The organism is Yeosuana sp. (genome assembly GCF_057126245.1).
Window position 1 is genome coordinate 1 of record NZ_DBNGMQ010000048.1, and the last position, 57,671, is coordinate 57,671.

Annotated in this window: 56 protein-coding genes and 1 pseudogene (1 of these 57 running past the window's edge); 26 read left to right on the forward strand and 31 right to left on the reverse strand. The window is 30.7% G+C overall.

Annotated features, from left to right (window positions below):
• From AC15TD_RS04670 to AC15TD_RS04685, 4 genes are all read left to right on the forward strand, one after another.
• Positions 1-2,326 (forward strand): tetratricopeptide repeat protein (locus AC15TD_RS04670; RefSeq protein ID WP_484450969.1); only part of this gene is annotated, 2,326 nt, incomplete at its 5' end.
• A 100-nt stretch (positions 2,327-2,426) separates the two neighbouring features.
• Positions 2,427-5,708 (forward strand): DUF5107 domain-containing protein, encoded by a 3,282-nt coding sequence (locus AC15TD_RS04675; protein ID WP_484450970.1) that lies wholly within the window; start codon positions 2,427-2,429, stop codon positions 5,706-5,708.
• 199 nt (positions 5,709-5,907) lie between these two features.
• Positions 5,908-7,461, forward strand: a complete 1,554-nt coding sequence (locus tag AC15TD_RS04680; RefSeq protein ID WP_484450971.1) for an FG-GAP repeat domain-containing protein — start codon at positions 5,908-5,910, stop codon at positions 7,459-7,461.
• Between the two features lie 133 nt (positions 7,462-7,594).
• Positions 7,595-8,554, forward strand: coding sequence for a hypothetical protein (locus tag AC15TD_RS04685; RefSeq protein WP_484450972.1), 960 nt, complete (start codon positions 7,595-7,597; stop codon positions 8,552-8,554).
• A gap of 7 nt (positions 8,555-8,561) precedes the next feature.
• Here the strand turns inward: AC15TD_RS04685 and AC15TD_RS04690 are convergent, their stop codons facing one another.
• On the reverse strand, positions 8,562-9,263 hold the full coding sequence (locus AC15TD_RS04690) for a phytanoyl-CoA dioxygenase family protein (protein WP_484450973.1): 702 nt from the start codon (positions 9,261-9,263) through the stop codon (positions 8,562-8,564).
• Positions 9,264-9,711: 448 nt separating this feature from the next.
• Between AC15TD_RS04690 and AC15TD_RS04695 the strand changes: the two genes are divergently transcribed.
• The 9 genes and pseudogenes from AC15TD_RS04695 to AC15TD_RS04735 all read left to right on the forward strand — a co-directional run bounded on the left by AC15TD_RS04695 (position 9,712) and on the right by AC15TD_RS04735 (position 16,037).
• On the forward strand, positions 9,712-9,891 hold the full coding sequence (locus AC15TD_RS04695; protein WP_484450974.1) for a hypothetical protein: 180 nt from the start codon (positions 9,712-9,714) through the stop codon (positions 9,889-9,891).
• A 261-nt stretch (positions 9,892-10,152) separates the two neighbouring features.
• Positions 10,153-11,121, forward strand: a pseudogene (locus AC15TD_RS04700) (AI-2E family transporter).
• A 111-nt stretch (positions 11,122-11,232) separates the two neighbouring features.
• Entirely contained in the window at positions 11,233-11,799 is a 567-nt protein-coding gene (locus AC15TD_RS04705) for a helix-turn-helix domain-containing protein (protein WP_484450975.1), read from the forward strand.
• 3 nt (positions 11,800-11,802) lie between these two features.
• Positions 11,803-12,249 carry a response regulator gene (locus tag AC15TD_RS04710; protein WP_484450976.1) on the forward strand — a complete coding sequence of 149 codons (447 nt, stop codon included), beginning with the start codon at positions 11,803-11,805 and terminating at the stop codon, positions 12,247-12,249.
• Positions 12,249-14,036, forward strand: coding sequence for a CHASE3 domain-containing protein (locus tag AC15TD_RS04715; protein ID WP_484450977.1), 1,788 nt, complete (start codon positions 12,249-12,251; stop codon positions 14,034-14,036). Before AC15TD_RS04710 ends, AC15TD_RS04715 begins: the two co-directional genes overlap by 1 nt.
• Positions 14,037-14,199: 163 nt before the next feature.
• Positions 14,200-14,616 carry a hypothetical protein gene (locus AC15TD_RS04720; RefSeq protein WP_484450978.1) on the forward strand — a complete coding sequence of 139 codons (417 nt, stop codon included), beginning with the start codon at positions 14,200-14,202 and terminating at the stop codon, positions 14,614-14,616.
• Positions 14,617-14,641: 25 nt separating this feature from the next.
• Positions 14,642-14,794 carry a lmo0937 family membrane protein gene (locus tag AC15TD_RS04725; RefSeq protein ID WP_484450979.1) on the forward strand — a complete coding sequence of 51 codons (153 nt, stop codon included), beginning with the start codon at positions 14,642-14,644 and terminating at the stop codon, positions 14,792-14,794.
• A gap of 48 nt (positions 14,795-14,842) precedes the next feature.
• A complete protein-coding gene (locus AC15TD_RS04730) occupies positions 14,843-15,505 on the forward strand; it encodes a hypothetical protein (RefSeq protein WP_484450980.1) in 663 nt (220 codons plus the stop codon).
• 31 nt (positions 15,506-15,536) lie between these two features.
• On the forward strand, positions 15,537-16,037 hold the full coding sequence (locus tag AC15TD_RS04735) for a hypothetical protein (protein WP_484450981.1): 501 nt from the start codon (positions 15,537-15,539) through the stop codon (positions 16,035-16,037).
• A 281-nt stretch (positions 16,038-16,318) separates the two neighbouring features.
• Here AC15TD_RS04735 and AC15TD_RS04740 read toward each other — a convergent pair whose 3' ends face one another.
• On the reverse strand, positions 16,319-17,125 hold the full coding sequence (locus AC15TD_RS04740; RefSeq protein WP_484450982.1) for a PfkB family carbohydrate kinase: 807 nt from the start codon (positions 17,123-17,125) through the stop codon (positions 16,319-16,321).
• Between the two features lie 358 nt (positions 17,126-17,483).
• Between AC15TD_RS04740 and AC15TD_RS04745 the strand changes: the two genes are divergently transcribed.
• On the forward strand, positions 17,484-18,767 hold the full coding sequence (locus tag AC15TD_RS04745) for a serine hydrolase domain-containing protein (RefSeq protein ID WP_484450983.1): 1,284 nt from the start codon (positions 17,484-17,486) through the stop codon (positions 18,765-18,767).
• A gap of 153 nt (positions 18,768-18,920) precedes the next feature.
• Here the strand turns inward: AC15TD_RS04745 and AC15TD_RS04750 are convergent, their stop codons facing one another.
• Both AC15TD_RS04750 and AC15TD_RS04755 read right to left on the reverse strand, forming a co-directional pair.
• Entirely contained in the window at positions 18,921-19,523 is a 603-nt protein-coding gene (locus AC15TD_RS04750; RefSeq protein ID WP_484450984.1) for a hypothetical protein, read from the reverse strand.
• A gap of 243 nt (positions 19,524-19,766) precedes the next feature.
• On the reverse strand, positions 19,767-20,027 hold the full coding sequence (locus AC15TD_RS04755; protein ID WP_484450985.1) for a hypothetical protein: 261 nt from the start codon (positions 20,025-20,027) through the stop codon (positions 19,767-19,769).
• Positions 20,028-20,292: 265 nt separating this feature from the next.
• Here AC15TD_RS04755 and AC15TD_RS04760 point away from each other — a divergent pair, with 265 nt between their 5' ends.
• The 5 genes from AC15TD_RS04760 to AC15TD_RS04780 all read left to right on the forward strand — a co-directional run bounded on the left by AC15TD_RS04760 (position 20,293) and on the right by AC15TD_RS04780 (position 27,674).
• A complete protein-coding gene (locus tag AC15TD_RS04760; RefSeq protein WP_484450986.1) occupies positions 20,293-22,530 on the forward strand; it encodes a tetratricopeptide repeat protein in 2,238 nt (745 codons plus the stop codon).
• Positions 22,531-22,862: 332 nt separating this feature from the next.
• A complete protein-coding gene (locus AC15TD_RS04765; RefSeq protein WP_484450987.1) occupies positions 22,863-24,560 on the forward strand; it encodes a hypothetical protein in 1,698 nt (565 codons plus the stop codon).
• A complete protein-coding gene (locus AC15TD_RS04770; RefSeq protein WP_484450988.1) occupies positions 24,557-25,765 on the forward strand; it encodes a radical SAM/SPASM domain-containing protein in 1,209 nt (402 codons plus the stop codon). The genes AC15TD_RS04765 and AC15TD_RS04770 overlap by 4 nt, the downstream gene beginning before the upstream one ends.
• A 236-nt stretch (positions 25,766-26,001) precedes the next feature.
• The gene (locus AC15TD_RS04775; protein WP_484450989.1) at positions 26,002-26,643 is read left to right on the forward strand and encodes a hypothetical protein; all 642 of its coding nucleotides are present in this window, start codon (positions 26,002-26,004) and stop codon (positions 26,641-26,643) included.
• A gap of 2 nt (positions 26,644-26,645) precedes the next feature.
• The gene (locus AC15TD_RS04780; protein WP_484450990.1) at positions 26,646-27,674 is read left to right on the forward strand and encodes a 2-hydroxyacid dehydrogenase; all 1,029 of its coding nucleotides are present in this window, start codon (positions 26,646-26,648) and stop codon (positions 27,672-27,674) included.
• Positions 27,675-27,741: 67 nt separating this feature from the next.
• Here the strand turns inward: AC15TD_RS04780 and AC15TD_RS04785 are convergent, their stop codons facing one another.
• The 6 genes from AC15TD_RS04785 to AC15TD_RS04810 form a co-directional block, all read right to left on the reverse strand.
• Positions 27,742-28,116 (reverse strand): GerW family sporulation protein, encoded by a 375-nt coding sequence (locus AC15TD_RS04785; RefSeq protein ID WP_484450991.1) that lies wholly within the window; start codon positions 28,114-28,116, stop codon positions 27,742-27,744.
• Positions 28,117-28,708: 592 nt separating this feature from the next.
• A complete protein-coding gene (locus AC15TD_RS04790) occupies positions 28,709-29,650 on the reverse strand; it encodes a L,D-transpeptidase (RefSeq protein WP_484450992.1) in 942 nt (313 codons plus the stop codon).
• A gap of 17 nt (positions 29,651-29,667) precedes the next feature.
• Positions 29,668-30,387, reverse strand: a complete 720-nt coding sequence (locus AC15TD_RS04795) for a peroxiredoxin (RefSeq protein WP_484450993.1) — start codon at positions 30,385-30,387, stop codon at positions 29,668-29,670.
• A gap of 24 nt (positions 30,388-30,411) precedes the next feature.
• Positions 30,412-30,657: a heavy-metal-associated domain-containing protein gene (locus AC15TD_RS04800; protein ID WP_484450994.1), complete on the reverse strand. Its 246-nt coding sequence runs from the start codon at positions 30,655-30,657 to the stop codon at positions 30,412-30,414.
• 102 nt (positions 30,658-30,759) lie between these two features.
• Entirely contained in the window at positions 30,760-31,521 is a 762-nt protein-coding gene (locus tag AC15TD_RS04805; RefSeq protein WP_484450995.1) for a patatin-like phospholipase family protein, read from the reverse strand.
• A gap of 122 nt (positions 31,522-31,643) precedes the next feature.
• A complete protein-coding gene (locus AC15TD_RS04810) occupies positions 31,644-32,051 on the reverse strand; it encodes a CBS domain-containing protein (RefSeq protein WP_484450996.1) in 408 nt (135 codons plus the stop codon).
• 130 nt (positions 32,052-32,181) lie between these two features.
• Between AC15TD_RS04810 and AC15TD_RS04815 the strand changes: the two genes are divergently transcribed.
• Both AC15TD_RS04815 and AC15TD_RS04820 read left to right on the forward strand, forming a co-directional pair.
• Positions 32,182-32,550 (forward strand): hypothetical protein, encoded by a 369-nt coding sequence (locus AC15TD_RS04815; RefSeq protein ID WP_484450997.1) that lies wholly within the window; start codon positions 32,182-32,184, stop codon positions 32,548-32,550.
• A gap of 3 nt (positions 32,551-32,553) precedes the next feature.
• Entirely contained in the window at positions 32,554-34,257 is a 1,704-nt protein-coding gene (locus AC15TD_RS04820) for an ABC1 kinase family protein (RefSeq protein WP_484450998.1), read from the forward strand.
• 84 nt (positions 34,258-34,341) lie between these two features.
• Here the strand turns inward: AC15TD_RS04820 and AC15TD_RS04825 are convergent, their stop codons facing one another.
• On the reverse strand, positions 34,342-34,944 hold the full coding sequence (locus AC15TD_RS04825) for a hypothetical protein (protein WP_484450999.1): 603 nt from the start codon (positions 34,942-34,944) through the stop codon (positions 34,342-34,344).
• A 138-nt stretch (positions 34,945-35,082) separates the two neighbouring features.
• Here AC15TD_RS04825 and AC15TD_RS04830 point away from each other — a divergent pair, with 138 nt between their 5' ends.
• The 3 genes from AC15TD_RS04830 to AC15TD_RS04840 are packed head-to-tail and all read left to right on the forward strand — an operon-like array spanning position 35,083 to position 37,639.
• Positions 35,083-35,865, forward strand: coding sequence for an MlaE family ABC transporter permease (locus AC15TD_RS04830; RefSeq protein ID WP_484451000.1), 783 nt, complete (start codon positions 35,083-35,085; stop codon positions 35,863-35,865).
• Positions 35,862-36,644 (forward strand): ABC transporter ATP-binding protein, encoded by a 783-nt coding sequence (locus tag AC15TD_RS04835; RefSeq protein ID WP_484451001.1) that lies wholly within the window; start codon positions 35,862-35,864, stop codon positions 36,642-36,644. The genes AC15TD_RS04830 and AC15TD_RS04835 overlap by 4 nt, the downstream gene beginning before the upstream one ends.
• An 11-nt stretch (positions 36,645-36,655) precedes the next feature.
• Positions 36,656-37,639, forward strand: coding sequence for an MlaD family protein (locus AC15TD_RS04840; RefSeq protein WP_484451002.1), 984 nt, complete (start codon positions 36,656-36,658; stop codon positions 37,637-37,639).
• A gap of 291 nt (positions 37,640-37,930) precedes the next feature.
• On the opposite strand, the gene AC15TD_RS04845 is transcribed toward AC15TD_RS04840, so the two are convergent.
• From AC15TD_RS04845 to AC15TD_RS04885, 9 genes are all read right to left on the reverse strand, one after another.
• A complete protein-coding gene (locus tag AC15TD_RS04845) occupies positions 37,931-38,599 on the reverse strand; it encodes a BON domain-containing protein (RefSeq protein WP_484451003.1) in 669 nt (222 codons plus the stop codon).
• Positions 38,600-38,803: 204 nt separating this feature from the next.
• Positions 38,804-39,262: a pyridoxamine 5'-phosphate oxidase family protein gene (locus AC15TD_RS04850; protein ID WP_484451004.1), complete on the reverse strand. Its 459-nt coding sequence runs from the start codon at positions 39,260-39,262 to the stop codon at positions 38,804-38,806.
• A gap of 13 nt (positions 39,263-39,275) precedes the next feature.
• Positions 39,276-39,785 carry a hypothetical protein gene (locus tag AC15TD_RS04855; RefSeq protein WP_484451005.1) on the reverse strand — a complete coding sequence of 170 codons (510 nt, stop codon included), beginning with the start codon at positions 39,783-39,785 and terminating at the stop codon, positions 39,276-39,278.
• A 200-nt stretch (positions 39,786-39,985) separates the two neighbouring features.
• The gene (locus AC15TD_RS04860; RefSeq protein WP_484451006.1) at positions 39,986-42,820 is read right to left on the reverse strand and encodes a T9SS type A sorting domain-containing protein; all 2,835 of its coding nucleotides are present in this window, start codon (positions 42,818-42,820) and stop codon (positions 39,986-39,988) included.
• A gap of 235 nt (positions 42,821-43,055) precedes the next feature.
• A complete protein-coding gene (locus AC15TD_RS04865) occupies positions 43,056-44,138 on the reverse strand; it encodes a fatty acid desaturase family protein (protein ID WP_484451007.1) in 1,083 nt (360 codons plus the stop codon).
• Between the two features lie 82 nt (positions 44,139-44,220).
• Positions 44,221-45,441 carry a metallophosphoesterase gene (locus AC15TD_RS04870; RefSeq protein WP_484451008.1) on the reverse strand — a complete coding sequence of 407 codons (1,221 nt, stop codon included), beginning with the start codon at positions 45,439-45,441 and terminating at the stop codon, positions 44,221-44,223.
• A gap of 3 nt (positions 45,442-45,444) precedes the next feature.
• The gene (locus AC15TD_RS04875) at positions 45,445-46,050 is read right to left on the reverse strand and encodes a CDP-alcohol phosphatidyltransferase family protein (RefSeq protein WP_484451009.1); all 606 of its coding nucleotides are present in this window, start codon (positions 46,048-46,050) and stop codon (positions 45,445-45,447) included.
• Positions 46,051-46,116: 66 nt separating this feature from the next.
• Positions 46,117-47,034 (reverse strand): hypothetical protein, encoded by a 918-nt coding sequence (locus AC15TD_RS04880; protein ID WP_484451010.1) that lies wholly within the window; start codon positions 47,032-47,034, stop codon positions 46,117-46,119.
• A 66-nt stretch (positions 47,035-47,100) separates the two neighbouring features.
• Positions 47,101-47,769 (reverse strand): DUF6799 domain-containing protein, encoded by a 669-nt coding sequence (locus AC15TD_RS04885; RefSeq protein WP_484451011.1) that lies wholly within the window; start codon positions 47,767-47,769, stop codon positions 47,101-47,103.
• 218 nt (positions 47,770-47,987) lie between these two features.
• On the opposite strand from AC15TD_RS04885, the gene AC15TD_RS04890 reads away from it, so the two are divergent.
• The gene (locus AC15TD_RS04890; RefSeq protein WP_484451012.1) at positions 47,988-48,392 is read left to right on the forward strand and encodes a hypothetical protein; all 405 of its coding nucleotides are present in this window, start codon (positions 47,988-47,990) and stop codon (positions 48,390-48,392) included.
• Positions 48,393-48,426: 34 nt separating this feature from the next.
• Here AC15TD_RS04890 and AC15TD_RS04895 read toward each other — a convergent pair whose 3' ends face one another.
• The 11 genes from AC15TD_RS04895 to AC15TD_RS04945 form a co-directional block, all read right to left on the reverse strand.
• On the reverse strand, positions 48,427-49,338 hold the full coding sequence (locus AC15TD_RS04895) for a mechanosensitive ion channel family protein (RefSeq protein WP_484451013.1): 912 nt from the start codon (positions 49,336-49,338) through the stop codon (positions 48,427-48,429).
• A 9-nt stretch (positions 49,339-49,347) separates the two neighbouring features.
• Positions 49,348-49,647, reverse strand: coding sequence for a chaperone modulator CbpM (locus AC15TD_RS04900; RefSeq protein ID WP_484451014.1), 300 nt, complete (start codon positions 49,645-49,647; stop codon positions 49,348-49,350).
• The gene (locus AC15TD_RS04905) at positions 49,644-50,534 is read right to left on the reverse strand and encodes a DnaJ C-terminal domain-containing protein (protein WP_484451015.1); all 891 of its coding nucleotides are present in this window, start codon (positions 50,532-50,534) and stop codon (positions 49,644-49,646) included. The genes AC15TD_RS04900 and AC15TD_RS04905 overlap by 4 nt, the downstream gene beginning before the upstream one ends.
• 157 nt (positions 50,535-50,691) lie before the next feature.
• Positions 50,692-51,366, reverse strand: coding sequence for an ABC transporter ATP-binding protein (locus tag AC15TD_RS04910; protein WP_484451016.1), 675 nt, complete (start codon positions 51,364-51,366; stop codon positions 50,692-50,694).
• 1 nt (position 51,367) lies between these two features.
• Complete coding sequence (locus AC15TD_RS04915; protein WP_484451017.1) at positions 51,368-52,630, reverse strand: ABC transporter permease; 1,263 nt, start codon at positions 52,628-52,630, stop codon at positions 51,368-51,370.
• Entirely contained in the window at positions 52,630-53,709 is a 1,080-nt protein-coding gene (locus AC15TD_RS04920; RefSeq protein WP_484451018.1) for an efflux RND transporter periplasmic adaptor subunit, read from the reverse strand. Before AC15TD_RS04920 ends, AC15TD_RS04915 begins: the two co-directional genes overlap by 1 nt.
• A gap of 9 nt (positions 53,710-53,718) precedes the next feature.
• Complete coding sequence (locus tag AC15TD_RS04925; protein ID WP_484451019.1) at positions 53,719-54,807, reverse strand: M50 family metallopeptidase; 1,089 nt, start codon at positions 54,805-54,807, stop codon at positions 53,719-53,721.
• Positions 54,808-55,434 carry a WG repeat-containing protein gene (locus AC15TD_RS04930; RefSeq protein WP_484451020.1) on the reverse strand — a complete coding sequence of 209 codons (627 nt, stop codon included), beginning with the start codon at positions 55,432-55,434 and terminating at the stop codon, positions 54,808-54,810. It abuts the gene before it with no gap.
• Positions 55,435-55,516: 82 nt separating this feature from the next.
• Entirely contained in the window at positions 55,517-55,816 is a 300-nt protein-coding gene (trxA, locus tag AC15TD_RS04935; RefSeq protein ID WP_484451021.1) for a thioredoxin, read from the reverse strand.
• Positions 55,806-56,204: a DUF302 domain-containing protein gene (locus tag AC15TD_RS04940; protein WP_484451022.1), complete on the reverse strand. Its 399-nt coding sequence runs from the start codon at positions 56,202-56,204 to the stop codon at positions 55,806-55,808. The genes trxA and AC15TD_RS04940 overlap by 11 nt, the downstream gene beginning before the upstream one ends.
• Positions 56,205-56,206: 2 nt before the next feature.
• Complete coding sequence (locus AC15TD_RS04945; protein ID WP_484451023.1) at positions 56,207-56,617, reverse strand: hypothetical protein; 411 nt, start codon at positions 56,615-56,617, stop codon at positions 56,207-56,209.
• Between the two features lie 492 nt (positions 56,618-57,109).
• On the opposite strand from AC15TD_RS04945, the gene AC15TD_RS04950 reads away from it, so the two are divergent.
• Positions 57,110-57,671, forward strand: partial view of a PAS domain-containing sensor histidine kinase gene (locus AC15TD_RS04950; protein WP_484451024.1) — the start only. It continues 1,316 nt past the right edge of the window; 562 of the gene's 1,878 nt are visible here — the first part of the coding sequence; its start codon is at positions 57,110-57,112; its stop codon lies off the right edge, out of view.

A 57,671-nucleotide genomic window follows, 5' to 3' on the forward strand; every position in this document is an offset into this window, starting at 1 on the left:
CAGCCAATATATTGAGTTGATGGCTGGTTTCTATACCGATAATCAACCAGATTATAGCTGGATTCAACCGTATGAATCAAAATTTGGAAAAATGATATGGTTTCCTATTCGAGAATTGGGAGGATTAAAATATGCTAATAAAAGAGGAGCTTTGAACCTTGAATTAATTGATGGTGTTGCTAAAATTCGAATAAATGCCACATCTCCTGTTCAAGATGCTATGGTGAGATTAGAATCGAAAGGAAAAATAGTGTATGAAAATATAACGTATGTTGGACCAGATAAACCTTTTTCTTTTGATATGAAATTATCAGAAACTACGACTGAGGATGATTTAGCTCTTTCATTGTTAGATGCCAATGGATCCATACTACTGCGTTTTGTTCCCAGAGATCATCACCCGCCTTCTGAGGGTATGCCTGAATCACTCGAACCACCAGCAGCCCCAAAAGATGTTAAAACCATTGAAGAATTGTATCTTATTGGTCTTAGGCTTAATCAATTTTACAATTCCTCTAATCCAATGCCTTATTACGAGGAGGCGCTGCGTAGAGATCCAAACGATTACAGGGTGAATACGCAGTTAGGAATACTTGCTATTAAAGCAAAAGATTGGAAAAAAGCAGAAGCTTACCTCCAAACGGCTGCCGATAGAATTACCATGAATTATACAAGAGCCAAAGATGGAGAAGCACTTTATTACCTTGGTATCACACAGCGCGCCTTAGGTAAAACACAAGACGCTTATGACAACCTGTATAGAGCAACATGGAGTTCGGCATGGCATTCAGCCGCCTATTACCAACTCGCAGAAATAAATTGTAATGCAGGTGATATTGAAAAAGCTTTAGGTCATATTGACAGAGCATTATCAACAAATGCTGAAAACAATAATATGTTAATATTAAAGACAATGTTATTGAGGAAGTCAGGTGACTATAATTCAGCAAAAGAAATTCTTAAGCAGCTTATTTCGAAGGATTTGATTAATCATTGGGCACTTAATGAATTGTATCTTATTCAAAAGGAAACAGGGGATTCAAACGAATTTAGCGCACTTAACGATTTAATATCACTCATGCGCAATGAGGTTGAAGCCTATCTTGAATTAGCAACGAGCTATGGTAATTGTGGACTTTTTAAAGAAGCTAAAGATGTTTTGTTACGATTGGAGTCGGCGGATAATACCTATCCAATGTTATATTATTATCTTGGTTATTACAGTCACCTACTTGGAGATGGCGCGGCGTCTCTAAATTACTATAAAAAGGCAGCAACTATGCCCCACGACTATTGTTTTCCTTATCGTGCTGAATCGATTGTTGTGCTTGAGCACGCCATGAAAGTGAATCCTGATGATGCAAAAGCACCTTATTACCTTGGTAACTTGCTTTATGAATTACAGCCAAATCGTGCCATTAAGATGTGGGAGCTGTCTCGTGAACTGGATGATTCATTTTATATCGTACATCGTAATCTTGGTTTAGCTTACGAGGAAATACAAAAGGCTAATAACTTAGCGATGAAAAGTTATGAAAAAGCAGTAGCTAATAATCCTAATGATGCTCGTCTACTTTTTGAACTAGATAAAATATATGAGAAGAATAAAGTGTCATCACAGAAAAAATATGACTTATTAAAAGATAATAATGAGACTGCGCGTTTACGAACAGAAACACTACTCCGTTTTGCGACAAGAGCATTAGAAGTAGGAAAATATCAGGAATCTATCGATCTTATAGAAAACAACACTTTTCCTCAGCTTGAAGGCGAGCGGGAAATGCAAGACACTTATTTGAGTGCCTCTACACTAAGAGCTATGGAATATCTTAATTCTAATTTATTGGATAAAGCAGAAGCAGATTTTAAGAAGATTGTAGACTATCCTGTAGGTAGGTTTGGTCGGTCGCGTTGGGCACAATTTAATTATCTTTTAGGTATTACCTATAATAAGATGGGAGAAAAGAATAAAGCTAAAGACTATTATAAAAAAGCGATAGCTGTGAATATTCCTTTCAGAGGTGCCGATACAGAATACGCATATTACCAAGGGTTAGCATTGAAGGCGACTGGGCAGAAGAAAGCTTCAACAGCGTTATTTAATAAAATGTTAGAATATGTGCAAAGAATTGACAATAGCACCTTTTTTACCCAGTTTGAAGGAGGTCAATCAGAGGATTATCAGGCTGCCACCGAACATTATATTGCTGGATTGGCATATCAAGGTCTTGAAAATAATACTAAGGCAAAAATAGAATTCGAAAAGGCTTTAACGTATAATCCATCTCATGTTTGGAGTCGGGTTCATTTAAAACAAATAAAATAAATAGAAAATAGTAGTATTATTTTCTTCCAAAGAATAACTTTTAATAGCGATAAATATGAGTTTTAAAGGCGTAATAAAAATAAAATGTTTTGTTTTTTCTATGTGTTTGATCGGCGCAAGCCTTTCGGCACAAGTTAAAATGACAGAAGAAATGTGGACGCTTCCAACGTATAAAGTAGAAGCATCAGAAAAGGCACCTTTCTTCTACACTGGAGAAAATTATCAGGGCGCTAGAAAAGTTATTTATCCGTATGCGTTAAATGATGTTATTTCTAACACAAAAGAATCAAAGGAATGGAAAACCTTAAAGCTTGAAAACGAATATATTGAATTAGGGATTACTCCTGGAATGGGCGGAAAACTGTATTACGCAACGGACAAATCCAATGATTATAATTTTATATATAAAAATAATGAAGTAAAACCTTCAAATATTGGTATGACAGGGGCTTGGACATCGGGTGGAATCGAATGGTGTGTATTTCATCATCATCGTGCATCGACCATGCTGGATATGGATTATAGCATGGCGGAAAACCAAGATGGAAGTAAAACCATATTTATTGGCGAAACCGAACCGCGCCATCGTATGCGCTGGACGGTAGGTGTTACAGTACATCCGGGCAAATCATATTTCGAGGCAGAAATTTCTGTATATAATCCAACCCCATATACCAATACATTTTTATATTGGGCAAATGTTGCCACGCATACCAATGAAGACTATCAAATAATATTTCCGCCTAGTGTCGATTTTGCAACATTTCATTCCAAAAACGATTTTACACACTGGCCTTTTTCAACTGAAGAATATAAAGGTCAAGATTTTACTGAAGGTGTTGATATTAGCTATTGGAAAAATGTAAAGCAATCGGCTTCGTTTTTTGCATGGGATTTGAAGGAGGACTTTATGGGAGGCTACGACCATGGGACTAATACCGGCACTGTACATATAGGAGATCATAATATTGTTAAAGGTGCAAAATGCTGGGAATGGGGATCTGGCCCAGTAGGGCAAGCTACAGAAGGAAGGTTGACAGAAACCAGTGGGCCGTATGTGGAAATTATGGTTGGCGCCTATTCAGATAATCAACCAGATTACACATGGATTAAACCTTACGAAGTTAAAAAATGGAAACAGTATTGGTATCCTGTAAAGGACATAGAAGGGTTTAAAAATGCCAATTTGGATGCTGCAGTTAATCTTGAAAAACGCGAAGGTAATTTCGTTTTTATAGGATATCATTCTACGCAAAAATTGGATAATGCTCGAATTATATTAAAAAATGGGACAGATATTATTTTTCAAGAGGATGTGCAAATTTCTCCAGTAAAGGCATTTACGCAATTGATTGATTTGAAAGGGAATTTTAATCTTTCGGATCTATATACCGAAATGGTTGATACAAAAACCAATAAAAGCATCATATCTTATAAGCCTCTCGAAAAGGAAAAACCAAGAGAATTACCTAAAGAAGTAGAAAGACCTCCATTACCTGAAGATATGGAAACAGTGGAAGAGTTATATATAACAGGAAGCAGACTTGAACAATTTTATAAAAATCCTAACGATTATTACGAGGAAGTTATTAAACGTGATCCAACTAATAGTCGCACGAACACGGCAATTGGAAATCAATATCTTAAAAATGGCGATTACAAAACGGCAAGAAAATATTTTTCCACAGCAATAAAAAGAATAACAACTGATTATACTAGACCAAAAAACACAGAAGCCCTATATCTTCAAGGGCTAACATTAAAAACTTTAGAGCTTTATGATGAAGCTATTGATACGTTATATCGTGCCACTTGGGATTATGCCTTCTATTCGGCAGCATATTTTGAATTGGCACAGATTTCATGTATTAAAGAAGATTTTGAAAAAGGCCTCCATCAAATAAATGAATCGCTTTCTACGAATACTAGAAATACCCGTGCTATTGGTTTAAAAGCATCTATTCAAAGAAGATTAGAGGATTTTGATGGTGCAAATAAAACACTTTCGGTAATTGTTGACGTAGATCCACTTGACTTTAGAATTCTAAACGAAGTTTATTTAATAGCAAAGGCATCAGGAAATAAGGAAGCAGCGGAAAAAGCATTGGCATCATTTACAAAAAAAGCAAGGAATTTTCATGAAAATTATCTTGAGTTGGCTGTAGGCTATTTGAATGAAGGTATGTTAGAAGAAGCAGAAGATGTATTGCAACGCTATAAAGGTGAAGACCCTATTATTCAATATTACTTGGGATATATTAAAAGTAAATTTGGAAAGAAAGATGAGGCTATAAAACTGTTTAAAAGCGCACAAAGTCTTTCTACAGATTATTGTTTTCCATACCGATTAGAAACGGTTAAAATATTACATGTTGCTTTAGAAAACAACCCAAAAGATGGAAAAGCAAATTATTATCTTGGTAATATTCTTTACAATAAACAACCCGAAAAAGCTATGGAATATTGGGAAGAAGCTATAAAAAACACTCCCGATTTAGCCATGGCATATCGTAATTTAGGATGGGGGTATTACAGACATTTTAATAACTATCAAAAAGCCATCCCTTATTATGAAAAAGCCCTTGCCCTTAGCAAAAATGATGCTATTTTATATACTGAACTAGATAAGCTTTACGAGTTAAATAATAGTCCGGTTAAAACGAGGCTAAAAATATTTGAAGGAAATGAAGCAGCAATAAATAACCGTGATGATGCTTTTGTTCGTCAAATAATGGTGCTTACTTTGGCAGGAAAATCAGATAAAGCAGTTCAACTTTTAAAGGATAAGGTCTTTAGTTATCGTGAAGGTAATTCAAGAGTTCGTGAAGTTATTATTGACGCACAACTATCGTTAGGATTAAAATACATGGCCAAAAAAGAGTATCAAAAAGCACTTGATCATTTTTTGATGGCTCAGGTTCCTGATGAGGAAGCTGGAAGTGCCAGATCTGGAAATAGAAATATTCAAGTGAATTATTTTATTGGTAAGGCATACAGTGCCTTAAATAATAAGCCAAAAGCAAATGAGTTTTATAATATGGCCACTGAGGCTGAAACCTCAAACAAGTCTAGCATAATGACTTATTATAAAGGATTAAGTTTTGCAGAGTTAAATAATATTACTGCAGCGCATGCTATTTTTAATGAATTAATCAAAGAAGGAGATAAAATATTAAATAATAATGAGGAGGTATCAGATGATTTCTTTGCCATTTTTGGAGAGAAAGAAAGTGAAAGCATCAGAAAATCACGCGCTTATACACTAAGAGGATTGGGATATAAAGGCCTAGGTAAATCATCAAAGGCAAAAGAAGATTTAGCAAAAGCGGTAGAGTTATCAGTAAGTAATTTGTGGGCTAATACTGAATTACAAGACATTTAATTTTCAAAGGATTAATTATTAATTAGAAAAACGGTTTATGTAATATTATTATTTTTATGATAAATATAAACTCTAATGATGATTTCTAGCCTTCTAATAAAGTTGTGAATTTTATTTGAATCAATTTCATTCAAGATAGATATGGTAGTATTTAGTAGGTAAGTAGAAAACATGTCGATACACTTTTAAAACAGATTTTATGGAGCAAAAAAAACCTTTTAAGTTTGAAACCAAAAAACTGATTATTTTATTGGTCATAATCGCCCTAATTATTTTAGGTGTCATTATAATATTTTCATTTTTGGAAGAAAGAAAACAAGGAGAAAAACTTGCGAATCTAGAAAATGATTATAACATGTATTGTGGTAGTTGTCATATTGTACCTAATCCAATGAATATTCCTAAATCCTTATGGAAAAGCAAGGTGCTTCCTGAAATGGAAAAAAGGATGGGTTTAAAGCATTATACAGATGGATTTGTAAGATATTCGGATGAAGAAAAAAAATATATAGAATTAAATAATGCGTATACAGATTTGCCATTAATAGATAGTTTAAAATGGAGACAACTATATAATTATATTATTAGTATTGCACCAGATAGTGTTCCAAATATACCGAATAGGAAAGGGCGGAATTCTAAACTAACTCAATTTAAATCTTCTTTTGAAACCTTAAATAATATTAAACCAGCTGGAGGAATTGTAAATCTAAAATTTGATAGTAAAACTAATAAATTATTGGTTGGGGATATTTATGGTCAGTTATATAACAGAAAAACACAATCAAACATAGAATTAACATTAAACTCTCCGATTGTTTCAAGCGTTTTAGTAGATAGTACCCTTTATGCCACGGAAATAGGAATTATGAATCCAAGTGAAGTTCCTCGCGGTGTAATTTATAGTGTAAATTCAGATACCGTAATACCGTTGTTTAAAGAACTTCATAGGCCGGTATATACAGAAATAACTGATCTTAATGGGAATGGCGAAAAAGAAATTATTATTTGTGAATTTGGACATCTTACTGGAGAACTTTCATTACTAGTAGAAGAAGATTCAGTTTTCAAAAAAAGAACTTTATTAGCGCTTCCAGGTAGTATAAAAGTTGAAGTGGTAGATATGAATAATGATGGAAAAAAAGATATAGTTGCTTTATTTGCGCAGGGTAGAGAGGGGATTTATATTTTTTATCAGAGGGATAACTTAGAGTTTAGTGTAGAACAGGCAATAATGATGGAACCAGAATATGGTTCAAGTTGGTTTTCATTGTTAGACTATAATAATGATGGACATTTGGACATACTTTTAGCAAACGGAGACAATGCAGACTATTCTAGATTCTTAAAACCGTATCACGGCGTAAGGCTATTTATTAATAATGGCGAAAATGAGTTTAACGAGGAATGGTTTTATCCCATAAATGGAGCAACGCGTGTATTGGTTGATGATTTTGATATGGATGGCGATTTAGATTTTGCAGTATTATCGTTTTTTCCAGATTTTGATGATGGTCTTGAAGAAGGATTTGTCTATTTAGAAAATCAAGACACTACCAATTACGTTTTCAAACCTTATACAACTGGAGCTGCTAAAAGTGGAAATTGGTTAGTAATGGAAAAGGGGGATTTTGATAACGATGGAGATATCGATATAATACTTGGGAACTTTAGCATGCTTGCGGCGAATAAATTTAAAAGTAAGGAAAAGAATGACTTGTTGTTCCTAGAAAATAACGTTATGAAGAGATAGTTTTCATAAAATTTTTTATATCAAGTGAGTGTCCATTGATGGAGCTATTTTATGCATAAAGTATGAGACTTGATTAATTCTTGTTATTTGATACTAATCGTTTTGTACAATAAAACTCTAAAGACTAAGCTTAATGAAAACGATCAATCTGTTTTTAATTATTCTGCTGCCATTTGTTGCTGCTATTCAATATAAAAAAAATACTAAAATGACACATATATTAAGAAATAGCAAGCTTGAAATACATATCGATATGCCCTTAAAAAATTACAATCTTTCAAGATTTGATTGGACGGGTAAAATTACAGCCGTGAAATATAAAAATATATTTGTAACTGGGGTAGAAGATCTTAATGCTGAAAGTGAGAATGATTACGGAAAAGGTTTATATAATGAGTTTGGAATCGAAACGACTATTGGCTATAATGAAACAGAAGTAGGGGATTGGTTTCATAAAATAGGAGTTGGACTTTTAAAAAAAGATGATACGGTATATGATTTTACTAAACGTTATGATATTCAACCCGCCATATTTAATGTTAAGAAGAAATCTAATAAAATAATTATTGATTGCACATCTCAAAGTGTAAATGGGTATGCATATATTTTAAAAAAAGAAATTGAATTATTTGAAAGCAGTTTTGTGATTACATATGTTTTAAAAAATGTAGGTAAAAAACTTATTTCAACAAACGAATATGTTCATAATTTTTTAGCAATTAATAAAGATTTAATAGGTAGTAATTATATCTTAAAATTCCCATTTCAATTAAAACCCGAATTGTTTAGAAAGACCTTTAATTCTGAAGAAAAAGTTGAGATTGAATCAAATAAAATCACGTTTAATAATACCCCAAATAAACAGTTCTTTTTCAGCTATCTTTCTGGTAATGAAAAAGTAGATGCATCTTGGGAGCTCATAAATACTAAAAATAACATAGGAATTAGTGAAAAAGGAAGTTTTAAAACATCTAAAATCAACCTTTGGGGATGGAAACATGTTGTGAGTCCAGAGTTATTTTTCGAGATAAACGTTGAACCTGGAAAATCGATTGAATGGACTAGAACCTATAAGGTTTATGATACCAATTAAATTTTTTCTAAAACCGTTCCTCAATTATTTCTGCAGTAGAAAATTTATACCTCATATTTCTATACACACAAATATCTGTTATGTCTTTGGGAACCCCTAAAGGAACAGCTCTGAAATTAGAAGATACTCTGTCACTTTTTACAGGCATTACTCTATGAAAACAATGACCGTGTAAAAAGATAACGGTTCCTTTTTTAGGTCGAAAAACGATTTGACCTTCAATGTCCTCATGTGGAACTCCAACTGGTAAAACGCCTGCTTTATGTGCTTCTGGCATGATTACAATTTCACCTCCTGTTGCTTCTGTAATGTCCTGGGTATATACTAATCTATTTAAATTATACATTTTAGAATTTTCTGGTGGACAATCTTGATGCCAAGCCTGACCTTTACTTCCTGCTTTAGAAAACATCATCATACAATATAAATTTTCCCAACTATCATCTAATATGGTATTTGTGATTTTATTAAAAGTATGGTTCTTATCGATGTCGTCAAAATAGGGTTTGTTTTCTAGATATGGAAACCATGGAATAACTTCGTTTTCAGATTTAGAAATATAATCAGAAGTATGTTCCCAATCGCTGTTTAATCTAAAATGATCAAGAATAATTCGCTGATAACGATTCATTAAGTCATCAGGAAAAAAATTCTCAAAAATAACATACCCCTTTTCCCAAAACTCTTGTTTTATTTTTTTGTAATCCATATAACACCAATTACTGTTAAAAATTAAAATATAAATATTTTAATTGGTCTAAGATAAATAAAATTTGAATTATAAGTATTAGTGTAATTACGACGTTGTTTTTCTTGTTTATAACAGAAGTTCAAAATATGCTGTGTTCATCTCAAAATCAATAATGCAGTTGATATTTTAATAAGTGCAATGCAACAGCAGAGGTCGTTAAATACCGAAACATATTAGTATTTCCTTTTTAATTATAGGAGTGCTTTGAATCTTTAATTTTTTTTCATTTTAATATCTAAACGATTTAAGCTTCCTATTTCATTAAAATCTTATAATAATTCTTAAGAATTGTGTAACAAAAAGAGTGTGTAACAACCGTAATTTTGTGTTGCAAGGTGTGATATACACTCTTATAATTAAATGGTTTATTATAAAAATTATGAATAAGAATATAAAAGTTATTTTATTGGCAGTTGGTATTGGACTATTAGTTTACGGAATTTATACAATGATTACTCCAGAAGCTTCATTAAGTATAGGTTCTCTTGATATTACAACTCAAGATAATACCAATTCATATATAACGATAGGACTCGGTCTTGCAGCTATCCTAATAAGTTTTCTTGGAAGTAAATCTTTAAAATGATTCGAAAATAAAATTATGCTGCCTAAAGTAAATACAGTTTATATATTTTAAGTTTAGTTGGTTAGTGAACTATGTATGGAACTGATGTTTAGGCAGTTTTTTATTAATAAAAAGTATTCAAAAAACCACATCATGCAAAGTGCTTTTAGCTTACTTTCACTTATCGCTATTGTTTTCGTTTTATACATACCAAAGCCGTTAATCATGCCTATATTGTATACATCAATATTGGCAATCATGATATTTCCTGTCTAAAAATTTCTGGAAAGAAAATGGAGATGCCATCGTTTATTTGCGTCTTTATGCTCAATAACAATCATATTGTGTGTAACGGCATTATTCGGAATAATAATCTATTTTCGACTTAATGCCTTAATTATTAACAGTGAAATCTATATTGCAAAATTAACAACGCTTTACTATAATTTTATAGAATATACTTATGACGCTTTTGGAATAAGTAGAAGGAGTTCATTATTCACAAAAGATTTAAGAATTGAAAGTCTCTTAAAAAGGCGTTTTGATGAGATTGGAGGATTTATCTACCAATCAGGATTTTTCTTCAACTACTTTGTTTTAATCCCTATTTATCTGTTTTTCTTTTTGTATTACAGACACTTTTTTAAGGTCTTTTATTATAAAATATTTCGAAATAAGCCAAAGGTATTTTTAAACAGAATGATTAGGAAAGTATATAAAATTCAACAAAATTATTTGTTAGGACTGTTTAAGGTCATTATAATTGTAGGGTGTTTAAATAGTATTGGATTACTTCTTTTAGGTATTGGGAATCCTTTCTTTTTTGGGTTTTTAGCGGCGTTTTTATTACTAATACCTTATATAGGTATCATTATTGGGTCACTATTGCCCGCCATAATTGCGCTTGCTACAAAAGACAGTGCTTAGTATGCTTTTGGTGTCATTGCCATATTTGGCTTTATACAATTTTTAGAAGGTAAATTTATCACACCAAAAATAACCGGATATAAGGTGAGTATTAATGCTTTTATGGCCATATTATCGCTTATCGTGTTTTCAATGCTTTGGGGAATTGAAGGTATGATTGTGGCATTGCCAATTACGGCGACCTTAAAAATAATTTTCGACAATACGCCGGAATACAACGCTTATGGTTTTTTATTATGTGAGCCTGTAGATAAGCACTTGCACAGTTCTGTTAGAAATAGACTAAAGTTATGGAGAAAAATAAGAAAAATGAAACAGATATAATTGATAAGTGTTTGTTTTAAACAATTTAAATAACAAATAAACAGTCGTTTATAACAAACCCTTCACTACATTTACACGTTAGCCTTTTAATGAAAGTTAGCACATTTTCATATGAAACTATTCTTAAAATTTGATTTTAATACCGTTAGTAAAAAAGTATTAGAGTCTAAGTTTAATAAGCTAAACTTAGACTATGAAATTTTAGGTTTTGGTGAGGTCGAGATCTTAAAAAAATTGACGACAGAGCAATACCTTGAGTTAAATGTTTCTTTAAACGAATATGGTATTGAAATAGTAGAAAGCCAGAAGAGTATTTTGGTTCAAAAAATTAAAGACATCATAATAGATATGGTTTTTAATGAAGACACTAAAGTGAACGTGAAAAGTTCGGTGTATTTGTCTGAAAAATTGGGACACAGTTACGGTTATCTTTCCAATTTGTTTTCAGAAATCACGTATTCGTCCATAGAAAACTTTATGATTATTCAAAAAATTGAATATTCAAAACAACTGCTGTTAAATACAGAATTAAATTTAACAGAAATAGCATTTAAGCTAGATTATTCTAGTGTTGCACATTTAAGTACCCAGTTTAAAAACACAACGGGTATAACACCATCTACTTTTCAACGGATTATTTTTAAAAGAAGGCAAATTGCCCAGCAAAAACCGAACTAGATTATGCAAACCGATTTCATGCATATAATTCTTGCAGATGATGATGAAGACGACATTCTTTTTTTTACGGATGCTTTTGATGAATTAAAAATCAATATAAAAGTGAATACGTTCAAAGATGGTGAAGAGCTTATGAATTATTTAAATAAGGATGAAGCGGTTATGCCAAACGTCCTTTTTCTTGATTTAAATATGCCAAAAAAAACCGGAATAGAATGTTTAGCAGAAATTAAAGCTAGTCAAAAAATGTGTGGAATTGCCATTGCCATTTATTCTACATCAGCTTCGGAAGAGGATATTGAAAAAACGTTTGTGCTGGGGGCAAATATTTATATAAAGAAACCGGGTGACTTTAAAAAACTTAAAAAAGTACTTTCAGAAGTGGTATCTATTAATTGGCAATATCATACCAATGCTTTAAATAAGGACAACTTTCTATTACGATTTTAATGAAAAAGAAATATTTAGTTCAATCGACATCATTTTTAAGAGTCATTCTTTTATTGAGTTTGTTTGTTATTCTTTTAATAGGAGGTTTTACATATAGACATATTTTTAATTTGACAGATTCTACAGAAGAAGTTATTAAAACCTATAAAGTTAATTTTGAATTAGAGCAATTAATTTCTTATTTAAGAGATACAGAAAGTGGATATAGAAATTATATAACAACAAAAGACACTACTTATTTAATTCCTTATTTAAATGCCAATGAAAAAGTCAATGCTTCTTTTTTAAAGTTAAAAAATCTTATAAAAGTAAATTCTGAACAACAGGAAAACTTAAAGGTTTTAAATATATTAACCGATAGCCTTTTTTCTAACTTTTCTAAAACGAATGTTTTTGTTAAAAATAATAAAACAAATACCGAAGCATTTAAAACGCTTTATTTTAAAGAAAAAATAATTATAGACAGTATCAGGCGTCAGTCTAATGTTATGTTTGAATTAGAAAACAAACTACTTAATATTCGGCAAAGAGAATATCAAAGTGATTTACAATTCACACCTTTATTTTTCTATTCAGTTTTGCTAGTGACACTTATATTAATAATTATAGCCTATACTAAGATTAGTAGTGACTTAAAAGACATAAAAGCAAAAAACGACCAATTATTAATCTTTAGGGAATCCACAAATCAATCTGAAATTATTGGTAAACATGGTAATTGGATTTGGCATATAGATTCTAATAAGTTTGCTTATTCAGATAATCTGTATCGACTTTTAGGTGAAGAACCACAATCTTTTGAGGCTACCTTTGATAATTTTTTAAAATTTGTACACCCTGAAGATGAGGAAAAATTAACTGAAGATTTAGATAAAATGATTGCTTTTGAAGAGTTGCCCATTACAAACTATCGGATTATTCAAAAAAATGGTTCGATAAAATATCTAAAAGTGTATGCAAAATCTTTTTATAGCGGGAACGGACAAAAAAGATTAATAGGTAATACCAGTGATGTTTCTGATGAGATAGAAAGTATCTTAGCCCTTGAAGAGCATAATTTAGAACTCGAACGCAATAATAAAGAACTTTCTGCTTTTAACTATGCAGCTAGTCATGATTTGCAGGAACCTTTGCGGAAAATACAAACTTTTATTTCTAGGTTAGAAGAAAAGGAAGGCAATAAATTTTCAGATTCTGGTCGTCAGTATTTAGAGCGTATTAAATCAGCAGCTACAAGGATGCGATTATTAATAGATGATTTGCTTCAGTTTTCAAGAACGAATAAGCCTGATAAGGAATTTATTAGTTCAGATTTAAATGATCTTTTTGAAAATTCAAAACAAGATGTGGCTGAAATTATTTTAGAAAAAAAAGCCCAAATTACATGCGATACCTTGCCGAAAGCAACGGTAATTGTATTTCAGATACAGCAATTATTTTCAAATTTATTGAGTAATTCTTTAAAATACAGCCAGAAAGAAAGGGTGCCAATTATTAAAATAAACTATTCAAAGGTGAAAGCAAATGAGGAGCCTGATTTAATAAAAGCATCTAAAAGTTTTTACCATAAAATTACGTTTAAAGATAATGGTATTGGTTTTGAACAGAAATATGCAGATCAAATATTCCAATTATTTAGTAGACTTCATAATAAAAAAGAATATTCTGGTACTGGTGTAGGGCTTTCAATTTGCAAAAAAATTGTTGATAATCATCAAGGATTTATTTTTGCCAAAGGCGAAATTAATGTTGGTGCTATATTTAATGTGTATTTACCTGTTTCCTAGGCTATAAATAAAGCTGTATTACATTATAATCACTTCATTTTATAAAGATGTAAGACAAGATATTGAAATTTTACAATCTTATTCCAAAATACTGTAACATAAAACCCTTCTTTCTGCATCACCTTTGTTGTATTCTTATATTAATACATAGGACTATGAAATCATGAACAAATTAATGTTTGCATCCGAGGATAAAGCAATAAATAAATTATTCACTAATACAATGACAGTAAACTTAGAAAACAATACAACTCAAGGTTATAAATGGATTATAGAAACTGATTTGGGCGTTTTTACAGGGACTTGTCTGAGTATAGATGAGGTAAATGAAGAAATTGCTATGCTAAAGAACAACGCTAAGATTCTTAAAAAGAACATTATTCCAACATTTTTAACAATACCGTCTTTAACAAATAATAATGAAGAAGATAAAATTTGTTCATGGAATCTAACAACTAATGATAGTCATGCATCAGGTATATCAACAAGTTTAAAAGAAGCGAAACGAGTAGTAAATTCATTTGGGTCTACAGAGGTTTTAAAATACAATATTGTTGAATCTTTTAATACATCAAAATAATTATTAACCTTTAAAACATAACAAAATGAGAAGCATATTATATTTAATCGCAGTAGTCCTTGTAATTGGTTGGGCATTAGGATTTTTTGTCTACAGTGTAGGTGGATTAATACATATCTTATTAGTTCTAGCAGTCATAGCAATACTCTTAAGGCTCATAGGTGGTAAAAAAATTTAACAACAAAAATTAATTCAATAAATCATTAAAAATAAAACATTAAAAATTATGAAAATATTAAAAATTACAATTGCATTTTGCTCATTGGGCTTGCTATTTACATCATGTAAGAATGAAAAACAAGAAGCAGCCAAAGAAAATGTGGAAGTATTTACGAGCTACGTAGATTCGGTATCTAATCTCGAATTTACAGAGGCTAATTCAAATTGGAAAAATATTGAAAATGGGTACACTACTTATAGATATACTGCCAACGAAAACTTAAATAACCTTGAAGGTAGTGAACCACTAAAAAATGACATAGATGCTTCAACATTAAAGTTTGAAACATATAAAACAAATGTTATAGAAGCAGGTCGATATCAAGCCATGGTAGTTTTTAAAAATAATTTAAGAAGATCTCTTCTTGGAAAAAATTATAATAATGACGACATGAAGTTTGATTGGATTAACAAAGATAACATCTTAAGTGTGTATCAAAATTTTGTAGATACTATTAAGGCTAATAAGGATAATTATTCTCGTGAAGATTGGGATGAAATTAAATTGTTATACGAAGCAATCGACACAAGAAAAAACACGGTTGAAAATGAAGGTTTAACCAGTTCTGATAACAGAAAAATTGCAGGTTTAAAACTTGTATTTGCACCTATGTACACATTAAATAGAATGGGAGCAAAATCAGAAGAAAATTCAAATGCAAAAATATAGATTAATCAATTTTAAATAAAACAATAAGAACATGAAAAAAACAATAGTAACAGCCGTAATATTTTTAGTAGCAGGTTTTACAATGAATGCCCAAGATATCTCAAAAAATGCTTTAGGTTTACGATTAGGTGGTAACGATGGTTTTGGAGGAGAAATATCCTATCAGGTACGCTTAAGTACTAGTAATAGATTAGAATTGGATTTAGGTTGGAGAGATGGTAAGAACTATGACGGCTTTAAGATTGCTGGTTTATACCAATGGGTTATGCCAATAGAAAATCAATTTAATTGGTATGTTGGTCTTGGTGGGGGATTAGGATCATATGGGTATAATGACAATAATATTAACAATGGTAACGATTACACTGATACTTTTGTATTTGCTGCTGGTGATATAGGGATAGAATATAATTTTGATATCCCGTTATTAATTTCACTAGACTTTAGACCAGAAATAGCTTTTGGCGATGAACGTTATGATAATAACGATTTAGGTTTAGATATTGCATTGGGTTTAAGATATCAGTTTTAACATAAAAAAAATGTAATAATTTTATTACCCCATAGTTCCAATGAACTGTGGGGTTTTTGTTTTCAGTTGGTTTAGATAAAACCGGATGAGTCTCACTTTTTTATTCACCATAATATCTTACAACTAGTGCAACTTTAATTATTGATTGTTTTGTTTATTATGATTTTAAAATGTGATTTAATAGTAATTCTATATTAGGCAGAGTAGGCCAGAATAAAAATATTTATTCTTTAATTTATAGTTACCGAATTTGGATTCTTTGAGTTGCTAATTTTTAAATATTATTCCACGCCACCCATGTAGGCTAAAACCTTACTTGCGGCAACAGATCCCATTTTTAAAGCTTTATTTATATCTCGCGATTTAAAGAATTCAATGGTAAATGCAGCTTGAAATGCGTCTCCGCAACCTGTAGTGTCAACAATTCCTTCAACTTCAATGGCTTTATGGCTATAAGATGTGTTATTGTTAAAGGCAACACTTCCATTCGCGCCAAGGGTAGCGACAATTAATTTACCTTTTTCCTCTGCCAGTGTTTTTAAATCATATAACATATCTTCTTTTGCACTAAGAAAAGTAATATCGATCTTTTCTATCATATTTTCAATTACATCAAGAGTGAAATAATCCAAAAAATCTATAACTACTATTTGACTATTGTTTCTTCTTTTTAATAAATCCTCTAAGTTAGGATCTCCAGCAGGCATTGCAATAATGTCACTTTTTTCAACTTGTTTCCAATCAGTGTCAGTTAGACGAAAAGCATCAAAAGCACCTCCATTCCAGCTATCCTTTTTAAAATATCGATCTCCTTTTTTATTAATAAATATTTTATTCGAGGCTGTCGGCTTATCTATTCGGTATATACGGGATTGGTCTATTTGGTTTTTATCAAGGTGCTGTACTATGAGCGTGCCAAAATCATCATTCCCTATGGCACCAATAACTGAAACGTCTTTAATTCCAGATATTTTACACTGAGTTGCAAAATTTAAAGAATTGCCACCCACATAAACTTTACCTTGCTCTGGAAAAAAGTCGACACAAAAAGAGGTTAATGCAGTAATTTTTATTTTTAAGTATTTCATATTAATATAAATAGCGATTGTGTTTCATAATGAAACTTTATGGTTACTTAAATAATTTTAGCCTATTGAGGAAATCAAATTTTTTAATTTATGATAAAATTAAAGATACTATAAATCTTTAATTTACTATTTTTAGCCCATTATATTATTTTAGTATAAGTCATTCATTATAAATTATTTAACAACATAATTATTAATAGGGGGAATGCTATGTATTTTAATATAAGTTGAAACCAACTTCTACATTAAAATGCAAATAAACAATAGTGATTTTAAAAAAAAATGGTTTTTATCGATTATTTAAGTATTTCATCCTATATTAGTGCCTTTACACCAAAAATCAAACATTATAATACACATGCATAGATTCAAAATCTTTAGAAAACCAACTTTTTTAATTTTTGCATCTTTTTTACTCACCTTAAGTGTAGTTAGATCTGTAACTGCTCCTGATGAAGTAACAGAAGTTTCAACTAATAAAATTGTTGAAACTCCAGTGAATCAAAATGTGATTAAAAAATATAAAGGGCATCAGCAAAAATTGAATAATGCGCTTGCTGTATATTTTAAGAAGGCCATAGCGTCAGGTGATATTGTAGGCGCAGGAGTGAGCGTTGTTAAAGGTGATTCTATTGTAATCTCTGAGGGGTTTGGTAAACGGAATATTAAATTTAATGATAACATTGACGAAGAAACCGTATTTCGACTTGGATCTCTATCTAAAGGGTTTGCAGGAGTTTTGGCGGCCAGATTAAAAAGTGAAGGTGTATTGGATTGGACTGATAAAGTTAGTGATTATATCCCAGAATTTCAATTGGGAGACAGCATTAATACCAATAAAATTACACTTGCCAATATTTTATCGCAAACTTCGGGAGCGCCTTACCATAGTTATACCAATCTTATCGAAGCTGGATTACCATTAACCGAAATTGCTAAGCGCTTTAAAGCAGTAGCTCCAATTAGTAAACCTGGTGAGCTTTATAGCTATCAAAATGCTATGTTTGCTCTTAGTAGTGAGATGATGCAAAAAGCAACCCATCAAGATATTAGGACCTTGTTGAACGATAGGTTTTTTAAACCTTTGGAAATGAATACGATTTCAATGGATTATCAAACTTTAGAACATACCAAAAATGTTGCTTTACCACATTTTAAAAGTCGTAATAGATGGAAAACATTAAACCTTAACAATCATTATTACAATGCCGTTGCTGCAGGCGGTATCAATGCCAGTGCACTTGATATGGCCAAATGGATGCGATTATTACTGGGTCATCGCTCAGAATTAATAGAAAAATCTGCTCTAGTTCAAGCTTTTAATCCATTTGTAGAAATTAAAGGTCACAGCAAATATTACCAGCGATGGCCAGGACATGCGAGTTCTTATTATGGCTTTGGATGGAGGATCCATAAATTCGCAGAAAATGATGAACAAAAAACCATGTTACATCATGGTGGAAGTGTTAACAATTACAGAAATGAAATTGCGGTCTATCCTGATTCCGATTTGGGTATTTGTGTTCTTCTAAATAATAATTCTAAACTAGCAAGAACAGTGATTCCTGATATCTACAAAATTGTGAATGAGGTTTTTGACGAGGCCAATTCTAAAGCGCTACATAGCATCGTGTCGAAGTAATCTTGACATTTTTTGGAGCCTTATAATTTTACGTTTAACATTGTACGAGACCTAATTGCCGAGCTGTTTAGGCAAGCTTTTAATTAAATGTATTTCTTCGTTCTTTTATACGAGCCGATATGGTCTTATATACTTCTTTATTGTTAGGAGCGTTTATTTTTCCATAATATCATTAATATAAATGGATCGGTATTTTTCCGGATATTCAAATTGTACAGGATGAGTAGCATTTTCAAATAAATACCATTTTTTTGGGGCCTTAATTGAATCAAAACACGCTTTGGCTAAAGTAGTTTCAGTAAAATGGTCGTTGTCTCCCTGCAGAATATATACTGGCACCTTCCATTCAGGTATATCGCGCATTAGATTAACATTAAAGCAAGTTGGCCATAATATTTTATATGCTAGGTAAACTTGTTCTGGGTTATTAATCATTGGTGCTAATTTTTCGCTAAAGGTAAGGCCGTTATCCAATAACATTTGTTTTATAAAATTGAATCCAATGTTTAAGTGAGGTGGTGCATATTTTACAACAATCATACCTTGAATATCACAAGTATGTGCCATTTCTACATTTGATTTGTTAGGATATGGCGGTCTTCCAATACGTTTCAATTGATTTATTGAAATAGTATCATTTTGTTTTTGGGCCTCTGCCATTACAAAATCGTACGTAAGTTGTTCTGATATTGGTTGGTTGGCCATCTTACCAATACCAATATAAGCGTGGAATAATTCGGGTTTTTTCTGAACCATAAATGCACTTACTGTTGTACCTCAAGATGTTCCCCCAATATGTATTTTATCTTTTTTAAATGTCTTCTTTAGGTGGTTTACAACTTCCAAACCATCGTCAATGATTTGATTTAAGGAAATGGTAGAGTCCAGTAAACTATTATTATAAGCAAGTCCAGAACCTCTTTGTTCCCAATAGCACACCGTGAAAAGGTCTTCTAGATCAAATCCAACAATTTTTGAAATTGCCGGAGTAATAGGACTTCAGGGGCCACCATGCACCTGCAATAACAAAGGATTGTTTACATCCTTGCCCCTAATCGTTATTCTTTGAGGAGCCCCGTTTATCACCATATCTTCATGCATGGTAATACTATTAGGAAGAATGTCCCCATGCTCATCAAGAAATGGCTCTTCAACCCTAGAACTGTTGATTTTTATAATTAGAAGAATAATTAAAATCAAACCAATAATGCGACTTAGGAGAATGAGTAGCCATTTTCCAATTTTTCTTAAAATTTTCATATTCTCATCCTAACTTATATGAGATTTATATTACCGCCAACATTTGGATATAGATAATTGACTATATATACATGACATCACTAAGAAAGTAAAACTTATATTTTAATAAATTAATAGATTGGTTAATTGCGTTGATGTCAGTTGTTTTTGGTTGGACTATTTGATAACAAAAACCATACGGTTATTTCAAAAGATATTGGTATTTATTCCTTCAAATAAATTAATTATTATTTGTAGTTTTATCATTCATTTTATTACGAAAAATATGCGCATTCTTTTAGTTGCTTTAATAATTTTATTTATACTTTTTGGGTGTAAGAATGATGTTAAACAAGAATATATAAGTCAGAATGATGATGTATTTACATCCACCAAAGAAATTCCTGACAGCCATTTTTTAGGAGATAACAATTGCAAAGAATGCCATGAACAAGAGTTTGAAGATTGGCAAGGGTCGCATCATGATAAAGCGATGCAATTAGCGGATAGTCTTTCTGTGTTAGCTGATTTTAATGACAAAATATTCACTAGCCAAGGTGTTACCTCTCACTTTTTTAAAAAAGATTCAGATTTTTATGTCAACACTGAAGGACCCGAAGGCAATTATCATGATTACAAGATTGTTTACACATTTGGAATAACGCCTCTTCAGCAATATATTGTAAAATTTCCAAATGGCCATTTTCAATGTTTAAGAACTGCTTGGGATACGGTTAAAAACAAATGGTTTGACTTATACCCAGATTTTAAAGTGGTCCATTCAGAATGGCTACATTGGTCTCGCGGTGGTTTAAACTGGAATAATATGTGTGCAGATTGCCATTCAACCAATGTAAGAAAGAATTACGACCAAGAAACACATAGTTACAACACGAAGTACGCCATAATTAATGTAAACTGCGAAGCATGCCACGGTCCAGGGAAACAACATGTAGAAGATGTAAAGCGATTAGGAGAAGACTATACGTCTACTGGAACTATGCAAATGACTCTCAATACAACACCTAAAGAGATAGTTGACCAATGCGCTAGGTGTCATATGCGACGGGAACAATTTTCTGAAGTCTTTAATTTTGAGGGTACTATGTTGGACCACTATTTTCCTCAATTAATAGAAGAACCTATTTATTATCCAGACGGTCAAATTTTGGATGAAGATTACGTGTATGGGTCCTTTATTCAAAGTAAAATGTACAAGAATAATATTGCTTGTAATAATTGCCATGATTCACATTCTCTAAAATTACGATTTGACGGTAATACCTTATGTGCGCAGTGCCACATTAAAGAAAACTATGATACGCCAGAGCACCACTTTCATAAAATGGATACTGAAGCCGCCATGTGTATAAACTGCCATATGACAGGTAGATATTATATGGGAAATGATTTTAGACGTGACCATAGCTTTAGAGTTCCCAGACCAGATTTAAGTTTAAAATACGGAACGCCAAACGCGTGCTCAGGATGCCATAAAGATAAAGATGATGCATGGGCTTGGAAAGAATTTAAAAATTTATTTGGAGCAGTAGATTCTATACATTTTTCTGATAAACTTGTTCCTGGAATTACAGGACAGCCACATGCCGATATAGGATTAATAGAGCTTATAAATGACACGACGCAGGTGGACATGGCAAGAGCATCGGCAGTTAAAGCCTTATCTAATTACAATGCACAAAATTTTATTAATGAGTATTTATCATGGTTGAATGATGAATCACCCTTAGTTAGGGCGGCAACTTTAGATGTTTTAAGTAATATTAATAATACAGATTATGTTAATTCATTTTTACCGCTTTTAAAAGATCCTAAACGGAGTGTGAGAATTAAAGCATTTTATGCGTTAGGGAATTTAAATGAAGCGCAGGTACCTGAGGACTATAAAGTTGTTTATCAAAAAGTAAAGAAAGAATTTTTTATACATGTAAAAAACAACTCAGATTTTGTTGGAGGTCGGATTAAAAGAGCTAATTACTACTTAAAACAAGGTAATATTGAGAAAGGAATCGAAGGTTATGAAAGTGCTTTGGAAATTGACAACATTAATAATCAGGCCCGGTTTACGCTAGCCAATTTGTACTATAACCATAAAGATTACAGCAAAGCTGAAGAGGCCTTTAAAACGGTTATAAAACAAGAGCCTGAATTTGGACCAACTTATTATTCTCTAGGATTGTTTTATGCAGAATTAAACAGAACTGATGAAGCTATAGAGCAATTAGAAAAGGCTGTTGAAAAAATGCCAGATAATATTAGGGTTTATTATAATTTAAGCTTGCTTTATGATAGTAAGGAAGATCAGAATAATTCTGAGAAGACGTTAATAAAAGGATTAAAAATTGATGGTAAAAATGAAAGTATCTTATACGCCTTAGCGTATCATTATTCTAAATACGACCAAGTAGAGAAAGCTAAAAATATTTTAATAAAATTAGTTCAGTTATATCCAAACAACGTCCAATATGCTAATTTTTTACAACAATTAAATTCAAAGGGTTGATATAATTAATTCTACATTTTTTCTATTAGTTTTATACAACGTAGAATCTAAAAATTTGTTTCAAAGTATATAAAACGTTCAAAAATTTACCCGTTGAGGTCAGTGGAACCTTCAACATAAAACGTTGAAGATTTTATTTTCAAGTTTGATTTTCAAAAAGCAACTTAAGCATTTGGTTTGAAATCAAAGCTATCTTATTCACAACAAAGTCCTTAACGTTATTGTTTATCAGGGATTTAATATTTTTTCTCTCTTTTATCGATACTGATTAAAGTCATTTCCTTTTTTTTTTGAATTTCATATTTTATAAAAATCAATTAATCTTTGAAATCATGAAATCTAAAGTGACCAAAAAAGGGATTAATCCATTCCAGATTTTAAAAAATAATCACCTTTTAAAATCTTCCGTATCCATACTACTTTCTTTAGCAGTTATTAATTTGTCTATTAGCTGTTCGTATTATAAAGTAAAAGATCTCACAACCTCTCAAGAGGATATTGAAATAAAAATAAACGATTTTAATCGAATGGGGTATTATGCCATTGTTCATTCTGGTGGCAACACATTTCATTTGGACAAAATTAAGATTGACCAAGAAAATAATGCATTAACTGGCATAGTTGATTCTCTGAGTTCAAAACACCTATACAAAAAAGCAAGAAGTGAAAATAGTACTAATCGTTTTAAAAAGGAAAAGCAAGACCCAATAAGTGAAATTCACATTAATTTAAAAAAAGCCATATATCCTAACATTGGAAATGAAGTTACTATTCAAATGGAAGATATTTATTCTGTTTCTTTAAATAAGAGAGATGGACTAGCTGAATTTGCAGTAGGAATGTTAGGATTAGCTGGGGTGCTTTTTGGCATATTTCTTATAATTTTAGCAACTAAAAGCTCTTGCCCATTTGTTTATGTTAAAACAGGTGATACCTATCAATTTGTAGGAGAACTTTACCCGGGTGTTCTTACTGAAAATATGCAAAGAGATGATTATATACCCTTAGGAAGATACAATGATTCAAAACAAGCCTATTCAATAAATGTCACCAATGAGTTAAAAGAAATTCAGTATACCGATTTACTCGAATTAATAGTTGTAGATCATCCTAAATCTATTGAGGTTTTATTGGATGATACAGGACGGTTACATACGTTTTCAAATCTTCAACAGCCTAATAGAGTTGTCATAGATGATATTGAACAAAATATAAGCATATTAAATACTAAAGATGGCGTTTCTTATGCTTTTAATAATATAACAGAATGGGATGATAACAAACGGCATGCAACCATAGAATTTGAAACACCAAATACAAATACTGATGCTAAATTATATTTAACTGCGAAGAACTCCATGTGGTTAGATTATATATTTGGAAAGTTTAATGAACAGTTTGGGTCTTATTATCAGGAATTTCAAGCACAACAACAAAAAAAGACTAAGCAACAAAGTGAGAAATGGATTAATGAACAACATATTCCATTATCAGTTTATGTAGAAACAGCGAAAGGGTGGGAATTAGTTAAGGAGATTAATACAGTAGGTCCCTTAGCATATAGAAACCTTGTTGTCCCCATCGATTCAAAATTTATTAAAAAAGATAAGCTAAGAGTAAAATTAGAAACAGGATTTATGTTTTGGGAAGTGGACTATGTTAGTATTGATTTTTCAAAAAACGCACCTCTTAATATAAATTATATATCACCTGATGAAGCAATAGATCAAAACAATCAAGTGGTTACTAAGCTGCTTTCAAGCGAGGATAAGGTTTACTTAACGCAAACAAAAATAGGGGATAAAGTAACTGTAAATTATAATCTCAAGAGTGTTAGTACAACTGACTCGCATTCAGTTTTTTTAAAAAACAGAGGATACTACAATTATATCAGAGAATTTAAAGGAGAACCAAATCTTGAATCTTTAAAAGTATTCAAGGAGGCAGGTAGTTTTACCGATTTTTCTAAATTGGAATATTACGCTATAATGGATGTTCAAAATAGTGAATATATTGCTTTGAGGGAATGAATAATGCAACTTTAAAAATAGATAATTCTAATCGTGTTAATATCAGCGAAAGTATAATCAATTCTAGCACTTCTAATGGTAAGTTCATCTCAGGTGTTCCATTGTTCTATTTGAGAATAAGTATGCGGTTAAGATTACTGCGATTGATTGCAACTAGCTATTTTAACCCCATTGATTGGATAAATGCGCTTAAATATCTCATATCATTACGAAAGAATGTGTTGGGTACACCCAAGATAAGAAAGTTGGTTAAATTAAATAATAAATACTATATGGGTATTTATACTCCAGCCTGGTTTTCCAAGGATTTTGATCAATTTATATATTCACACCTAAATGATTTTAAGTCTTTAAAAAAAAGCATTCATAGATTTAATATGGTCTTTATTTCAGTAACAAATAGGTGTCCATTGCAATGTGAGCATTGTTATGACTGGAATAATATAAATAATGAAGGTAAAAAACACACTATTAATTTATTAGGTATTATTGAAAAACTCCAAGAATTAGGTGTAGGTCATATTCACTTTCTTGGAGGAGAACCTTTATTGGAATATAAAAAAATTATTGAGGTGGTAAAATCTAGAAAAATAGGTTCTGATTTTTGGATTACTACTTCTGGATTCTCACTTAGTGAATCAAAAGCAAATCAACTAAAGTCGGCTGGTGTTTCTGGTATAATTATAAGCTTAGATCATTATATCCCCGAAAAGCATAACAAATTTAGAAATCACAAAGATGCATTCCATTGGGTTGAATTAGCTGTAAAAAACGCCATTAATGCAAAATTAATTGTGGCATTATCTATTTGTGTTACAAAGGAATTTATGACCGATTCCAGTTTAGAACAATATATGCAAACAGCAAAATCATTCGGTGTTATGTTTGTTCAGTTTTTAGAGCCAAAACCCGTTGGACATTATAACAGTAAAGATGTTTTATTAAACGAGAACCATGTTGCAGAATTAGAAAAATTCTTTTTAACCTATAATTTTACAAGTGCATACAAGGATTATCCAATTATTATTTATCCAGGATATCATCAGAGGAGAGAAGGGTGCATGTCGTCTGGTAAAAAATCGATTTATATTGATGCTGAAGGAAATATTAACCCATGTCCGTTTTGTCATAAATCTTTTGGTAAAGTTTTAGATCATGGTTTAAATCTTAAATTAGATAGGCTAGTAGCTCGGGGATGTGTTTAGTAACATTAACTATATATGTGCATGCAGGCACTATTTATTCTGAAAATTTAATGAGTATAAAAATGCAGACATGGCTCTTAACAACTGCTGGAGAGGTTTTTTACAATGCTAATTGATACATATTAATATTTTAAATACATTACTTATAACAGATATATTCTTTAGGGAATGACTGATTTATATCATTGCGCTTAGTTGTTTTTTTAGATATTTTCAAAAATATAAATACGACCGTTATGAAAGTATTTTATTATATGTTTTTCTTAATGTTTTTGTTTAGTTGTTCGTCAACAAGATTGGTGGATAGCTGGGTTAACAATAAGTACAATAATTATAAACCTAAAAAAGTTTTAGTTGTTGGTTTAACAGATAATTTAACTGCACGAAAAATATTTGAAGAGAAGCTAGCGTTAGCCCTAAAAAATAGAAATATAAATGCCATTGAGAGCTATGATGTCTTTGAAAATAAATTCACTAGCAAAAAACAAACCGAAGATAGTATTCAAAAAGAAGTTAAAAGACTTAAGGTAAATGGATTTGATGCCATTTTGATTTCAGCTGTTAAAGGCGTCGATGAAAAAAAAGCTTATTACGCAGATATCTATAGAAGAGATTACTATTTAAGAAGTTTTGGCCCTTATTATTATGTATTTCAAAACGTGTATTTTGATCCAGGCTATTATGAGAAATATAATGTTTATAACGTAGAGGCTACGTTATATGATTTAAATGAATATGAGGATAAATCTTTGGTTTGGGCCGCTTCTTATAAAATTGTTGATCCACAAAAAATTAATAAAACAGTTAATAGTTATATAAAAGCGATTATATCCTCATTAGAAAAAGAAGCAATAATTTTTTCAATTAATAAAAGGTAGAAATGAAGGTGCTAGTTTACAGTTCAAAAGATTTTGAAATTCCGTATTTGGAAGACGCCAATAAACGTAAACATGATATATCGTTTATAAATGCTGCATTATCATCTGAAACAGCTATGAAAGCCGTTGGTTATCATGCTATCTCTGTATTTTCTAGTGATAATGTATCTAATATAGTTTTGGAAAAACTTAAGGGGTTTGGTGTGAAATATATTACACTAAGATCTGTTGGACATGATAATGTTAATCTGTTTACTGCGCAAAGTTTAGGCATAAAGGTTGCTAATGTACCAGCATATTCTCCTTATGCAATTGCCGAGCATGCGATTGCTATTCTACAGGCATTAAATAGAAAATTACTATTATCAAATCAGCGAGTAAAACAATTTAATTTTGATTTAAATAATTTAATTGGTTTTGATTTAAATAATAAAACAGTTGGAATACTAGGTACCGGTAGAATAGGTTCTGTAATGACCAAAATTATGCACGGTTTTAGTTGTAATTTGTTGGGTTTTGATATTTTGGAAAATAAAAAGTTAACAATTGATTACCAATTGAAATACGTTACAATTAAAGAACTATGTAAAGAATCGGATATTATTTCGGTTCATTTGCCTTTAAATACAGAAACGCATCATTTAATAGATAATACATTAATAGATTTAATGAAACCCAATGTTGTATTAATTAATACTGCAAGAGGCGCTATAATAAATACAAAGGACATTATTGATGCTTTGGTAAATGAGCGCATTTCAGGACTGGCAATGGATGTTTATGAGCATGAGACCAATATGTTTTTTAAAGATTATTCTCAAAAAATTCCAAAGGACGATATGCTTATAAAACTTAATGCACTGCCAAATGTTCTTATTACAGGACATCATGCATTTTTAACAGATGAAGCACTTACTAAAATTGCAGAAACAACCATTTATAATTTAGATTGCTGGAGAGATAATATTGAAACAGAAAATGAACTTCATTTTAATATATCCAATAAAAAGGAAATTAATATTAGTCATTGAACAGACCGGATAATTGCCAATTATCTGGTCTGTTTTTTTTGTTTTAAAAACTAAAAATGCAATATGATTAAGTAGTCATCTCATCTTTTGTCCTTTTTTCAACAAATTTTTCAATAATATCAGGCACTTTTTCAAATGCAGCTGCGAGCCCATGAATTTTTCCAGCTTCAATAAAAGAAATTTCTTCACCTTTAGTAACTAGAAATCCAATAGGTTCTATTCCAACTCCAGCGCCAGCACCTAATCCTTGACCCTTTCGAGTTTTAGATTTTGTCTCAATTCCTTCCCCTCCGCCAGATCCAAATCCCATTCCAACTTTTATTACAGGGACACATTTAAATTGTCCTAGTTCAAATTGTTCACCAATAACAGTATCTGTTTTAGCTTCTGTTTTTATAAAGTCAGTAACCTTACTTAACAATTCTTCAAAATGTAAATCCATAATTTTAAAAATTTAAAAGTTTATATATGATGTTATGATATTTATTGGTTTGTTTTTTATTAGAAGTATCAGTTGATTTCGTCCTTGGAAATTAATATAAAAACTGTCTTTATTGTAATTTATTAATATAAATAATGGATATAATTTGGCATTTAATATATAGTCGCTAGTATCTAAATCTATAAATATTCGTTTTATTTTAAATGTTTTTATTACTCGGATAATTCGGCTTATTGAAGGATGCTTTATTGATTTTTCGAAATGGTGATTCTTTGTTCTATTATGGTTATTTAAATGCTTTTTTTTCAATGGATATATAAAAAAGTTAAATAATAACACTTTCATTCTTATCCTAAATATATAATCATCATGTTTTTCAAAATCAGCTTTAATTAGTCCTTTTAATTGGACGTAATATTGGTTGGATACTGTATCGATTAAAATCACGATTGGCACAAATAATAATGAAACTATTAGAATGAAAATTGTAATAAGAACAAAAAGTAGAACCATGGTTATCGTTTATATTAAAAAAATATATATTCTCATTTTAGATAATTATTTTGCTCAAAGAGATTTAAAAATTATATCGTTACCGGTTTAAATATTGACCATAAATATCCTCCAGAGCAACTTTTTTTCCCGAAGAATCAATTACAGTTAAATCATATCTTATCTTAATTTTTGTGCCAATAGGAGCATAATAATAAATAATCCAGGCATCTGCTTCTTTAGTGCCTATACAGCCATTAGAATAGGCTTTTTCTAGGGTTATAGGGTTCGTTGTTGGATGAATTAGTTGCCCATTTCTTACGCCATCAATTTCAGTTTCAATAAATGGAATTTGTGGCATAGCTGTTACCTTATTATCATCTCTTGTTGTAACAAAATATTGATGACCATTAACAGGATTATAAAAATCGGGGTTTTTAACATATTTTACAATATACCCACTGCCAGTTTTTGTTTTTAAATCAATAATTCTATTGGCCATTTTAAGGAATTTCTTTTTAGGTTGACCTACTCTAATTGGAAATTTGTAAAGTACCGTTGAATCTTCAATGATGCGAAGCTTATATTCTGGAATATTAATATCGATATAGGTATTATTAAATGATTTAAGAATTTTTTCTGCTATTCCAGTATCTGGTAAATTTATAGAATCTCCCTTTTTTAACACTGTCATATTTTTTTGATTATATATGAAGGACCCTCGTGATTTCATAATATAATAATCGGTATTTTTTAGCGTATCTATAATCCATGGGTTTGCTCTAACTAATAGATGTTCGCTTAATTTATAAGGTGTTAAAGAATCATATTTTTCAATCATTGAGTCTAAAAACTGAAAATAGTTTCCAATAGTAATAGGCTTGTCAATCAGAATTGATTTTAATTTGGAATTTTTAACTAAGTCAATATTGTTAATATTGGAAGATGTAATAGGAAAATTTTGATCTTTTGAATAGTGAATTTTGATTAAAACTAACAAGATAATCAACAAAAAAAAAGAGGGACTAAATTTTGATAACATCTTGTTAGTTTTGTGTATTAATTATGTATCAGTTCTTTTAAAATAGTGTCTTTATCTAATTTTTTAGTACAGAAAAACCAATCTTCACATGTTAATCCATTTTTGATTGTCATACGTTCTTCTGCCAAGCCACAAGACACAGCAGGAGAAACAATGACATCGTCACCTGGATTCCAATCGGCTGGTGTTGCTACTGCAAATTTATCAGATGTTTGCATGGCAATTAAAGCTCTGTAAATCTCATCGAAATTTCTTCCTAAACTTAAAGGATAATAAATTAAGGCTCTTATTATTCCTTTTGGATCTATAAAGAATACGGCTCTTACAGCCTGTGTTTTACTTTCGCCTGGTTGAATCATGCCATATTTTTTCGCTATTTCCATAGTAATATCTTCGATTAAAGGAAATTTCACTTCGGTATTTTTCATTCCTTTAAACTTAATTTTCTCTTTAATTGTTCTTAACCAGGCAATGTGGCTGTAGAGACCATCAATAGAAAGTCCTATCAATTTACAATTTGCTTTATCAAACGTATTTTCTAAACTCGCAAACGTTATAAACTCAGAAGTACAGACTGGAGTGAAATCTGCAGGGTGACTAAATAAAATCACCCATTTGCCTTTGTAATCTGAAGGGAAATTAATATCACCTTGAGTTGTTACTGCTTTAAATTCGGGTGCTTTATCTCCAATTCTTGGAATTGATATTATTTTTTCTTGTTCATGTTGTGTTTCCATTTGTTTTTTGTTTTGAGTTACTGATTAAAGCGTATATGATTTCGCTTTCTTAATAAAACTATTTTTTTCGCCAAAGGGTGGGTATCCAATTTTTGAGAGTGTTTTTTTAACGAGATCAACATCTTTCGATGTTTCATGTTCAAATGTTACAGTGGCATATTGTCGCTTAACTGATATGTTGGATATGTGTTTTTGTTTAATGAGATTATTAATAATGACATCTTCACAATATTCACATTTTAAGTTATGAATATATAAAGTAGTTTTCATGGAATATTTTTATTTACGTGATTAAAGGTATGTTTTGACAAAAAAAACGGAAATGATAACTATCAGTATGCAGTAGCTTTTATTGACATTAGATTTTAGTTTTTATTCAAAATTTGAATTGCCTGCTAGTTCTTTTTTAGCGACTTTATAACCAATATTGAAGATATCGTTTAGGTATTTTTTATCTAAAATCCCGTATTTATTCATTCCTTTTGGGGATATAACCAAATCGCAGTCTTTAAACTTTTCGATGTCCTCGTTAGCGGCTTTTATATGAAGAGCTCTAATCATTACATTATGGGAATGTTTTAAATCTGTGATTTTTATGGAATCAAAACTATTGACATAAATTCCAATGGTTTTATCACAAGTTGATTTTAATAATTCAACCGGGAAGTTATTAAGGACACCACCATCAACATAATATAATTTTTTAATTTTTACAGGAGCAAATACTCCAGGTAATGCTGCTGAGGCCAAAATCGGTTTAATTAATTTTCCAGAATCAAAAATTTTTAGCGTACCATCCAAAATATTTGTAGCTGTTAAGCTCAGATGTTTTTTCAGGAATGAAAAGTTATCATTTTTTAAGTAGGTCTTAAAGCCAGGATAGAATTTTTCAGGATCAATAAAACCTGGCTTATTTAAAGCATATTTTTTAATATCTAATATATTTATCTCTTCAAAAAACGTTAACATATCTTCCCACTGGTACCCATAGGCATAAAGCGCTCCTACAATAGCACCTGCGCTCGTGCCAGCAATGCGAGTTGGAAATATACCGTGTTCTTCAAGAGCCTTTATTGCTCCAATGTGGGCAGCACCACGCATACCGCCTCCTGATAGAACTAATCCAATAGCCATATTTATTAAAATTATCTCAAGAAATTACACGTAATTAATGAGTCTTACAATGATAGTTGTCAATGTTAAAGAAATTATAAACGACGTCTTTAAAAATATAAAAATTGATAATTCCTAATATATTATGTGGCTTTGTTTATAAAAAATCTTATAAGATCGGCAGTAGATACAATGCCCACTAATTTGTTGTTCTCAAGAATAGGAATGGCATGGTAATTACCTTGTGCTAAAACCTTGGCGACATCTTCAATAGTAGAACTTGTTGTTAAAAAAAATGGTTTTTGAGTCATGATATCTTTAACAGTCAATTCTTTATATATCTTGTTATCGTCTTTAATTCCAGCTCCTGAAATATTGTACATAAAATCTATTAAACTTACCATTCCTACTAAATGTTCATTTTTAACTACAGGAATGTGGTGATGAAAGTTCTTTTTCTCATAAATATGCTTTACGTCTATTAGATTTTGTTCTGGAGAAACATAAACCACATTTTTTGTCATTATGCTAGTAACTAAATGATTTTTCATTGGTTTATTTTTTTGATTTGAATACATATAAAAATAATGAATTAAGGAGTTTTTCTAAATGATTAAAATCATTTAGAACCTGTTTATTTAGTGATACATTTAATATAAGTCTAAGTTAAATGTTTGTACTATGAAACCTAAAACAATATTGGAGTTACTCACATTAAGTTCAAGTCTTTATTTTATAGCAAGAGACAATCAATTATTAGATAAAATAAATGAGCTTTCAGAAAAAAGCAAAGAGAATATCAATAAAGTGATGTCTGAAACTGAATTAGATGAAAACGGAAATGAACTAGAGTTTGTTGATAAAGTAATTTTAAAAGCTCATGAACTAAAAGAAGAGCTAAATGAAAAAATAGAAGAATTGGTTGCGACGTTCTACAAAAAAGTAAATATCGCTCATTTAGATGAAATTAAGGCTCTGAATATGAAACTTGAAAAGCTTGAAGCCACTGTTGCCTTACTCGAAGCGAGACTAAATAAATTGGAATCTTAAAGAATGGGAGTTATCACTGATATTGGAAAAAAATTTAAATCTATCTCTAGGTATAATGAAATACTAAGGGTACTACTTAAGTATGGCTTTGAAGATTTGGTCCATTATCTAGGGGAAAATAAGCAATATATATATATACAAAAATTTATTCCTAACTCTACGAGAAAGCGTGTTTCCAAATACAGTAAATGGGCTAAAATGCGATTGGTATGCGAAGAATTAGGTCCTACCTTTGTAAAATTTGGGCAAATATTAAGTAATAGGCCAGATTTGATTCCTTTAGAATTGACGTTTGAATTAGAAAAACTTCAAGACAATGTACCCCCAATGTCTGAAATAGTAGCAAAGGAAGTTGTAGAAACCGAGTTAAAAGATAAAGTAGAAAATTTATTTGCATGGTTTGAACCCATACCTTTTGCATCGGCGTCTATAGCGCAAGTACATAAAATTACATTGCACTCAGGTAAACGTGTTGCTTTAAAAATACAACGTGCCGGAATTTACGATATCATTATAGAGGACATTAAAGTAATGTATAAAATAGCTCATGTTTTAGAGAGAAGGATACCTTCTTTAAAAAGTTTTGACCCTATTGGATTAGTGAAAAATTTTGAAGATTCCATTTTAAAGGAACTCGATTTTATAAATGAATCTATTAACGTTCAAAGGTTTTATAACAATCTGGAAAAAGACCATTCGTTAGATCAATTTGCACAATCACCTAGAGTATATACAGATTATACAACCTCAAAAGTTTTAGCTTTAGAATTTATTTCAGGCATTAAAATAGATAGAATCAATGAGTTGACAACTAAAGAATTTGATACTAAAATTATTGCCAGAAGGCTAGCTATAAGTTATTTTAAACAAATTTTTGAATATGGTTTTTTCCATGCAGACCCACATCCTGGAAATTTATTAGTACTTCCCAACAGTCATATTTGTTATTTAGATTTTGGTATGATGGGAAGTATGTTGCCCAGAGATATTTCAATTTTTGGCAGGTTATTTATTGCTATTACCAATAAAGACATAAAAAAAATTATTAAGGCTCTACAACAACTTTCTAACAATGCTCCAATAAATGACATGAGAGCTTTAGAATTTGACATTAATGAATTTGTAGAAAAATATTATGTAAGAGATATTCATGAAAATGAAATGAGCACTATTTTAATAGAACTCAAAGATATTATCATTGCCCATGGATTAATTGTACCAACTCATTTTTTCCTTTTTGCCAGATCTTTAGTAACTATTGAGGGTGTCATTGAAAAACTAGACTCAAAATTGGAAGTATTTGAAATTGTAAAACCATATTTAAGAAATAGCGCAAGTCAAAATTATAACCCTGTAACAATGGGTAAAAAAGTTGTTAACTCAATCGTGGAACTCACAAATTACATAGAAGATTTTCCATCAGATTTAAAGAATGCCATACGTAAAATAAATTCAGGTAAGATTAAAGTTGATCTATCTCATAAGGGTATCGACCCTCTTGTACGAACACTTCAAAGAATCACAAAACAATTGGTGACTGCTTTCATAATGGTCACTTTAATACTGAGTGCTGCCTTATTTATTATTTTTGAGATACATCCACTCTGGAAAGGTATTTCTGTTTTAGGCATGACAAGTTTTATATTGGCTATTTTTCTAGGCTATGGTTTATTGTCAAATATAAATAAAGGCGGTTATCATTATTAAATGTACTTTGGTTTTATAATTCATATTAAAGCAAAAAAAGCACTATAGATATAGTGCCTTTTTTCCTTATTTAAAATTTAAATATTATGCTTTGGAAAATGCTTTTTTAAAATGACTGAATGCTTCAGAAATTTCATTTTGAAAATGCTCGAGTTTTGTTTCTTCCTTTTTCTTAGCATATTTTCCTTTAAACTTATCTATAAAAGAATTGAATTCTTCTTTTCCTTTTTCAAACGTATCTTTAGCCTCAACTTTTTCTTTACTAAATTTTTGTTCTAAAATCTCTAGCTGAATTTTAAATTGCTCTATTTCAATCAGTGTTAACGCATACATTCTGTTTAAAGTTTCATTTGTTTTTATTTTAACTTCAATATCGTGTAGTGTTGATAGTAGTTGTTTTTTTTGTTTTTTAAATATTTCTTTAGTTTCAGCTTTGCCTAAAGCGAGTTGCACACGCAGCTCATCAAACTTGGCATTAAGTTCTTCTATTTTTTCTTTTATACCCTTTATTTTGAATTCACTATCGTGAATAAATAAATTAAATTTCTTCTTAACTTCTTCATACTTATCTTGTGCTTCTGCTTTTCCTAAGGCAGCTTTAACTTGAAACTCTTCTAACTCAATGGCTGACTTTCTGAGTGCATCAATAACTTTGTCTACAAATTGACTATCCTGCTTATTTTTCATGATTATAAAATTTATGATGATATTAAATATGCAAACAAAACCTTTGAATGGCAATGATTTTAATCAGTCTACCTACATGATTTTTATCATTTCATATTTTATACTATTCTTATAAATTTAGATGAAGTAGGTAAAATTATGTTATGGTTCAAAAATATCATTACAATTTTAAATGATTTTTTAAAGGAAATTGGAGAGTTGTCATATTTTACATCTCGGTTTTTTAAAGAAGCATTTAGGCGTCCCTTTGAGTTTATGGAGTTATTACGGCAATGCCATAATATGGGAAATAAGTCCCTGTTATTGGTTGGCATTACTGGATTTATTATTGGACTGGTATTAACCTTGCAAACTCGTCCTACTCTTATGGAATTTGGTGCTGTTTCTTGGATGCCTTCTATGGTTGGCATCTCTATTGTTAGAGAAATTGGACCTATGATTACTGCATTGGTTTGTGCTGGTAAAATTGGGTCTGGAATAGGGGCAGAACTCGGTTCCATGCGTGTTACAGAGCAAATTGATGCCATGGAAGTTTCTGGAACTAATCCGTTTAAATATTTGGTAGTGACTCGTATTATGGCAACTACACTAATGATTCCTTTGTTGGTTGTTTTTGGAGACGCCGTTGCTTTATATGGTTCTTATTTGGTTGAAAATCTAAAAGGAGACGTGTCTTTTCAACTTTATTTTAATCAGGTATTCAATTCGTTAGAGTTTGGTGATATTGTACCCGCAACAGTAAAATCATTCTTTTTTGGTTTTGCTATTGGTCTTGTTGGTTCATTTAAAGGTTTTTTCTGTAATAAAGGAACAGCTGGTGTTGGTAAAGCGGCAAATTCTGCAGTTGTATTTACATCCTTATTATTATTTATAATTGACTTTATAGCAGTTTTTGTTTCTGATATTTTTTATGATTTATGAAAGAGCAACAGAGCATATTAACAAAAGATAAAAACTCAGAAACGCGTGAGGTGGTTCTTGAATTGCAGGATCTGAATAAAAGTTTTGAGGACAATCATGTTCTTAGACATTTTAGTATGAAATTGTACAAAGGCGAGAATTTAGTTGTTATGGGAAAATCGGGGTCTGGTAAATCAGTTATGATTAAATGTCTTGTGGGTTTAATGGAACCCGATAGTGGGAAAATAAGGGTTATGAACAACGATATTACAACTTTAAATCAAGAAGCCTTGGATATATTAAGAGCAGATATTGGATTTTTATTTCAGGGAAGTGCGTTATATGATTCCATGACAGTACGTGAAAATTTAGAATTTCCATTGCGACGTCATTCAAAAAAAATAGGAAAAAATGTTGATAGTGAAACGCTAGTTATTGAAGCTTTAAGAAATGTAGGATTAGAGCATACGGTGGATTTAATGCCTGTAGAATTATCTGGAGGCATGCAGCGACGAGTTGCTTTAGCCAGAACACTAATTCTTAAACCAAAAATTATTTTATATGACGAACCAACTAGTGGATTAGACCCAATTACGGCAAAAGAAATAATTATATTAATGCAAAACATACAAAAAAAATATAATACCTCATCTCTTATCATCACTCATGATGTGGATTGTGCAAGAGTGATTGCTGACAGGATGATACTGTTAATTGATGGCACCAATTATGCAGAAGGTACTTTTAAAGAATTATCAGCATCTAAAGACCCCAAAATAATGGCATTTTTTAAACAGTAAAAAGGAAGCATATGAAAAATACAAACTCACAGAAAATAAGATTAGGTCTGTTTGTGATTATAAGCACAATTTTATTTGTATTGGCCGTCTATCTTATTGGACAAAAACAAAGTATGTTTAAAAAAACTTTTACTATAAGTGCTTATTTTCAAAATGTAAATGGGTTGCAAAAAGGTAATAATGTTAGGTATGCTGGTATTAATATTGGAACCGTAACAGCGATAGAAATGGTCAATGACTCTACAATAAAAGTAGATATGACCATAGAGGAAAAAATAACGACACACATTAAAAAAAATGCAATTGCTACAATAGGATCGGATGGATTAGTAGGTAATATGATTGTTAATATTCTTCCGGGAAAAGGTGTTGATTCTATAATTAGTAATGGAGATATCATAACTACGTATAGCAAAATAGGAGCTGATGATATTTTAAGTACGTTGAGTGTAAGTTCAGAGAATGCAGCAATGTTAACTTCAGATTTACTTAAAATTACAAGAGCTATGATAGAAGGGAAGGGTACCTTGGCTTTATTATTAAATGATACCATTATGGCAAAGGACTTAAGGCATTCCGTTACAAATTTAAAAATTGCAAGTAGAGATGCTTCGAACACTATTGGTGAAATTAATCAAATTATAACATCACTAAAATCTAATGATGAGACCGTTTTAGGTATGTTGTTAAATGATTCAATTTCTGGAGAAAAAATTAAATCAATTGTAAGTAATCTGGAAGGATCAAGTAAGGATATGGAAAATATGCTGTCAAAAATCAATATAACAGTTGATGACTTGAATTCTAGCCAAGGCGCTTTCAACTATATCGTAAAAGATACTGTGTTGGTGAAAAATCTAAAATCTACACTAAAAAACATCAAAGAAGGCACCGATAAATTTAACCAGAATATGGAAGCATTAAAACATAATTTTTTAACACGTGGCTATTTCAGGAAATTAGAAAGATTGGAAAAAAAGGAAGCACAAAAGTAAACAAACTAGAAGTAACGTATGATTAATAATAGTTTGTAAGCTTTGTAATATCCCAAATTTTAACAGATAGAAACGTGCCTTTTAAAGCTTTGCATCATTATTCACGCTAAAAAATAAAAGCAGAATATTAATTATTACGAGAACAGCAATTGTTATAATTATACTCATGATTAAAGTTTTTAATAAAATATCATTTACGTTACTTATAATTTTTTTAAATAATTTAAATAATCTAATAGCTCCAATCTTTATTAAAACATTGGAGCTATTAAAGATTTTAAATCTGAATTATTATGCATATTCAGGATAATAATCTACAATTAGATGATTTTCTACTTTTGTTACGCCAGGAGCAAAAAAAGCAGCTTTACGTGCTTGCTCTTTTTCAGCAAGAGAATGTACAGTACCTTTTAATTTAACAGTATGTCCATCTACTTCAACCTGAATGTTTTTTGCTTCAAGAGTAGCCGATCTTTCAAATGCTTTAGTAATTCTGTTTTTAACCTCAGCTGGTGCAACAATTTTCTTTAATGAAATATTATTAATAACACCTTTTACGCCAGCTAGTTTGGATACAGTAGTTTTAGCTGCATTTTTTTGATATTCCCAGGAGACTTCTCCATTTAAATAGACCCAGGAATCTTCAACTTTAATTTTAATAGCATCATTAGGTACAGAGGTATTCCACTTAATAGCATCAACAGCAGCCTTTGCTATTTCTGTGTCTGATTTACCTTTGTCAGAACTGTATTTAACCTTAATATCTTCTGCTACAGCTTTAACTCCATAAACATTTGCTGCAGCTTTTTCTGCGGCTATTTTTTTTGTGTAAGAATCTACCATACCAGTAAGCGTAACAATACCATCTTTAACAGTCACACCTATCTCAGTTTCATCAATATTAGGTTGCCATTCTAATTCCGCAAGAACATCTTGTTTAATTTTTAAATCTGTTTTCATAATAATATATTATTAACTAATTAATTATTACTAAAATAGATTTACATTAAGATATTTGAAATGATATGTGTCAGTCAACAATAAATTTAAAAGTTTTTTAAATGATAGTTATTTACATGACCTATTATCAATTTGAAAACATTGAAAACAATATAAATAAGTATATTAAAGGTTTTTATAAATATAATTTTGGTATTTGATAATTCATAAATGATTTCGTTGTTTTCCAATAAGGGCATCTATATGAATCTCAAAAACTACAGGCATATCATCATTATAAATTTTACTGGAAAAATCACCAATAGATGTTGTTTCTCTTTCTTCTTTCTTTTTAATTAAGTCTTTAATTCCAGTTGAAAATGTGTGAAGTTTAGATTTTGAATTACTTCCACTTAATTCGTGGTAAGTACCTTGTGCTAAAACGGATTTCCATTTGTTAATGGATTCAATTTCAGCAACTTCTAAAGAGATAAAAGGATGTATTCTTAAGGCCTTTGTTTTATGACCCTGAGTAGAATATCCAATAATAGAATGACTCATTTCGTCGAAATAGTAGGTAATAGGAACTACATAAGGTCTGTCCTTGTAGATGTATCCTAAGTAGCCTATGTAATTGTTTTTAATTAAATTTATACATTCAAATTTTTCTAGATTTATAATCATAGTCTAAGAGATTTTAATTTTTTAATATAAGATCTAATCTTTCAATAATCTTATTAGTATAAAAGCCAGAGTTTTTTAAATTAGATTCTCCTGTTAAAGCATCTATATCTTTTATTTTAAAAGAGCCTTTTCCGGATGTTGTTAATACAATAATTTTATCTTTAAAATTAAATGTGTTTTCAATAAACGATTGAACGTCACTTTGAGGTTTCCAGTTTTCCCAAGTATGTATAATAACTAGAGCCTTATAATTTGTTGGGTTAATATTTGGCAAAAGTGTAACGTCAATAACTTTTATAAAAATGGAATCATTTTGATAATGTTCAATAAGATTTTTTGTGATTATATTTTTAAACTTGCTTCCTTGTGTTGCTATAAGAATTTTTTGTTGTAAATCCGACGAATTATATTGTACAGGTTCAACAAAATCCATAGAATATTCATACTTGTACCAGACGGCAAAAACCAATAATAGAATTCCTAAAATTATAAGAACCACGGTTGTTTTAAGCTTTCTCGTCATAATAAATCGGATATTAATTTATAAAGGCAATATATTTTTTATCTGTTATTTATCCCATGATATTAATCAGTGAGAGGTTATATTTTAGGACTATTTAATTTTATGGCTGTTGGTTTAAAAGAATCCCAATAGATCTACATCTATTGGGATTCTTTTTTAATACTAAAAATCGAAAGTATTTAATTCGTTTTTTTAAGATTTTATTTCAGAATTAATTTTTTGACAGTCGTATTGCTGCCATCACTAATTTTAACAAAATACAAGCCTGATTGTAATTCACTTAAATTAAATGTTTGAGTATTTAATGAACCATTTAATTTAGAGGCAAATACTTTTTGACCTAGCATGTTATAAATATTTATCAACGAACTAGTTGTGTTTTTTATATTAACAATACCATTTTTTGCTGGATTTGGATATATGGTAAAGTTTTCAAATTTAGAACTATGAGTAGCTAATGTTGCACCTGGTTCTCCAATAAGTACATCCATATAAGTGAGATTATATGCAGAACTCATTATTCCTTTACCACCGCTTCCTGGAGCCTCTTGGGTATCAGATGTTTTTGCCATTACAGAGGTTTCTTCTTCTTCTTCGGGAACGATAATTTGAGTATCCTTATTAAACCTTAGGGTTCCTATACCTTCAGTTCCTTCATCAAAACTAAACGTCAATCGGTAATGTCCTTCTCCTTGATTCATACTATTCACATCCCATGTATATCCAAACATTATTTTACCTTTTACATTAATTTCGGAATTAAAGTAATCAGGACCAGTTCCGGCTTCAGAAACAGCTTGATTAAATATAGGCTCATTTATAATGTCAGAAGAATCAGGATTTGATTCGGTCCATTTTTTTTCATTTGGTAACCAAATAAGTCTGGTATGATCAATGCTTTCACTTGTGTAATTTAATTTTTGAATTGTAAATCGCGCATTTGGCGTATAAAGGGTAGCTTGAGTTCCTGCACCATATATCGGTTCGTCGTCTAATGTTGTTTGTAAACCATGAACTTCATCAGCACCCCAACTATCAACATGTCTCATGCTAAATTGAGTTACAGAATCTATATCTTGCAATAGAACCATTTCTGTTCTCACCTTCGAATTGATTTTCCAGGCTAAAGATTCTAGATTGTCTCCCCAATCAACCCAGTTTACATAAAGTGTGTCATTAGGTGGTACGGATGCATTATATGCTTGCCAAACATTCTTAGAGTCTTTTTGTATATAAGCTTTATATACTGTTGAGATTCCATCACCAGGATCTGAACCATCTTCACATTTACCGCTATTATTTTCCATTGGTTTACAACTATAAAGTGGTGCTTGTGGGTCAACGGGATCTTCACCCCAAACATACCACCATTCGCCTTCAAGAGAATAGGTTCCCATAGTGCCGGGTAAGACTTTCGAGCCACCATCTGCAAAAATAACAGGGAATGACAAGTTATTTCCCGCTGTATCATCGCCATCTGGTGGTGCTGATATTAGTTCAAATGAAACGGTTAATGGCGTTCCTTCGTCACCAGTCAGGTCGTCCCCAGAATAAGGGGTCACAGTTAAATTATAATTTCCTTTTGTAAAGTCGTTTCCTGAATAATCACCATTAGTATGACCATAAAGTGTATAAGGTGCTGTGTTTTCAGTTCTTGAGCTAGAATTTTCTCCACTTAGTTCAAACTTCACACTACCAACATCGCTTGTTACTAATGCTTCAACGCTAAGGTTTGAAACAGGAAGTTCATCGATATTTATTTTCATTCCATTAGTAAGTGAACCAAGAGACACATCATTAACGGCATCAATGAGTTCTAAACCTGTTACTGCTACCCATGTAAGCTCTTCGCTTGTATCTGCTCCAATAAGTATGTCAATATAGGTTAGATTATTAGATGGATCCATGACACCAACGCCACCGCTGCCAGGACCTCCCTCTTCAGTTTCAGCGGCTATTAATGCTTCAGTATGATCTTCTTCTTCTTCTGAAACTATTATCTGGGTAAATTCATCAAATTTAGCAGTTCCTATAGCTTCATCACCTTCATCAAAACTAAAGGTAATTCTATAATAACCTTCTCCTTGATTTAGACTATTTACATCCCAGGTATATCCAAACATTATTTTACCTTTTACATTAATTTCGGCATTAAAGAATTCCGGACCATCGCCCGCTTCAGAAACAGCCTGATTAAATATTGACTCATTTATAATATCAACTTTTTCAGATTGTTTTTCTGTCCATCCGGTTTCAGGGATCCAGATAAGTCTGGACGGATCAATACTTGAACTTTTGTAATTTAACTTTTGAATCGTAAATCTGGCATTTGGAGTAAAAACAGTAGCTTGTGTGCCTGGACCATATATCACTTCGTCGTCTAATGTTGTTTGTAAGCCATGAACTTCATCTATACCCCAACTATCCACATGTCGCATGCTAAATTGAGTGACGGAATCAATATCTTCATATAATACCATTTCTGTCCTTACCTTCGAATTGATTTTCCAGGCTACAGACTCCAGGTTATCACCCCAGTCAACCCAATCAACATTTAGGGTTTCTCCAGCTGGTACCGGCGCATTATAGGCTTGCCAAACATTTTTTAAGTCTTTTTGTACATAGGCTTTATAAACTATAGAGTTGCCGTCGCCAGGAGGATTCCCATCACTACAAAGATTTTCGTCTTCTTCTGAAGGCTCACAACTATAAAGTGGCGCTTGTGGGTCAATAGGATTTTCACCCCAAACATACCACCAGACACCTTCAAGAGAATAGGCTTCCATTGTACCAGGCAATACTTTAGAACCTCCATCTGCAAAAATTACAGGAAATGATAAGTTATTACCACCAGTTTCATCTTCGCCACCGCCACCGTGACCACCGCCACCGCCACCGTGACCACCGCCGCCGTTTCCGCCGCCGCCATTTCCGCCACCACCATTTCCGCCTTGTGCGTTAATGGTCTGGTTGGAACAAATAAATATGAATGGCATAAAAACCATTATTCTTAAAAAAGTAATTAGTGTTTTCATGATTAAATGAATTAATTAAACAAATAGTTTATATTTCGAATTCTCTTCAATACATAATTTGAAATATTAACTTTAAAAAACTAATTGAAGTTAGTAAAAGACAACAAGTATCTAAATGATACTCGTCAGTGACCAAAAAAGAAAAGTTATTAAAAAAAACCAATTTTTTAATGAGTGATAAGAGTTGTTCTAATGTGTAATTAGTAAGGTATGAGTGGTGCGAATAATTATTTTTTTATTTTTTGCCTAGTTCCTTAAGCCTTCTATAATGAGAAGCCAATGCATAAAACATTGTTGGTTTTAAATTGTAAGTAAACCCAAATTCTTCAGCTGTGGTTTTTACAATACCTGCAATTTTAGGATAGTGTACGTGCGATATATTTTGAAATAAATGATGTTCTATTTGAAAATCTAGACCACCAATATACCAACTAAACAAACCATTTCTTCTACCAAAATCTGATGTTGTTCTTAATTGGTGAACCATCCATTCATGATGAATAATCCCTTTTTTAACTGGTAATGGTTGATGTGTTCCTTCAACAACATGAGCCATTTGGAATACCGTTGTCATAATCATACCTGCTGTAATATGTAACACAACAAAACCGATAAGTATTTGCCAAAAGGCGAAATTGGTAAACCATAATGGCAACCCAATAATTATTAACAAGTAAATAACTTTAATGGCAATAAGTTTAATTAATTCTAAAGTAGGGTTTACATTAAGTTGTTTTGTAACGCCTTGTTTGTTATAGTTTAATAACACTATTATTTCTCCAAATAATCGGGTAAAGGTCATAAGTCCATAAAGCGGAAACGCATATAGATACTGATAACGATTAATTTTTTTAATAGGTGCATGTTCGCACAAACGTATAATACTTACACTAGAAATATCCATATCATAGTTATAAATATTAGTATAACTATGATGCTTTATATTGTGCTGTACTTTCCAATTAAAATTATTACTACCTAATAAAAACATGGTAGATGCCATGAGTTTATTTATCCATTTTTTTGAGGAATAGGAACCATGAGCACCATCATGCATAACAGACATGCCTATTCCTGCTTCTCCAATCCCCATTAAAATCACCATGAATAAGCCCGTTAAAGCGGAAATAGGAACGGTAAGAATTATAATGAAAGGTGTAAAATATGCAGCAAGCATAACTATTGTTTTTAAATAGAGATTATAGTTGCCATAGATTGAAATATTGTTAGATTTAAAATATGCACGTACACGTTTTCTTACTTCTCGTGTAAAATATTTTTCATTGGTATTATCGCTATGGAATTTAATTTTTTTCATCGAAATATATAAACGATACTATAAAATAGTAGTAAAACAAAGAATTATAAAATGATATTTATCAGTTCACATCGCCATAATTCTAATATTCCTTTATGATTTCAATATTTGAAATCTCTGGGCGCATCCCTATTCTTCCCGGAAAACCTAACCAACCTAAACCTCTGTTAACATATAAATATTGGTTTTTATGTTTATATAAGCCTGCCCAATGTTGGTATTTATATTTTATAGGGCTCCAACTCATTTTTTTATATTGAAATCCCATTTGCATCCCATGTGTATGGCCAGATAACGTAAGTGCAATATCCGTTTTATCGATAACCTCTTCACTCCAATGTGATGGATCATGAGAGAGTAATATTTTAAACGAAATATTTGCTACGTTTTTTAAAGATAGCGACAGATTGCCATATTGTTTAAAGGGTGGTTTACCCCAATTTTCTACACCTAGAACCGCTATTTTTTCTTGGTTAATTTCAATGATATCAGATTCATTAAGTAGTAATTTGAAATTAATTTTTTTATAAAACGTTTTAATATTGTTGAAATTTTCTTCTTTTTTTTTATTGGAATCCCATTGACTGTAATCTCCATAGTCATGATTGCCTAAAACGGCATATTTTCCTTTTTTTGCTTTTAATTTAATTAACACATTATCCCAACCTCGCAATTCCCAAGCAAAATTATTTACGAGATCGCCAGTAAATAAAATGAGGTCTGGATTTAATTCATTAATCAGTTTTACAGCTCTTTCTAGAATTTTAAAACGATAATTGAAACCTCCTATATGTAAATCTGATATTTGAACAATTTTTAATCCTTCAAACGATTTGGGCAAATGATTAAAACTAATTTTATGGTGATGAATTTTAAAGTGGTAAACAGCTTTAAATATAGCATAGACAATTACGAAAAAGGGAAGAAATCCAGAAAAGAGCCCAATAATTGGAACAATTAAAACAGCGACTTTTTCAGGAATCATAGTTTTACTAAAAAACAACATGGAGATTATTATCACGAAAATTATTTTGGGTATAAACGATGATATTGTTAGCCCATATAATGACGAAATAAGTACTTGTTTTCGTCTTGGGTTAATATCATCCAAAGTGGTTTTAAGAACAATAATAGCTGTAATTAAACCAACTGAAAAAACCCAAAACAGAATATTTATGGTTGTTTTTAAAAGGCTTGAGCTAATAAGTATTGTAATCGATTTTAGCCAATAAAAGGAGGTAATATCTACTATTAATATGGCTGCGCACAAAAGTAATATAGAAAATAAAGAAAAGCTGCGCATAGCCTAATTTTTAAATTCATTAGATTCCTTTTTTAGCCGTCGTTTGTCTCGTAACGCAAAAAATATACTTTTCACATCTGCAGCCCACTGGTCATACATATAAATAAGAACTATTTCTTCAAAGGTTTCTAATATTCCAATAATTATCATGAGATAAAATAAAACATACTCTGGTGTAAAAAATAAAGCCCATAAAATAAATATGCTTTGAAGAATTGCCGAAATTTTTGCTAAATAGGTATGGAATGCAGTTGCTTTTCCATACTTTAAATACGCTATTATCATTTGGAGAATGTAGGGTATAAATGCAACAAGAATTAAAAACAAATTGGTTTTGATAAAATTGGATTGAAAATAAAACAATCCAATTAGCCCAATAATAAGGGTTACTTGATCACCAAAAGAATCGAGTTGCGATCCTCTGGGACTTGTGATTTTTAACCGTCTAGCTAAAAAACCATCAATCGCATCTGTTAAATAACTTATTAATAATAACCATGCGAAGATTAATTGAAGGTCTAACCAAATTAAAATTAATAAAAATGGCGCAGCAAATATTCTGTAAAAAGAAAACCAATCGGCAATATTATAGTTTTTAAATGTAAGCATACTTTTTTGTTAGAACTTCGAAGAGTTAGCCTAATTTAAATGGCGAGTTATTTAACCATGATTTTTTTAAAATCTATAACTTATTCCTGCAATCCAATAAAAAGTAGTTTCTAAATCTTCTTTATATACCTCAGAATCTACGGTTAAGGTTGCTGGATTTTGAGGAACTACTAAGGTAGGTAAGAACGATATAATGACGGGTTTATTAATATACCAAATTGGCACACTAAATTCTATGGCCATAAGTCCAAATTTCTCACTTTCTTCGAGGACTAAAGTGGTTGTAGTTGTAGTTGTTGTAGTCGTTGTGCTGCCTCCGCTACCTTGACCACTACCTTGACCCGAACCAGTAGTTCTTTCGCTACCATAACGATTGTAAATATAATATTCTTCATAAAAATTTTGAGAACCAAAGAAAACTCCAATAGTTGGAGATATTTGAAAATCTCTACTTGTTGTGATAAAATCATGACTTATTTCCGAGGAAATGAACACATCGGATTTACCGTTTTTATTAAAAAAACTGGTAAAAGACAGGCTCATGTTGAATATGTCAAAATCATATTTTAATGCAGCAGTTATATCGGCTTCTACTTCAGAAATAACATTATAACTATCGGTATTGAAGATATATTTAGTAAATGAAATATCGCCACTAAATTTTTGAGAAGTAAAATCATATCCAACGCTTCCTAAAAACATATCGACCCTACTTTCATCTGATTTGGTTAGGTATGAGAGTGAACCAGTTGCATAAAAACCAGACTTGTTATAATACATAATAGTAGGATATAAATAAGGCGCCGTAATAGAATCTTTTCTCCCTAAATAAACGGCATCATTTATATAGTTTATTCCTAAAGACAAGTAAGACTCTTTGTTGTTGTTTTGCTTTACTGTTTCGGAATTGTTTTGACAAAATGTGAAACTGCTAATGAAAATAGCAAAACATAAAAACGTATATTTATTTTTATATGGAGTCATGATTGTCGGTTTTAAAAAGTTAAAAAAGGGGTTTTATAAAAATTAAAACCCCCTTTTGCTGCTTTATTAATAAACTGGTTTTTTTGTATTTTGTTTTTTCGTTTGTTTCTTAATTTGTGGTTTCTTGTTGATATTATTTTTTATCATATTTTTATTGTTAATCATTTTTCTGTACTGGAACATGTTTTTATACATTTCACCATCCATATTTAGACATTCACCATCTTTAAGGCGCAATTGTGCACGATCTCTTGTTTGATAAGTTCCGTCTGGATTAACAGTAGTTCCGTTGTCAAGTTTTACTTGTTTATTAATTTGATTTTGGTACTGGTTTTGAATTTTATATGCTTCACCATCCATTACCATAACTTGATATCGGTTCATATTACGTTCTTGAATTTGGTTTTGTGCTAATCCTTTGTTTTCTTTTTGCACTTTGTAACGATATTGGTATTCATTTCTGTATTTCACACCATCATTATCTAAGCATTCGCCATCTTTTAAACGCAGCCTTATTTGATCTCTAGTTATATAGGATCCGTCTGGGTTTACAACGGTACCATCATCTAAAATAATTTTGTCTTTTAATCTAATTTGATCTCGATCTTTAATTTGCAATACATCGCCATCTACCAGCATAACACGATCCTGATCTCGGTCTTGTATTTGGTCTTGGGCAACGATTGCTGTAGTTCCTAAAACTAATACAGCAGCTAATAAAATGAACTTTTTCATGGTATTACTATTTTAAAATTAATATTACACTAAAAGTAATTGTATACTACTTTTTTCGAAATGATATTTGTCAGTTGGATGGTGTTGTTCCTTTACTTTTTAAACTATGAAACAAGGCTTAGTAGTTATAAATAAATTGATTTTTTAAAGTTGATTGATAGATATCATTGTTAGTTATCTTGATATTAAAGTAAATTGAGTACATTAAAATTTAAATTATGAAAACCATTAAATGCTTTGTATTAATGTTCGCAGTATGTCTTTTTTTAAGCACAGAAAGTTGTGGACCGGTAATTATTTCATCGAGACCTAATTATTCAACACCTTCCTGGTTTTACCCTAACAGAGTTGTGAATTTAAGGTATGTATATTTTCCTGATTATATGGTTTATTATGACTTAAGTCTTGGCAATTACACCTATTTTAATAACGGTATTTGGTTAACCGTAAAAGTATTACCTCAAAGATTTAATAGCATAAATTTTAAGCATGCAAAAAGAGTACGTATTAACAATTATTATGGTAACAATATACTAGAATACCGCAGGAATAGTAATACTAATAAAAAAGGTAGACGAAGTACAAATAACGAAGAACCAAAAATTATTAGGCGAAGAAATTGAAGTGTATTTTAACATGTTTCCTTAAAGAATAAGGTTACGTTAATGGTTTATTTGCAATGTCAACGATTAAATCTGGGATTTTGATTAACTCAATCGTTGAAGAAGCTAAAATTACATCACCATTGGTTTTATTAATAGCTTCGAGGATTTTGTTATTTAAAATATGTCTTGTGGAACGCCTATTTTTGTAATCAACAATATACCTAATATTGAATTGAATCCAATTTTCGGTTAAGGTAATTGCTAAAGTTGGGTCTACCATGGCATCTTCAATATAATATTTATTCACGACATCTTTCCATTGTGATTTAGAATTTGATGTATACTCAGAGAGCACCTCAGAGGCAATCTTAATAATAATTGTTTTGGCCAATTCAACATCTGATCCATATCGAATAGGTAAATTAAATTCGTCCCAAATAAAAGGAAAGTCTTGGGAGTAATTATAAATGGGTCCTTTAAACACAAAGGAATTACTTAGTTTTACAATTCGACCACTGTAGTTATCGCTATGAATCCATTGTCCAATTTCCATCATGGTGGTATAAATACTGTTTACATCTATTACGTCTCCTTTAATTCCATTAATTTCTATTCTGTCTCCTGGTTTATATACCTTAACGATAAATATAAATAATGAGCCCGCAATACTTAAAATAAGCTCTTGAAGTGTGAAAGCGATACCAGCTGTAAATAATCCAATGGCAAGAGTAAAATCTTTAATATTACCTGTAAAATAAAAAAACGATAAAATAATGATTACAATGTATCCTATAATTTCTATGCTTTTTTGAGATTTGTATCTCGCGGATGTATCACTAACATGTTTTCTTAAAAAGCGTCTGAAAAGCTGAATTAAAATAAAGACAATAGATACTAATATAACATATTTAACAATAATGAAAAGCGTAGGATATTCTAAAATCCATTGTTTTATTTTTTCCATTGTAATTATTTATAAATCTTCATAAAGCCGTAACCTATTATGTAATATTGTTATTTCTTCTTTTAAAGATTCAACCTGGTTAAGTAAGTTATAAATAGCGTCTAAACCTTCAAAATTAATATCCAGATCATAATGTAAACGCATCATTTTCTCAACCTTGTTTAGTTGTTTTGTATGAATATAAAAATCATCTTTTTGTACAACCATTTCTATAAGTTGAAATTCTTGTAGCGTATCTAAAAAGGACACGGGAATATTATAACGATTGCAAAGTAATTGTATAGGTATTAAATCTGTTGTTTCCATCATTTGCGCAGTTTTTGCAACTCTTCAAATAGTGATTTTTCTTTATTTGAAAGGTTAGTTGGTAATTTAATTTGGTAGGTTAAAAACAGGTCACCAAACTTGCCCTCTTTTTTATATTTAGGAAATCCTTTACCAGTAAGTTTTGCGCGCGTTCCATTTTGAGTTTCTGGTTTTATCTTCAGTTTTACTTGGCCTTCAAAGGTATCTATAAGGTGTTCACCACCCAAAAGTGCTTTATATAAATCTATTTCTACGGTTGCATAAAGATTATCTTTGTCTCTTTTAAATTTTGAATGATTAATAATAGAAAACTGTATAAACAAATCACCATTTGGACCGCCATTTACGCCTTGACCACCGTGACCTTTTATTTTTATAATTTGTCCATTTTCAACGCCTGCAGGAATTGTAATTCTAATGTTTTTTCCATTAACAGTTAAAGTTCGCTTATGTGTTTTATAAACGTCTTTTAAATCGAGTTGTAGTTCGGCATTAAAATCTTGTCCTTTAAATTTAACTTGTCTACCACCAGTTCTTGAAGACGATCCACCAAACATATTATTAAAAAAATCTGAAAAATCTTCCTGCGATTGTCTTCCATATGAGCTTCGAGTGCTTCGTTGCTGGTATTGCTGTTGTGTTTTTGCTTTTTCAAATTCTTCAGCATGTTTCCAGTTCTCACCGTACTGATCATATTTTTTTCGATTTTCAGGATGGCTTAAAACTTCATTAGCTTCATTAATTTCTTTGAATTTTTTTTCTGCAACTTTATCGTTGGGATTTAAATCTGGATGGTATTTTCTAGCCAATTTCCGATAGGCCTTTTTTATATCAGCTTCAGTGGCTTTTTTTGTAATACCTAATATCTTATAATAATCTATAAATGCCATTTATTTTTTTATTAAAGGCTCAATACTAAAGATAATATTAATAGTGCCAATTTTAAATGACAAATGTCATCTAATAATATTCGGATATTACTCGTGAGCATCAAGTGAAGGGTACTTAAAAAAGATGGCTAAAATTTTATGGATTACACACATAATATTAGGCTATAATTATGCCATCTTCCATAGTAATAATTCTATTTGTACGCTTAGCAAAGTCTTCATCATGTGTTACAACCAATAAGGATAATTTGTTTTCAACACTTAATTGTTTAAAAATATTAAATACGTTTTCAGAATTATAACTATCTAAATTGCCTGTGGGTTCATCGCCCATAACAATTGACGGATTATTTATAAGTGCCCGAGCAATCGCTATGCGCTGTTTTTCACCTCCAGAGACTTTAGATGCACGTTTATATGCTAAATGCTCTATGTTAAGCATTTTTAATTTTTCAATGGCGTCATATTCAATTTCATTAACCGTTTTTTCTGCTAATTTTTTAGCAGGGAGCATGACGTTTTCTAATACAGAGAATTCAGATAATAAATAATGAAACTGAAACACAAAACCTATATGTTTATTTCTTATGTTAGAAAGGTAATCTCTGCTTTTCCCTGTAATTAATTCATTATTTAATAATAAGTCACCTTCATAATCGGTATCCATGGTAGAAAGAATATAAAGTAATGTAGATTTTCCGCAACCGGATTTCCCCATAATAGATACAAATTCACCTTTTTTAATTGTGAAATTAATATTCTTTAACACATGAAATAACACGGGTTTTTTAAAATATTTGTTGATATGTCTTGCTTCTAATACGTTACTCATGTTATTGACCTCTTATAATGTCTACAGGATCTATTTTTTTTGCTTTTTTTGATGGAAAATAACCAGCTAAGAAAGTTGATAGCATAGCAAACGAAAAACCAATTACAAAAAACAACGGATTTATATTAACCGGATACGTTTCTACGGTTGGTAGAGCTTCTGTTTTGAAAGGGACAGTATCTATTAAGTTTGCTAAACCAAAACCAATTAATAGTCCTAAAATCCCGCCAAAGAACCCTATAATCATGGCTTGACTCATAAAAATGAGTTGCACATCTCTGCCAGAAAAACCAGTAGCTTTTAAAATGGCAATGTCATTCATTTTTTCATAAATAAGCATATTTAAAATATTATAGATACCAAAACCAGCCACTATAAGAAGTGTTATAGAAACTGCGTAAGTAATAAGGTTTCTTATAGAAGTGCCGGTTTCAAATTGAGCATTGGCGGTTTTAATATCAATAGCAGTAAGATTAAACTGTTGTTCTGTTTTTTTCGATAAAGCACCTGCAAATTCAATATCATATAATTTTACATTAATATCGGTTACATAATTTTCTGCTTCGCCCAAAATTCGCTGTATTGTTTTAAGGTTAACAAAACTTTGAACAGCGTCAATTTCGGCAATACCACTTTGGTAAATCCCCACAATTTTTAGTGGAAATATATCACCTTTAATAGTACTTACCTGTAATCGGTCTCCAAGATTTAAAGACATTTTTTTTGCAATACCAGCTCCTAATAAAATACCATTATCGTTTTGACTTAAAGATTCTGGAGAGCCTTGTACAATATAATCACCGAAGTTGAATAATCTTGCCTCATCAAGAGGTTTAATACCCGTTAAATTACCACCTACTTCTATAGAGCCTGCTATATAAAATATTTGAGTTTTTATTTGTGGTGTTGCTCCTTTTACACGATTGTCTTCATTTAAATAATTTATAATGGGCAGCGCATTGTGTATTTTTTTTTGACTTAATTTCGGCTTAATAGAATGTACTACATTAAAGCTACTTTTAAAGTCGTCGTATAAGCTAATGGGTTGTTTTTTTGAAGGTTCAATTTCGTTGTAAATATGAATATGAGGCGTTTGATTAAGAATTAAATCGTCTAACATGGTGTTTAGTCCCGTCATAAAACATACCAGTGTAATGTATGAACCAATACCGAAAGTAACCCCAAGAGCAGCTGTTGAAGTCTGCTTAATTTTTGTTAGCAAATGTGTTTTAGCAATACTTAATATGATGGTCCAGTTAGTCATTAATCAGGTTTATAGATATAGGTGTTTTTTGTAATTCCAGAGATTACTTGAATATATTCCATGTTTTGTAATCCGGTTTTAATGGTAACTAATCCATTGTCGGTTTTAACTTTATTCGATTCTACTACGTATGCTTTTGGAATACTTAAAACGCCTTCTTTTTTTGCAATTATTATATTGGCTTCGCCAGAAAGACCTGGATATAAAACCTCTGGGGCATTATTAAAATCGGCTTCCACTTTAAATGTCTGATTGCGTTCATCTTTTTTAGGATAGATTTTTGAAACGTTTCCTGTAAAAACCTCACCACTATAGGCATCTAAATGAATAATAACATCTTGATTTTTTGATATTCTTACTATATCTACCTCATCTACCAGCATTTCAATTATAAATTTTGTGGCACTTCCTATAGACGCCAAAGGCTCTAGATTAGTTATAATCTCTCCAGGTTCTTTGTATAAAGCGTAAACCTTACCGTTTATTTTGCTTTTAACCGTAAAATCTTTGGTGTTAATTACAGAAGTTTCATAATTATTTTGAGCTTGTTTTACTAAAGTCAATAGTTCCTTTTTTGTTCGTTGATATTTATTTTGAAGCACTTCTAAATTATTCTTTGAAATCTCGTAATTAAGTTCTCTAGTATCGTATTCAACCTTAGAACCAATTTGTTGATTCCAAAGTGTTTTTTGTCTTATATAATTAACAGAATCATTTTTAAATTTAAGTGTAGCTGTTTCAAGTTCATCTTTAAGTCCATCTAAAATGGCTGAATTTCCAGTGTAATTTTCTTTAGCCAATTCTAAAGCTAACTTTGCGTTTTTAGCGTTTAATACAGGCGTATTGTTTATAATCTGTAGTACTGCTTCGTTCTTAAAAACGGTATCACCCTCATCTTTTAGATTCTCATCTAGAATACCTGGTACAATAGCATATACCTCATATAAACTATCTGGTTTAATGGTTACAGATGAATAAACCGATTCGGTCAACGTTCGTTCCTCAGGAAGTATTTTATCCTTTTTTTTAGAGCAGGCAATTAGTATAAAAACTAAAAAAATGAGATATTTAATTTGCATTCTAAAAATTTAATAACTTAGCTTTGGGCTAAATAATATGAATTCATTGAGGTTCGTAGAATCAATTACTCCGATTAAAGTATTGTTTTCTAAAACAGGAAAAAATGAGTTTTTCTGACTGTGAATTAATTGGTATACCTCGTTTAGATTATCATCACTATTAAAAGTTTTAAATGAAGTGTTCATAACATCTTTTACCAATGTATTTTCCTTTTTAGCGTTTTCTATGATATCTTGATAGTATAATATCCCTTTAATAGTATTGTTTTCAAGGACAACAAAATTTGTTTCTGTACCGGCAATTATCGATTTTATAACATCTTTAATAGTGTCGTTTTCACGAAACGTTGTAAACAGTGTTATTAAGGAATCTTTTACTGTATGTCCTTTAAGAAGTTCTATATGATGTACGAGTTGATTTTCACCAAAAGCACCTAGAAAAATAAAAAGGGCAATAAAAATGAGAAAGGGATTATACAATAATCCTATTAGTAAAAATATAACAGCTATAACTTGCCCCATGGTTGATGCTATTTGGGTTGCTTTAACACGATTCATCCTAATAGCTAACAATGCTCTTAAAACTCTCCCACCATCCATGGGGAACGCTGGAATTAAATTAAAGATTACCAAGGCAATATTTACGATGAATAAATAGAATAAAAAATTCTGAACAGAAAAGCTACTTAAAATCTCAATTGTTTCTGTGAAATTTAAATACATTAATTCTTTAACAGGAATCGTAAAATAGAGGAGTAGTGCAATAATAATATTAACCAGAGGACCTGCCAATGTTACTAAAAGCTCTTGCTTGGGAGATTCCGGTATTTTATCCATTGTGGCCATACCACCAATGGGTAATAGAGCAATTTTTTTTGTATCTATTCCAAAACGTTTTGCAGTTAATGCATGCCCTAATTCATGCATTACTACGCATATAAAAACAGCTAAAACTAATGATACGTTAAATAAAATGCTTTCGGTATTTCCGCCTCGCTTTAGTTCACTTAAAATTATCCAAAGAATTAAAAAAAAGAACGTCCAATGGACTTTTATTTGAATTCCAAAAACACTTCCCAAGTTAAGATTTGCTTTCATTTAAAAATTGCTTACATCTTTAATCTTTTTAATAGTCCATTTTTTATTTTCATTTAAAATAGTATAAAGATTATCTGAGATTTTCTTGGATGTAATTTTTGGAGGATTGCGTAAATATTTTTTATCTAGAATTATATTATGACCTTTAGATGTTACGTACAAGTTAAGATGTCCGTTGATATCAATAGATACATCATAATATTTATAATAAACTATATTTTTACCTAGCACATCGTTTTCTCCTATTTCCTCTTTAATCAATAATAATACGATAGCCTCGTTATTGTCAAAATTAGAAGCGTTTAGATATTGAGGTTCAATGACTGTTTTACCAGAAGTGTCTATATATCCAAAATATGATATTCCGTTATTTTTAGTCTTAATTAAACATCTTTCATTTTTGAAAATCGGATAATCACCGTCTATAAAATTAGAAGCAACTAAATCAGTTCTAAAGTCTATAACAATAGTACCATCTTTATTAATGAACGCCCATTGATTATCCTTTTTTATGGCAGCAAGGCCGTCATTAAATTCAGATATGAAGTCTAGATTTTCAATAGTTTGCGTAAAACCACATATAGCAACCAAAAATAATGATACAAACAGGATTAATACTTTTTTCATGACAAAATTCTTTTAAATTGTTCATTTAAAAGTATTGTCTTTTTAGTATTTACAAAATGATATCCATCAACATATAATGATTTTATGCATACTGTTTTACAGTAGTAATAATATCATTTTTTTGAAGAACTCCAGATTGACGCCATAATTGTTTTCCGTTTTTAAAAAGGATCATGGTTGGAACCCCCCTAACTTGATATTTACTGGCTAAAACAGGATTTTTATCAACGTCAATTTTTACGATTTTTATAGTTTCTTTTAGTTCTTCTTTGACTTGTTTTAAGATGGGAGCTAGCATTTTGCAAGGTCCACACCAGTCTGCATGAAAATCAACCAGAACGGCTTGATTTGAATCTATTATGGTATTGAAATTAGTTTTCATCTTTTAGGTTAATAATGACGTTTTTTAATTTATTACTCACTTGATCGGCAATGTTTTCAAGCTGTTTGTTTTTAACAGCCTGCATAGAAATTATGGGGTTGATTGCCGCAACTTCTATCTTATTTTCGTCTAGCTCTTGCACAATAACGTTACAAGGTAGCATCGCGCCTATTTTATTTTCAACTTGTAATGCTTGATGTGCAAAACCTGGGTTGCAAGCACCAAGAATCGTATACTTTTTAAAATCTACATCCAATTTATCTTTCAAGGTTTTTTTAATATCTATTTGTGTAAGTACACCAAAACCTTCGTTTTTCAGAAGTTGAGTAACGTTTTTAATAACGGTCTCAAAATCACCCGAGACAACTGTATTATAATAGTAGCTCATAATTATATTTTTTTTAATTCGATATCTAATTTTGCCAGCATGATTAATTCTGATTTATTCACACCCGAAAATGAAGCGGCTATAGCGTTTGCTGTTTTTAAAATTAAATGCTTTACGTTTTTAGTAAATAAATGTTTTTGTTCATTTTTATAATTTACAAAATCATCAAAACACGTTTTAGCATCTAATTTTTTTTCTTCATTTAACCAATCAAAAACAATCTCTATTTGGTATGCAGCATCTGTTCTGTAAACATCTTCAATAGGATCTAATTCTAGCCAATGTTTTTTTACCAATTCTTTTAGCTTATCAAACTCAACATGTCGCACGTCATTATCTGATACAGCGATAGCATAAAATAACTTACCTAGATTTTGATAAAACTTAAGTGTCATTTTTTTTATGGTTTTCATAACTCTCATCATTATGTAATAAATTTAATTCATTATTTACTAAGGTATCATGATAAATATCATTATGAATTTATAACCAAGGGAGTGGCTGGATTGGACGCAATCTTCAATAACATTTAAGTTTACGATAAAATGAATAATTTACATGACTCTAAACCGTTTTTTTGTGCTTTCATATGTAGAAATTTATTCAAAATTAGTCTAGCTAAAAGATCCGAGTTAAAGCACCAAGATTACGTAAATTAAATTGATTTTTTTTTAAAATTCTCATACTGATAAATATCATTGTAAAAAATAAAAATATTTACATCGAGTTATTGTAATCAAACCTTTATAAAATTATTAGATAAGGATAAACTTACTTGTCTTTGATAATAGTAGAATACAACGAAAATAGCACTAACAAATTGAAATATATTTGGTTTTTTTTCGTAAATTTATGGTCCTTCCATAAATAACGTAAATAATCATTTTTTCTAATTAGGTTATATTATGTTTAAAAAAGGTGACCAAATTTCTGATATTCTGTTAGAATCTATTTCTGAGGGGGTAATTATTGTAGATAATCATCAAAATATTGCGCAAGTTAATGCGGCATCAGAGAATATTTTTGGTTACGAAAAAGGGGAATTAATTTCCAGGAATTTAAATGTGCTTCTTCCATCTAATTACCACAAAATTCTTTCCAAACGTTTTACAGAGTTTTTTAAAACGGGTACTAGAACAAGAATTACTGATTCAAAAAATATTTATGGCATAAAAAAAAACGGCAATATTATTGAATTAGATATCGAATTAATTCCATTTGCTATTTATAATAAAAATTTTGTAATGGCATTAATAAGTGATATTACTGAACAAAAGGAATTAGAAAGAAAATTAGTGATTAAAAGCAAAGCTTTAGAATCTGCTAACAATGGTATTATTATTACAGATGCTTTAAAACATGATAACCCTATTATTTATTTTAATCCTGCATTTCAAGATTTAACAGGGTATGATTCTAATGAAATACTTAATCATAATTTTAGATTTTTATATGGAAGCGATACCA

Excerpts from the sequence above, each read along its gene's own strand:
- AC15TD_RS04915 (WP_484451017.1), bottom strand. The coding sequence starts at position 52,630 with ATGACTAACTGGACCATCATATTAAGTATTGCTAAAACACATTTGCTA.
- AC15TD_RS04925 (WP_484451019.1), bottom strand. The coding sequence starts at position 54,807 with ATGAAAGCAAATCTTAACTTGGGAAGTGTTTTTGGAATTCAAATAAAA.
- trxA (WP_484451021.1), bottom strand. The coding sequence starts at position 55,816 with ATGAAAACTAATTTCAATACCATAATAGATTCAAATCAAGCCGTTCTG.
- AC15TD_RS04810 (WP_484450996.1), bottom strand. The coding sequence starts at position 32,051 with ATGAAAAATCATTTAGTTACTAGCATAATGACAAAAAATGTGGTTTAT.
- AC15TD_RS04755 (WP_484450985.1), bottom strand. The coding sequence starts at position 20,027 with ATGAAAATTTTAAGAAAAATTGGAAAATGGCTACTCATTCTCCTAAGT.
- AC15TD_RS04815 (WP_484450997.1), top strand. The coding sequence starts at position 32,182 with ATGAAACCTAAAACAATATTGGAGTTACTCACATTAAGTTCAAGTCTT.
- AC15TD_RS04760 (WP_484450986.1), top strand. The coding sequence starts at position 20,293 with ATGCGCATTCTTTTAGTTGCTTTAATAATTTTATTTATACTTTTTGGG.
- AC15TD_RS04720 (WP_484450978.1), top strand. The coding sequence starts at position 14,200 with ATGAACAAATTAATGTTTGCATCCGAGGATAAAGCAATAAATAAATTA.
- AC15TD_RS04725 (WP_484450979.1), top strand. The coding sequence starts at position 14,642 with ATGAGAAGCATATTATATTTAATCGCAGTAGTCCTTGTAATTGGTTGG.
- AC15TD_RS04910 (WP_484451016.1), bottom strand. The coding sequence starts at position 51,366 with ATGAGTAACGTATTAGAAGCAAGACATATCAACAAATATTTTAAAAAA.
- AC15TD_RS04765 (WP_484450987.1), top strand. The coding sequence starts at position 22,863 with ATGAAATCTAAAGTGACCAAAAAAGGGATTAATCCATTCCAGATTTTA.
- AC15TD_RS04690 (WP_484450973.1), bottom strand. The coding sequence starts at position 9,263 with ATGGATTACAAAAAAATAAAACAAGAGTTTTGGGAAAAGGGGTATGTT.
- AC15TD_RS04715 (WP_484450977.1), top strand. The coding sequence starts at position 12,249 with ATGAAAAAGAAATATTTAGTTCAATCGACATCATTTTTAAGAGTCATT.
- AC15TD_RS04830 (WP_484451000.1), top strand. The coding sequence starts at position 35,083 with ATGTTATGGTTCAAAAATATCATTACAATTTTAAATGATTTTTTAAAG.
- AC15TD_RS04790 (WP_484450992.1), bottom strand. The coding sequence starts at position 29,650 with ATGTTATCAAAATTTAGTCCCTCTTTTTTTTTGTTGATTATCTTGTTA.
- AC15TD_RS04835 (WP_484451001.1), top strand. The coding sequence starts at position 35,862 with ATGAAAGAGCAACAGAGCATATTAACAAAAGATAAAAACTCAGAAACG.
- AC15TD_RS04880 (WP_484451010.1), bottom strand. The coding sequence starts at position 47,034 with ATGACTCCATATAAAAATAAATATACGTTTTTATGTTTTGCTATTTTC.
- AC15TD_RS04825 (WP_484450999.1), bottom strand. The coding sequence starts at position 34,944 with ATGAAAAATAAGCAGGATAGTCAATTTGTAGACAAAGTTATTGATGCA.
- AC15TD_RS04905 (WP_484451015.1), bottom strand. The coding sequence starts at position 50,534 with ATGGCATTTATAGATTATTATAAGATATTAGGTATTACAAAAAAAGCC.
- AC15TD_RS04785 (WP_484450991.1), bottom strand. The coding sequence starts at position 28,116 with ATGGATTTACATTTTGAAGAATTGTTAAGTAAGGTTACTGACTTTATA.
- AC15TD_RS04675 (WP_484450970.1), top strand. The coding sequence starts at position 2,427 with ATGTGTTTGATCGGCGCAAGCCTTTCGGCACAAGTTAAAATGACAGAA.
- AC15TD_RS04775 (WP_484450989.1), top strand. The coding sequence starts at position 26,002 with ATGAAAGTATTTTATTATATGTTTTTCTTAATGTTTTTGTTTAGTTGT.
- AC15TD_RS04680 (WP_484450971.1), top strand. The coding sequence starts at position 5,908 with ATGGAGCAAAAAAAACCTTTTAAGTTTGAAACCAAAAAACTGATTATT.
- AC15TD_RS04885 (WP_484451011.1), bottom strand. The coding sequence starts at position 47,769 with ATGAAAAAGTTCATTTTATTAGCTGCTGTATTAGTTTTAGGAACTACA.
- AC15TD_RS04770 (WP_484450988.1), top strand. The coding sequence starts at position 24,557 with ATGAATAATGCAACTTTAAAAATAGATAATTCTAATCGTGTTAATATC.
- AC15TD_RS04840 (WP_484451002.1), top strand. The coding sequence starts at position 36,656 with ATGAAAAATACAAACTCACAGAAAATAAGATTAGGTCTGTTTGTGATT.
- AC15TD_RS04920 (WP_484451018.1), bottom strand. The coding sequence starts at position 53,709 with ATGCAAATTAAATATCTCATTTTTTTAGTTTTTATACTAATTGCCTGC.
- AC15TD_RS04865 (WP_484451007.1), bottom strand. The coding sequence starts at position 44,138 with ATGAAAAAAATTAAATTCCATAGCGATAATACCAATGAAAAATATTTT.
- AC15TD_RS04900 (WP_484451014.1), bottom strand. The coding sequence starts at position 49,647 with ATGATGGAAACAACAGATTTAATACCTATACAATTACTTTGCAATCGT.
- AC15TD_RS04850 (WP_484451004.1), bottom strand. The coding sequence starts at position 39,262 with ATGATTATAAATCTAGAAAAATTTGAATGTATAAATTTAATTAAAAAC.
- AC15TD_RS04780 (WP_484450990.1), top strand. The coding sequence starts at position 26,646 with ATGAAGGTGCTAGTTTACAGTTCAAAAGATTTTGAAATTCCGTATTTG.
- AC15TD_RS04745 (WP_484450983.1), top strand. The coding sequence starts at position 17,484 with ATGCATAGATTCAAAATCTTTAGAAAACCAACTTTTTTAATTTTTGCA.
- AC15TD_RS04895 (WP_484451013.1), bottom strand. The coding sequence starts at position 49,338 with ATGGAAAAAATAAAACAATGGATTTTAGAATATCCTACGCTTTTCATT.
- AC15TD_RS04875 (WP_484451009.1), bottom strand. The coding sequence starts at position 46,050 with ATGCTTACATTTAAAAACTATAATATTGCCGATTGGTTTTCTTTTTAC.
- AC15TD_RS04945 (WP_484451023.1), bottom strand. The coding sequence starts at position 56,617 with ATGAAAACCATAAAAAAAATGACACTTAAGTTTTATCAAAATCTAGGT.
- AC15TD_RS04735 (WP_484450981.1), top strand. The coding sequence starts at position 15,537 with ATGAAAAAAACAATAGTAACAGCCGTAATATTTTTAGTAGCAGGTTTT.
- AC15TD_RS04800 (WP_484450994.1), bottom strand. The coding sequence starts at position 30,657 with ATGAAAACTACTTTATATATTCATAACTTAAAATGTGAATATTGTGAA.
- AC15TD_RS04820 (WP_484450998.1), top strand. The coding sequence starts at position 32,554 with ATGGGAGTTATCACTGATATTGGAAAAAAATTTAAATCTATCTCTAGG.
- AC15TD_RS04870 (WP_484451008.1), bottom strand. The coding sequence starts at position 45,441 with ATGCGCAGCTTTTCTTTATTTTCTATATTACTTTTGTGCGCAGCCATA.
- AC15TD_RS04890 (WP_484451012.1), top strand. The coding sequence starts at position 47,988 with ATGAAAACCATTAAATGCTTTGTATTAATGTTCGCAGTATGTCTTTTT.
- AC15TD_RS04860 (WP_484451006.1), bottom strand. The coding sequence starts at position 42,820 with ATGAAAACACTAATTACTTTTTTAAGAATAATGGTTTTTATGCCATTC.
- AC15TD_RS04855 (WP_484451005.1), bottom strand. The coding sequence starts at position 39,785 with ATGACGAGAAAGCTTAAAACAACCGTGGTTCTTATAATTTTAGGAATT.
- AC15TD_RS04750 (WP_484450984.1), bottom strand. The coding sequence starts at position 19,523 with ATGGTTCAGAAAAAACCCGAATTATTCCACGCTTATATTGGTATTGGT.
- AC15TD_RS04845 (WP_484451003.1), bottom strand. The coding sequence starts at position 38,599 with ATGAAAACAGATTTAAAAATTAAACAAGATGTTCTTGCGGAATTAGAA.
- AC15TD_RS04685 (WP_484450972.1), top strand. The coding sequence starts at position 7,595 with ATGAAAACGATCAATCTGTTTTTAATTATTCTGCTGCCATTTGTTGCT.
- AC15TD_RS04740 (WP_484450982.1), bottom strand. The coding sequence starts at position 17,125 with ATGAAATACTTAAAAATAAAAATTACTGCATTAACCTCTTTTTGTGTC.
- AC15TD_RS04705 (WP_484450975.1), top strand. The coding sequence starts at position 11,233 with ATGAAACTATTCTTAAAATTTGATTTTAATACCGTTAGTAAAAAAGTA.
- AC15TD_RS04710 (WP_484450976.1), top strand. The coding sequence starts at position 11,803 with ATGCAAACCGATTTCATGCATATAATTCTTGCAGATGATGATGAAGAC.
- AC15TD_RS04940 (WP_484451022.1), bottom strand. The coding sequence starts at position 56,204 with ATGAGCTACTATTATAATACAGTTGTCTCGGGTGATTTTGAGACCGTT.
- AC15TD_RS04730 (WP_484450980.1), top strand. The coding sequence starts at position 14,843 with ATGAAAATATTAAAAATTACAATTGCATTTTGCTCATTGGGCTTGCTA.
- AC15TD_RS04805 (WP_484450995.1), bottom strand. The coding sequence starts at position 31,521 with ATGGCTATTGGATTAGTTCTATCAGGAGGCGGTATGCGTGGTGCTGCC.
- AC15TD_RS04795 (WP_484450993.1), bottom strand. The coding sequence starts at position 30,387 with ATGGAAACACAACATGAACAAGAAAAAATAATATCAATTCCAAGAATT.
- AC15TD_RS04930 (WP_484451020.1), bottom strand. The coding sequence starts at position 55,434 with ATGAAAAAAGTATTAATCCTGTTTGTATCATTATTTTTGGTTGCTATA.